This window comes from Saccharopolyspora shandongensis (genome assembly GCF_900106995.1).
Lineage (GTDB): Bacteria > Actinomycetota > Actinomycetes > Mycobacteriales > Pseudonocardiaceae > Saccharopolyspora > Saccharopolyspora shandongensis.
Genome location: NZ_FNOK01000001.1, coordinates 282,369 through 338,966, shown reverse-complemented (window position 1 = coordinate 338,966; position 56,598 = coordinate 282,369). Strand labels below are relative to the sequence as shown.

General features: G+C 70.4%; 53 protein-coding genes (1 of these 53 cut by a window edge). 32 read left to right on the top strand and 21 right to left on the bottom strand.

From position 1 onward, the window contains the following. The first annotated feature begins 136 nt into the window (after window positions 1-136). Window positions 137-370 carry a preprotein translocase subunit SecG gene (gene secG / locus BLW84_RS01600; protein WP_093260420.1) on the top strand — a complete coding sequence of 78 codons (234 nt, stop codon included), beginning with the start codon at window positions 137-139 and terminating at the stop codon, window positions 368-370. A 55-nt stretch (window positions 371-425) separates the two neighbouring features. Next, complete coding sequence (locus tag BLW84_RS01595) at window positions 426-770, top strand: RNA polymerase-binding protein RbpA (protein WP_093260418.1); 345 nt, start codon at window positions 426-428, stop codon at window positions 768-770. Between the two features lie 58 nt (window positions 771-828). Here the strand turns inward: BLW84_RS01595 and BLW84_RS01590 are convergent, their stop codons facing one another. After that, entirely contained in the window at window positions 829-1,308 is a 480-nt protein-coding gene (locus BLW84_RS01590) for a MarR family winged helix-turn-helix transcriptional regulator (protein ID WP_093260417.1), read from the bottom strand. 26 nt (window positions 1,309-1,334) lie between these two features. Here BLW84_RS01590 and BLW84_RS01585 point away from each other — a divergent pair, with 26 nt between their 5' ends. From BLW84_RS01585 to BLW84_RS01565, 5 genes are all read left to right on the top strand, one after another. Beyond that, complete coding sequence (locus BLW84_RS01585; RefSeq protein ID WP_093260415.1) at window positions 1,335-2,138, top strand: alpha/beta fold hydrolase; 804 nt, start codon at window positions 1,335-1,337, stop codon at window positions 2,136-2,138. Window positions 2,139-2,515: 377 nt separating this feature from the next. Beyond that, a complete protein-coding gene (gene rraA / locus BLW84_RS01580; protein WP_093260539.1) occupies window positions 2,516-2,989 on the top strand; it encodes a ribonuclease E activity regulator RraA in 474 nt (157 codons plus the stop codon). Between the two features lie 470 nt (window positions 2,990-3,459). After that, the gene (locus BLW84_RS01575) at window positions 3,460-4,323 is read left to right on the top strand and encodes an isocitrate lyase/PEP mutase family protein (RefSeq protein WP_093260413.1); all 864 of its coding nucleotides are present in this window, start codon (window positions 3,460-3,462) and stop codon (window positions 4,321-4,323) included. 97 nt (window positions 4,324-4,420) lie between these two features. Then, window positions 4,421-5,407, top strand: a complete 987-nt coding sequence (locus BLW84_RS01570) for a bile acid:sodium symporter family protein (protein ID WP_093260411.1) — start codon at window positions 4,421-4,423, stop codon at window positions 5,405-5,407. A gap of 37 nt (window positions 5,408-5,444) precedes the next feature. After that, window positions 5,445-5,672 (top strand): hypothetical protein, encoded by a 228-nt coding sequence (locus tag BLW84_RS01565; protein WP_093260409.1) that lies wholly within the window; start codon window positions 5,445-5,447, stop codon window positions 5,670-5,672. Window positions 5,673-5,712: 40 nt separating this feature from the next. Here the strand turns inward: BLW84_RS01565 and BLW84_RS01560 are convergent, their stop codons facing one another. After that, complete coding sequence (locus BLW84_RS01560; RefSeq protein WP_177226208.1) at window positions 5,713-6,927, bottom strand: glycoside hydrolase family 10-like protein; 1,215 nt, start codon at window positions 6,925-6,927, stop codon at window positions 5,713-5,715. A gap of 236 nt (window positions 6,928-7,163) precedes the next feature. Here BLW84_RS01560 and BLW84_RS01555 point away from each other — a divergent pair, with 236 nt between their 5' ends. Together BLW84_RS01555 and BLW84_RS01550 are read left to right on the top strand one after the other, a co-directional pair. Continuing rightward, the gene (locus BLW84_RS01555; RefSeq protein WP_177226207.1) at window positions 7,164-8,612 is read left to right on the top strand and encodes an MDR family MFS transporter; all 1,449 of its coding nucleotides are present in this window, start codon (window positions 7,164-7,166) and stop codon (window positions 8,610-8,612) included. A gap of 48 nt (window positions 8,613-8,660) precedes the next feature. Further along, on the top strand, window positions 8,661-9,440 hold the full coding sequence (locus tag BLW84_RS01550; RefSeq protein WP_093260405.1) for an SDR family NAD(P)-dependent oxidoreductase: 780 nt from the start codon (window positions 8,661-8,663) through the stop codon (window positions 9,438-9,440). 166 nt (window positions 9,441-9,606) lie between these two features. Here the strand turns inward: BLW84_RS01550 and BLW84_RS01545 are convergent, their stop codons facing one another. Together BLW84_RS01545 and BLW84_RS01540 are read right to left on the bottom strand one after the other, a co-directional pair. Further along, a complete protein-coding gene (locus BLW84_RS01545; protein ID WP_245760859.1) occupies window positions 9,607-10,965 on the bottom strand; it encodes a HAMP domain-containing sensor histidine kinase in 1,359 nt (452 codons plus the stop codon). Continuing rightward, on the bottom strand, window positions 10,962-11,633 hold the full coding sequence (locus tag BLW84_RS01540) for a response regulator transcription factor (protein ID WP_093260403.1): 672 nt from the start codon (window positions 11,631-11,633) through the stop codon (window positions 10,962-10,964). The genes BLW84_RS01545 and BLW84_RS01540 overlap by 4 nt, the downstream gene beginning before the upstream one ends. 57 nt (window positions 11,634-11,690) lie before the next feature. Between BLW84_RS01540 and BLW84_RS01535 the strand changes: the two genes are divergently transcribed. Together BLW84_RS01535 and BLW84_RS01530 are read left to right on the top strand one after the other, a co-directional pair. Beyond that, window positions 11,691-13,640 (top strand): glycoside hydrolase, encoded by a 1,950-nt coding sequence (locus BLW84_RS01535; RefSeq protein ID WP_245760858.1) that lies wholly within the window; start codon window positions 11,691-11,693, stop codon window positions 13,638-13,640. 8 nt (window positions 13,641-13,648) lie between these two features. Beyond that, window positions 13,649-14,542 carry an endonuclease/exonuclease/phosphatase family protein gene (locus tag BLW84_RS01530; RefSeq protein ID WP_245760857.1) on the top strand — a complete coding sequence of 298 codons (894 nt, stop codon included), beginning with the start codon at window positions 13,649-13,651 and terminating at the stop codon, window positions 14,540-14,542. A gap of 154 nt (window positions 14,543-14,696) precedes the next feature. Here the strand turns inward: BLW84_RS01530 and BLW84_RS01525 are convergent, their stop codons facing one another. The 7 genes from BLW84_RS01525 to tkt all read right to left on the bottom strand — a co-directional run bounded on the left by BLW84_RS01525 (window position 14,697) and on the right by tkt (window position 25,375). After that, a complete protein-coding gene (locus BLW84_RS01525) occupies window positions 14,697-16,883 on the bottom strand; it encodes an NACHT domain-containing protein (protein ID WP_177226206.1) in 2,187 nt (728 codons plus the stop codon). A 234-nt stretch (window positions 16,884-17,117) separates the two neighbouring features. After that, on the bottom strand, window positions 17,118-17,882 hold the full coding sequence (gene pgl, locus BLW84_RS01520) for a 6-phosphogluconolactonase (RefSeq protein WP_093260397.1): 765 nt from the start codon (window positions 17,880-17,882) through the stop codon (window positions 17,118-17,120). Next, entirely contained in the window at window positions 17,879-18,829 is a 951-nt protein-coding gene (gene opcA, locus BLW84_RS01515) for a glucose-6-phosphate dehydrogenase assembly protein OpcA (protein ID WP_093260395.1), read from the bottom strand. The genes pgl and opcA overlap by 4 nt, the downstream gene beginning before the upstream one ends. Continuing rightward, window positions 18,826-20,361 (bottom strand): glucose-6-phosphate dehydrogenase, encoded by a 1,536-nt coding sequence (gene zwf / locus BLW84_RS01510; RefSeq protein ID WP_093260393.1) that lies wholly within the window; start codon window positions 20,359-20,361, stop codon window positions 18,826-18,828. The genes opcA and zwf overlap by 4 nt, the downstream gene beginning before the upstream one ends. Next, window positions 20,358-21,992 (bottom strand): glucose-6-phosphate isomerase, encoded by a 1,635-nt coding sequence (locus BLW84_RS01505; RefSeq protein WP_093260391.1) that lies wholly within the window; start codon window positions 21,990-21,992, stop codon window positions 20,358-20,360. Before BLW84_RS01505 ends, zwf begins: the two co-directional genes overlap by 4 nt. Before the next feature lie 165 nt (window positions 21,993-22,157). Next, window positions 22,158-23,264, bottom strand: coding sequence for a transaldolase (gene tal / locus BLW84_RS01500; RefSeq protein ID WP_093260389.1), 1,107 nt, complete (start codon window positions 23,262-23,264; stop codon window positions 22,158-22,160). A 14-nt stretch (window positions 23,265-23,278) separates the two neighbouring features. Beyond that, window positions 23,279-25,375 (bottom strand): transketolase, encoded by a 2,097-nt coding sequence (gene tkt / locus BLW84_RS01495; protein ID WP_218157178.1) that lies wholly within the window; start codon window positions 25,373-25,375, stop codon window positions 23,279-23,281. A 493-nt stretch (window positions 25,376-25,868) separates the two neighbouring features. Between tkt and BLW84_RS01490 the strand changes: the two genes are divergently transcribed. After that, window positions 25,869-26,804: a heme o synthase gene (locus BLW84_RS01490; RefSeq protein WP_093260387.1), complete on the top strand. Its 936-nt coding sequence runs from the start codon at window positions 25,869-25,871 to the stop codon at window positions 26,802-26,804. A 100-nt stretch (window positions 26,805-26,904) separates the two neighbouring features. Here the strand turns inward: BLW84_RS01490 and BLW84_RS01485 are convergent, their stop codons facing one another. Beyond that, the gene (locus BLW84_RS01485) at window positions 26,905-27,873 is read right to left on the bottom strand and encodes a quinone oxidoreductase family protein (RefSeq protein WP_093260385.1); all 969 of its coding nucleotides are present in this window, start codon (window positions 27,871-27,873) and stop codon (window positions 26,905-26,907) included. Window positions 27,874-28,083: 210 nt separating this feature from the next. Between BLW84_RS01485 and BLW84_RS01480 the strand changes: the two genes are divergently transcribed. After that, window positions 28,084-28,404, top strand: a complete 321-nt coding sequence (locus tag BLW84_RS01480) for a hypothetical protein (RefSeq protein WP_093260383.1) — start codon at window positions 28,084-28,086, stop codon at window positions 28,402-28,404. A 284-nt stretch (window positions 28,405-28,688) separates the two neighbouring features. Here the strand turns inward: BLW84_RS01480 and BLW84_RS01475 are convergent, their stop codons facing one another. After that, window positions 28,689-29,219: a winged helix-turn-helix domain-containing protein gene (locus BLW84_RS01475; RefSeq protein WP_218157177.1), complete on the bottom strand. Its 531-nt coding sequence runs from the start codon at window positions 29,217-29,219 to the stop codon at window positions 28,689-28,691. Between the two features lie 68 nt (window positions 29,220-29,287). Between BLW84_RS01475 and BLW84_RS01470 the strand changes: the two genes are divergently transcribed. The 7 genes from BLW84_RS01470 (at window position 29,288) to BLW84_RS01440 (ending at window position 36,188) form a co-directional block, all read left to right on the top strand. Beyond that, window positions 29,288-30,637: a M20/M25/M40 family metallo-hydrolase gene (locus BLW84_RS01470; RefSeq protein WP_093260381.1), complete on the top strand. Its 1,350-nt coding sequence runs from the start codon at window positions 29,288-29,290 to the stop codon at window positions 30,635-30,637. Beyond that, window positions 30,634-31,920, top strand: a complete 1,287-nt coding sequence (locus BLW84_RS01465) for an MFS transporter (protein ID WP_093260379.1) — start codon at window positions 30,634-30,636, stop codon at window positions 31,918-31,920. The genes BLW84_RS01470 and BLW84_RS01465 overlap by 4 nt, the downstream gene beginning before the upstream one ends. 140 nt (window positions 31,921-32,060) lie before the next feature. Beyond that, window positions 32,061-32,555 (top strand): GbsR/MarR family transcriptional regulator, encoded by a 495-nt coding sequence (locus BLW84_RS01460; RefSeq protein ID WP_093260377.1) that lies wholly within the window; start codon window positions 32,061-32,063, stop codon window positions 32,553-32,555. A gap of 98 nt (window positions 32,556-32,653) precedes the next feature. Further along, on the top strand, window positions 32,654-33,556 hold the full coding sequence (locus BLW84_RS01455) for an ABC transporter ATP-binding protein (protein WP_093260375.1): 903 nt from the start codon (window positions 32,654-32,656) through the stop codon (window positions 33,554-33,556). Between the two features lies 1 nt (window position 33,557). Next, on the top strand, window positions 33,558-34,304 hold the full coding sequence (locus tag BLW84_RS01450) for an ABC transporter permease (RefSeq protein ID WP_093260373.1): 747 nt from the start codon (window positions 33,558-33,560) through the stop codon (window positions 34,302-34,304). 26 nt (window positions 34,305-34,330) lie between these two features. Continuing rightward, the gene (locus BLW84_RS01445; protein WP_245760856.1) at window positions 34,331-35,563 is read left to right on the top strand and encodes a sensor histidine kinase; all 1,233 of its coding nucleotides are present in this window, start codon (window positions 34,331-34,333) and stop codon (window positions 35,561-35,563) included. Next, window positions 35,556-36,188, top strand: coding sequence for a response regulator (locus BLW84_RS01440; protein ID WP_093260371.1), 633 nt, complete (start codon window positions 35,556-35,558; stop codon window positions 36,186-36,188). Before BLW84_RS01445 ends, BLW84_RS01440 begins: the two co-directional genes overlap by 8 nt. Before the next feature lie 20 nt (window positions 36,189-36,208). Here BLW84_RS01440 and BLW84_RS01435 read toward each other — a convergent pair whose 3' ends face one another. After that, on the bottom strand, window positions 36,209-37,186 hold the full coding sequence (locus tag BLW84_RS01435; RefSeq protein ID WP_245760855.1) for a LacI family DNA-binding transcriptional regulator: 978 nt from the start codon (window positions 37,184-37,186) through the stop codon (window positions 36,209-36,211). A gap of 126 nt (window positions 37,187-37,312) precedes the next feature. Between BLW84_RS01435 and BLW84_RS01430 the strand changes: the two genes are divergently transcribed. After that, entirely contained in the window at window positions 37,313-38,509 is a 1,197-nt protein-coding gene (locus BLW84_RS01430) for an MFS transporter (RefSeq protein ID WP_245760854.1), read from the top strand. Here BLW84_RS01430 and BLW84_RS01425 read toward each other — a convergent pair. From BLW84_RS01425 to mptB, 5 genes are all read right to left on the bottom strand, one after another. Next, window positions 38,499-39,461, bottom strand: a complete 963-nt coding sequence (locus tag BLW84_RS01425) for a COX15/CtaA family protein (protein WP_093260365.1) — start codon at window positions 39,459-39,461, stop codon at window positions 38,499-38,501. The genes BLW84_RS01430 and BLW84_RS01425 overlap by 11 nt on opposite strands. Window positions 39,462-39,531: 70 nt before the next feature. Then, the gene (locus BLW84_RS01420) at window positions 39,532-40,383 is read right to left on the bottom strand and encodes an SCO6745 family protein (RefSeq protein ID WP_093260363.1); all 852 of its coding nucleotides are present in this window, start codon (window positions 40,381-40,383) and stop codon (window positions 39,532-39,534) included. 151 nt (window positions 40,384-40,534) lie between these two features. Beyond that, complete coding sequence (locus BLW84_RS01415; protein ID WP_245760869.1) at window positions 40,535-41,251, bottom strand: ABC transporter permease; 717 nt, start codon at window positions 41,249-41,251, stop codon at window positions 40,535-40,537. An 89-nt stretch (window positions 41,252-41,340) separates the two neighbouring features. Next, window positions 41,341-42,276 (bottom strand): ABC transporter ATP-binding protein, encoded by a 936-nt coding sequence (locus BLW84_RS01410; RefSeq protein WP_093260359.1) that lies wholly within the window; start codon window positions 42,274-42,276, stop codon window positions 41,341-41,343. A gap of 11 nt (window positions 42,277-42,287) precedes the next feature. Continuing rightward, on the bottom strand, window positions 42,288-43,844 hold the full coding sequence (mptB, locus tag BLW84_RS01405; protein ID WP_093260357.1) for a polyprenol phosphomannose-dependent alpha 1,6 mannosyltransferase MptB: 1,557 nt from the start codon (window positions 43,842-43,844) through the stop codon (window positions 42,288-42,290). A gap of 85 nt (window positions 43,845-43,929) precedes the next feature. Between mptB and BLW84_RS01400 the strand changes: the two genes are divergently transcribed. From BLW84_RS01400 to BLW84_RS01370, 7 genes are all read left to right on the top strand, one after another. Further along, the gene (locus BLW84_RS01400; RefSeq protein WP_093260355.1) at window positions 43,930-44,763 is read left to right on the top strand and encodes a helix-turn-helix transcriptional regulator; all 834 of its coding nucleotides are present in this window, start codon (window positions 43,930-43,932) and stop codon (window positions 44,761-44,763) included. After that, the gene (sufB, locus tag BLW84_RS01395; RefSeq protein ID WP_093260353.1) at window positions 44,760-46,223 is read left to right on the top strand and encodes a Fe-S cluster assembly protein SufB; all 1,464 of its coding nucleotides are present in this window, start codon (window positions 44,760-44,762) and stop codon (window positions 46,221-46,223) included. The genes BLW84_RS01400 and sufB overlap by 4 nt, the downstream gene beginning before the upstream one ends. A 1-nt stretch (window position 46,224) precedes the next feature. Beyond that, on the top strand, window positions 46,225-47,424 hold the full coding sequence (gene sufD, locus BLW84_RS01390; protein ID WP_093260351.1) for a Fe-S cluster assembly protein SufD: 1,200 nt from the start codon (window positions 46,225-46,227) through the stop codon (window positions 47,422-47,424). A gap of 40 nt (window positions 47,425-47,464) precedes the next feature. After that, window positions 47,465-48,238, top strand: a complete 774-nt coding sequence (gene sufC, locus BLW84_RS01385; protein ID WP_093260349.1) for a Fe-S cluster assembly ATPase SufC — start codon at window positions 47,465-47,467, stop codon at window positions 48,236-48,238. Continuing rightward, the gene (locus BLW84_RS01380; protein WP_093260347.1) at window positions 48,235-49,524 is read left to right on the top strand and encodes a cysteine desulfurase; all 1,290 of its coding nucleotides are present in this window, start codon (window positions 48,235-48,237) and stop codon (window positions 49,522-49,524) included. The genes sufC and BLW84_RS01380 overlap by 4 nt, the downstream gene beginning before the upstream one ends. Window positions 49,525-49,548: 24 nt before the next feature. Beyond that, window positions 49,549-50,004 (top strand): Fe-S cluster assembly sulfur transfer protein SufU, encoded by a 456-nt coding sequence (sufU, locus tag BLW84_RS01375; RefSeq protein WP_093260345.1) that lies wholly within the window; start codon window positions 49,549-49,551, stop codon window positions 50,002-50,004. Window positions 50,005-50,214: 210 nt separating this feature from the next. Next, a complete protein-coding gene (locus BLW84_RS01370) occupies window positions 50,215-50,625 on the top strand; it encodes a metal-sulfur cluster assembly factor (RefSeq protein WP_093260343.1) in 411 nt (136 codons plus the stop codon). Window positions 50,626-50,693: 68 nt separating this feature from the next. Here BLW84_RS01370 and BLW84_RS01365 read toward each other — a convergent pair whose 3' ends face one another. After that, window positions 50,694-51,839 (bottom strand): acyl-CoA dehydrogenase family protein, encoded by a 1,146-nt coding sequence (locus BLW84_RS01365; protein ID WP_093260341.1) that lies wholly within the window; start codon window positions 51,837-51,839, stop codon window positions 50,694-50,696. Window positions 51,840-52,541: 702 nt separating this feature from the next. On the opposite strand from BLW84_RS01365, the gene BLW84_RS01360 reads away from it, so the two are divergent. The 4 genes from BLW84_RS01360 to BLW84_RS01345 all read left to right on the top strand — a co-directional run bounded on the left by BLW84_RS01360 (window position 52,542) and on the right by BLW84_RS01345 (window position 56,355). Then, window positions 52,542-53,369 carry an AfsR/SARP family transcriptional regulator gene (locus BLW84_RS01360; RefSeq protein WP_093260339.1) on the top strand — a complete coding sequence of 276 codons (828 nt, stop codon included), beginning with the start codon at window positions 52,542-52,544 and terminating at the stop codon, window positions 53,367-53,369. Between the two features lie 28 nt (window positions 53,370-53,397). Next, window positions 53,398-54,339: an MBL fold metallo-hydrolase gene (locus BLW84_RS01355; protein ID WP_177226205.1), complete on the top strand. Its 942-nt coding sequence runs from the start codon at window positions 53,398-53,400 to the stop codon at window positions 54,337-54,339. A gap of 246 nt (window positions 54,340-54,585) precedes the next feature. Beyond that, entirely contained in the window at window positions 54,586-55,017 is a 432-nt protein-coding gene (locus BLW84_RS01350; protein WP_093260337.1) for a nuclear transport factor 2 family protein, read from the top strand. A 351-nt stretch (window positions 55,018-55,368) separates the two neighbouring features. Then, a complete protein-coding gene (locus BLW84_RS01345; protein ID WP_093260335.1) occupies window positions 55,369-56,355 on the top strand; it encodes a nitroreductase/quinone reductase family protein in 987 nt (328 codons plus the stop codon). Window positions 56,356-56,409: 54 nt separating this feature from the next. On the opposite strand, the gene BLW84_RS01340 is transcribed toward BLW84_RS01345, so the two are convergent. Beyond that, window positions 56,410-56,598, bottom strand: partial view of a nucleotide disphospho-sugar-binding domain-containing protein gene (locus BLW84_RS01340; protein WP_177226204.1) — the final stretch only. Its footprint extends 1,032 nt past the window's final position; 189 of the gene's 1,221 nt are visible here — the last part of the coding sequence; the start codon falls outside the window, past its right edge — the gene reads right to left on this strand; the stop codon is at window positions 56,410-56,412.

Sequence of the window (56,598 nt, the reverse complement as noted above, 5' to 3'; positions counted from 1 at the left end):
CCCGCCCGGCACCCCCTGAGGTGCACCGGTCGGAGCAGTGTGAGACCGTCCTCGCGGCAAACGGGTGGACGGTGGTCAACTCGCTGTTGGTGGCCCGGTACGCTTGGTCGCGGACCGCTGTGCGAACGAGGACGTGATGACTCTTTTCCTGCAGATCGTGTTGATCGTGACGAGTGTGCTGCTGGTGCTGATGGTGCTGCTGCACCGGGCCAAGGGCGGCGGTCTGTCCTCGCTGTTCGGCGGCGGTATGCAGTCCAACCTGGCCGGTTCCAGTGTGGCGGAGAAGAACCTCGACCGGATGACGTTGTTCGTCATGGCGCTGTGGGTCATCTCCATCATCGGTGTCGGCCTGTTGATCAAGATCGGTTGATCGACCGGGCACCCAGCCGGTCGACGACCCCGGGCCGCTTGGTGGGTGAAGACGGATGACTGGTGGCAACGCCATTCGCGGCACACGTGTGGGCTCGGGCCCCGCGGTAGGCGAGTCGGAGCGGGGGGAAGCCGCGCCGCGCAAGCGGGTCGACTACTGGTGCGCCAACGCGCACCACAGCCGGCCGTCGTTTGCGATGGACGCCGAGGTGCCGGAGGAATGGGACTGCCCGCGCTGTGGTTTGCCGGCGGGTTTGGACCAGGAGAATCCGCCCGAGGCGCGGCGGAACGAGCCGTACAAGAGCCACCTCGCGTACGTCAAGGAGCGGCGCAGCGATGCCGACGGGATGGCCATCCTGGAGGAAGCGCTGAGCAAGCTCCGCGAGCGCAAGGGCCGCTGAATCGACGAACCGGGCCGGGTGGGCGACAGCTCACCCGGCCCGGTTCGTCTTTCCCGGGTCAGTCGACCTCGATCTCGTTCACCGCGGTGAGCATGTGCCGCAGCACCCGCAGGGTCGTCGCCACGTCGGCGTAGGTGAGGTCCCCGCCGACGAGCCCCATCGTCTCGTGCTCGTTCGCCTGGACCGCGCGAATCGCCGCCAGGCCGGCCCTGGTGAGCTCCACCAGCGACGAGCGGCGGTGGGCGGGATTCGGCTTCAGCGCGACGAATCCCGCCGCCATCGCGTCGTTGACCATGCGCTGCACGAACTGCCTGCTCAGTTCCAGGGTTCGGGCGATCTGGGGGACCGTCTCGGCGGCGCCGGCCATTTCCAGCCGTTCGAGCACCGCGCGCACACCGACGGACAGCCCGTTGCTGGGGCTTTGCTGCTCGACGAGGCGCGCGACGCGGCGGTAGAGCGGCCCGAGGGTCGCGTAGACCTCGGCCAGTCGCGGGCCGAGCTCGGCGGGCGGCAGCGGGGAATCGGAGTTGTCAACCACGGTGTCATTATGACACCTTGGTTGCCATGAACACTATCGAATCGGTACGAGTTCCGGTCCCGGACGGCGAGCTGTACGCCGAGGTGGTGGGTTCCGGGCCGCCGCTGGTGCTGCTGCACGCCGATTACCTGGGCGTGGGGATGTGGGACGAGCAGCTCGAACTCGCCGCCGACCACCGGCTGATCCGCTACGACGCCCGTTCCCACGGGCGATCCACCACCGCGATGGCCGACTGCCGCGCGGAGGAGGACCTGCTGGCGCTGCTGGACCACTTCGAGATCGGCACCGCGTCGCTGATGGGCAACTCGATGGGCGGCGCCACCACCCTGACCTTCGCGCTGCAGAACCCGGAGCGGGTGGACCGCGTGGTGCTGTTCGGCCCGGGCATCCCGCCGGTCGACTTCCGCGACCCGTTCATCCTGGAAGGGCACCGCGAGCAGGAGGCCGCCAGGCAGGCGATGGACATCGACCGGTACGTCGAGGCGTTCCTGCGCATCGGGGTCGACGGACCGCACCGCCGGCCGGACGAGGTGGACCCGCAGATCCGGGCGCGCTGCCGGGACATGGCGATGACGACCGTGGGCAACCACCACACCGCGACCGGGCGGCTGCTGGAGCGCGACGTTGCGAGCAGGCTGGCGGAGATCGCCGCGCCGACGCTGCTGGTCGTCGGTGAGCTGGAAGCGACCGACCTGCACCGGATGGCACGGGACGCGGCGGAGCGGATGCCCAACGCCGAACTGGTCGAGATGGCCGGCTGCGGGCACATGGCCAGCATGGAGAACCCGGAGGAGGTCAACGAGTTGATCCGCCGCCACCTGGGCGGATAGGAACTCGCGGAAAGAAGTCGTCGAACGTGCCGATTTCCGCCGGGCCCGTTCGATGCGCCGGTGAGCGGCCGGAGGGCCCGGCCGCCACCGGACCAGGGAGTGGCTCCTGATGCGATTCCTGATGATGGTCAAGGCCAACGCCGACAGCGAAGCCTGGATCTCGCGACCAACTCCTGCGAACGGGATCTGCTCCGCCGACGCGCCGGATCCGGTGCCTGATGCGCGGTCTCGATGAGAACTGCCGGCTACCCGGATGTGGTGCACGGGGCGCGAAACCGGGGTCCGGGGTCGGTGTGGCGTTGGTCGCGGTGCTGTGCCGCGCCCGGCTACCGGTGGGTACGCTCGCCGTCCACGACAGCGGCGATCCGGGAGGACCCATGGCTCAGGCGACGGCTGATCTCGCGGACCGGGAAGGCCCGGAGGTGCGCAGCTGCGACGTGCAGTTCCGCAACCTCGGCGGGCGCGAGGCGTTCGAAGGCCGGATCCGCACGGTCACGTGCTTCCAGGACAACGCGCTGCTCAAGAAGGTCCTCTCCGAGCCCGGCGACGGCCAGGTGCTGGTCATCGACGGCCGCGGCTCGCTGCACACCGCGCTGATCGGCGACCTGATCGCCGAGATCGGCCGCTCGAACGGCTGGAGCGGGGTCATCATCAACGGCGCGGTGCGCGACTCGGCGGTGCTGGCCGGGATGGACTTCGGCGTCAAGGCGCTGGGCACCAACCCGCGCAAGAGCACCAAGACCGGCGAGGGAACCGTAGACGAGGTCGTCGAGCTCGGCGGTGTCCGGTTCGTTCCCGGCGAGCACGTGGTGTCCGACCAGGACGGCGTCGTGGTGGTCACCGAGCCGTGACGCCGCCGGTCACGCGGGGCGGATGACCGCGAAGCCACGCCCGGCCAGTTGACGACGTGATGTCACCCGGTTCCCGATCGGGTTAGTTCGTGCGAATCGGTGTCGCGGCGCCGCGAGCTACCAGGCGCGCGTGCCCCGGCGTGCCCCGGCGCGCGGTGCCCATGCCGGGTTCACCCGTCGATTTACGGCATTGTTATCCCGGTGCGGTTCGCGCGCCGGAATAATTTCCGAAATCAGTTCCGGAAAACGATTCGCCATCGGCTTCCTGCTTCCATCGGGCTAATGTCCGTTTGCACCCGTTTGTGGTTTGTTTTCTCTTGCTTCCGTCAAATAACCTTCGTGGCGAGATGTCGGAGCTGCCCGGTTGAGGCCGAAGAACCCTTTTGCTGGATAGGGTTCATTCGGCTCGTCCTCGCGGCTGTTCCCACCTCGTTCCGGAAAAGATTCCAGGGATACGAACGGGAGAAGAGTTGAACTACGGAACCGCGCTTCGCGAGGAAATCCTGTCCGACCAGATCACCCCGCTGATCGGGGTCTACGACATGTTCTCGGCATCGATTTCCGCCAAGCACTATTCCGGGATGTTCGTCTCCGGATTCGGCTTCGCCGCATCCCATTACGGATTGCCCGACATCGGATTCATCGCGTGGCCGGACATCGTCGGATTCGTGCAGCGCCTGCGGCTCGCCTTCCCGCGGCAGCACCTCCTGGTGGACATCGACGACGGTTACGTCGATCCCGAGGTGGCCTGCCACGTGGTGGAGCAGCTGGAACTGATCGGCGCCTCCGGTGTGATCCTCGAAGACCAGAAGCGGCCTCGCCGGTGCGGCCACGTCGACGGCAAGCAGGTGCTTCCGCTGGAGGACTACCTGGACAAGCTCGAACTCGTCCTCGCCACCAGGCGAGACCTCGTGGTGGTCGCCCGCACCGACGCCACCGAGGAGGGCGAGATCCTGCGGCGCGCCGAGGCCCTGGCGGAGACCGACGCGGACGTGCTGCTGGTGGACGGGGTGCGCAGCGTCGACTGGATCGAGAAGGTTCGCAAGGTCATCGGGGACAAACCGTTGCTGTTCAACCAGATCGCGGGCGGCAAGTCGCCGCGCGTTTCGCTCCCGGAACTGCAGGACCTCGGGGTCGACGTCGCGATCTACAGCACGCCATGCCTGTTCGCCGCGCAGCAGGCGATCGACGACGCGCTCGGCGAACTGCGCCGGCAGGACGGGCGGCTGCCGGAGGTGCGGGAGGGACGGGGCGGCATCGCAGCCGCACAGGGCCTGCTGGAGCAGAACATCAGCAGGCATCACCCGCCGAAGCCCGCCGCGCTGGGCGTGTGATCGGCACCGGAGTGCACGTCCGCAACCACCGGCAGGCCGCGGCATCTGACGTCGCGGCCGGTCGGTGACCGCTCACGACTTGGGAGTTGAACCTCCGATGACCAGGATTCTCGCCCGCGTGCGCCCGGATCCGTACGTGGTCGCCCTGCTGCTGGTGGCGGCGGCCGCGGCGCTGGCACCGGTCCGCGGTGAGCCGGCTCTCGTCCTGGACCAGGCGGTCAAGGCGGCGATCGGCTTCCTGTTCTTCCTCTACGGCGCGCGGCTTTCGACCACCGCGGCCTGGGACGGGCTGCGGAAGTGGAAGCTGCACGGGACCGCGCTGGCGACCACGTTCGTCCTCTTCCCGCTGCTGGGGCTGGCCTGCTCGGTGCTCGTGCCGGCGGTGCTACCGCAGTCGCTGTACGCGGGGGTGCTGTTCCTGTGCCTGCTGCCGTCCACGGTGCAGTCGGCGATCACCTTCACCTCGCTGGCCGGCGGCAACGTACCCGCGGCGATCTGCGGATCGTCGTTCTCCAACCTGCTGGGCGTGCTGGTCACCCCGTTGCTCGTCGGGCTGCTGATGACCGGCGGCAACGGCGGGTTCACCGGGCAAGGTGCGCGCGACATCGTCCTGCTGCTGCTCGTGCCCTTCTGCGTCGGCCAGGTGCTGCGGCCCGTGGTCGGGGAGTGCATCCGCCGCCACGCCAAGGTGCTCGGGCTGCTGGATCGCGGCGTCATCCTCGCCGTGGTGTACGTGGCGTTCAGCGGAGGAACGGTTTCGGGCGTGTGGCAGCAGCTCAGCCCGGCGGGAATCGGCGTGCTCGTCGTCGTCGACGGAGCGTTGCTGGCCGCCGCGCTCGTCGGGACCGCGCTGCTCGCCCGGTGGTGCGGGTTCTCCCGCGCCGACCGGGTCGTGCTGGTCTTCTGCGGTTCCAACAAGAGCCTGGCCAGCGGTCTGCCGATGGCCTCGGTGCTGTTCGGCGGCGCCGAGGCGGGGCTCGTGGTCTTGCCGCTGATGATCTACCACCAGATGCAGCTGATCGGATGCGCCTGGTTGGCCCGCCGCTTCGCCAGGCAGGCGGCCGAACCCGTCGGCGTCGCCTGACCTCGGATCGAGATCTTCTACCGGAAGGAGTTATGCCATGCGGATTTTCGGACGCACGGCCGGTTTCGCGGCGATGTCCGGCGTCCTGTTGGCCACCGCGGCCGGGACGGCGCACGCCGGGTCCGGCAGCACCGGGCACAGCGACGCGAACGGCCTCGCGCTCGTGCAGTTCAGCAACAACGGCGACAGCCTGATCGAGGTCGACCGGACGCTCAACTTCAATTCCGGTGACGGCAGTGCCGGAACGGACGCCGACCACGAATGACCGAACGTCCGCACCGGGCCAGCCGTCCGGTGCGGACCCGCTAGCGGTCCGCGTAGTGCTCCTTGACGACGCGGGCCATGGCTTCGGCGGCGTTGGTGGTCAGCGATTTCGCGCTGAAGTAGATGTCGCCCTTCACCTCGCGGTGGCGGCCGTTGAGCGCCAGGTGGGCGGAGAGCTCGCCGGGGTCGGTCCAGCCCTCCTTGCCGACCCGGTAGGCGGCCTGGCCGATGTAGAGGTCCACGCCGGTGCCCGAGACCGTCTTGGACCACCACGGGATCAGGGCGGCGTAGTCGGCGGCCGGGTGGCCGATCTGCCAGTAGACCTGCGGGGCGATGTAGTCGACCCAGCCCTCTCGTACCCACTTGCGGGTGTCGGCGTAGATCGCCGAGTACGACTCCAGGCCGCGGGTGTCCGAGCCCGCCGGGTCGCTCGACGCGTTGCGCCAGATGCCGAACGGGCTGACGCCGAACCGCGCGTCCGGCTTGGCCCGGTGCACCCGCGCGTCCAGGTCCGCCACCAGCTGGTCGACGTTGTGCCGGCGCCAGTCCTCGATGTTGGCGAAGTCCTTGCCGTGCTCGGCGAAGGTCTTCTCGTCCGGGATCCGCCGGCCCTCCACGGGGTAGGGGTAGAAGTAGTCGTCGAGGTGCACGCCGTCGACGTCGTAGTTCTCGACCGCGTGCATGATCGCGCGGGTCACGAACTCGCGGGCCGCCGGCACGCCCGGGTCGTAGTAGAGCTTGCCGCCGTAGGCGAAGGTCCACTCCGGGTGCCGGCGCGCGGGGTGCTCCGGGACGAGCGCCTGCGGGTCGTCGGTCATGCTGACCCGGTACGGGTTGAACCAGGCGTGGAACTGCAGGCCGCGCTGGTGCGCCTCGTCGACCATGAACCGCAGCGGGTCGTAGCCGGGATCGCGGCCCTGCTGCCCGGTGAGCCAGTGCGACCACGGCTCGAACGGCGACGGCCAGAACGCGTCGGCGGTCGGCCGCACCTGGACGAACACGGCGTTCAGCTTGTTCGCGACGGCCTGGTCGAGCAGCTTCCGGTACTCGTCCTGCTGCTGCGCGGCGGAAAGCCCCGGCCGGCTGGGCCAGTCGATGTTCTCCACCCCGGCGATCCACATCCCGCGCATCGCGGTGGTCGGCTCCTTCGCCGCCGCCCCGGTGGTCCCGAAGAGCCCGAGCAGGATCGCCACCAACCCCAGCGCCAGCCCCATCACGTCCGCCCGGATCCGACGCAACCCCTGCGTGCGGGTCATCCCAGCTCACCTCGCCGCTGATCGACAACTGCGCGCCACAGCGTACGACCATCACCCGGCCCCGCGCGCCAATGGCAAGGAATTACCACGTCACCTGATCCGGGCGGTCCTGACAGCACGAAGTCCGAATCCCGCCGGAACCGACGGCTCCGCAGCGGTTACATCGACCCAACGCAACCGCGGATCTTCGCCCAGCCGATGAAGCTCAGCCGGCGAAGTCAGGACTGGAGGAGAAGGTGGCAGCACACGCGTCGGACGCGCAGACCTCGTCGTCGGCGTCCGAAGTGCTTGGGGGGGAGGAGCATTCGGGACGGGCGCTGTTCTTGCTCGGCTCGGTGTTGGCGCTCGGCGGGGTCCTGGCACTGCTGAGCACGACGCTGGTTTCGGTGGGCATCGGCCGGCTGGCCGAGACGTTCGAGGTCCCGCTGTCCACTGTCCAGTGGGTGAGCACGGCGTACCTGCTGGCGATCGCGGTCGTCATTCCGGTCGCCGGCTGGGCGATGGACCGCTTCGGGGAGAAAGCGCTGTGGCAGGCATCGCTGGCGGTTTTCCTGGCCGGTTGCGTGCTGACCGCTGTTGCCCCGTCGGTGGGCGTGCTGATCGGTGCGCGGGTCCTGCAAGGCCTCGGTGGCGGCTTGTTCGAGCCGATCATGCTGACCGTGCTGGCTCGGTCGGCGGGTCCGCGGCGGGCCACGATCGTGATGAGCCTGGTCCAGATCCCGATCACCCTGGCCCCGGTCTTCGGGCCGATGGCAGGTGGGGTCCTCATCGACCGGCTTGGCTGGGAGTGGCTGTTCTGGATCAACGTGCCGTTCGTCCTGCTGTGCGCGGTGCTGGCGCAACGGAGCCTGCCTGCCGACCCGTCTCGGCACGAGCGCGCCACCTCCCGGCTGGACCTGACCGGCACGGTGCTGCTGCCGACCTCGCTCGCGGGACTGCTGCTGGGGCTGTCCCAGATGACCAGCGACGGCGGGATCGCCTCGCCGGTCGTGCTGGTTTCGTTCGGCGTCGGCACGGTGCTGCTGCTCGCGTACGTGGTGCATGCGCTGCGGATGCGCGGTGTGCCGCTGGTCGACGTGCGGCTGTTCGCCAGCGGTCGGTTCGCCGCGTCCGCCGTCACTGCGTTCCTGTTCGGGGCCTCGGTGTACGGCGTCATGTTCGTGCTGCCGCTGTTCTTCCAGCAGGCCGGCGGGTTCGACGCCTGGACATCCGGCCTGCTGCTGGCGCCGCAGGGCGTGGGCACGGTGCTGATCCTGCCGGTGGTCTCCCGGCTCGTCGCCCGATTCGGCCCGCGCGCGGTGGTTCTGGCCGGGATGGTCCTCGCGGCCCTGGGCACCATCGCCTTCACCCAGCTCGACCCGCGTGAGGGCACCGCGCTGCTCGTCTGCTCGCTCCTGGTGCGCGGGATTGGCCTGGGTACCACGCTCGCGCCCGCCCTGTCTTCCGGATTCGCAAGCATCGCCCCGGAAGACACCGGCCGGGCGAGCAGCGCGCTGATCGCTTCCATCCAGTTGGGCGGATCGGTCTCGACAGCGGTGCTGGCCGTCGTGGTGCAGCAGCGGCTCGCGGGGCACGCCGCGATCACCCAGGCCTATGGCGGGGCCTTCTGGTGGCCTTTGGGGATCTGCGTGCTCGGCGCCGCAGTAGCCGTTCGCCTGCCGGGCAGGGAGACCCGGGCGGGCTGATTCGTCTTTCCGCTTCGCGCGGGTGATTTCAACAACGATCGGAGAGAAGTGGACAACACCTTCAAGGGCAAGACGGCCGTCGTTTCGGGCGCCAGCCGGGGCATCGGCCTCGCCATCGTTCGTGAACTGGCCGACCGGGGCGCCAACGTCGTGGGCGGTGCCCGCACCACCAGCCCGGAACTAGCCGAGGCCACCCCGCACGTCTGCACCGTGGACCTCGGCGACCCCGCCGGGCCGGAGCGGCTGGTAGACCACGCGCTGGACCTGTTCGGCCGCGTGGACATCCTGGTGAACAATGTCTCCAGCACTGCCGCCCAAGCGGGCGGTTTCCTGTCGGTCGACGACCAGGCCTGGGACGACGTGCTCGACATCGCCTTCCTCAGCGCCGTGCGGGCGACCCGGGCCGCGATGCCCAGCTTGCTGGAACACCGCGGGGCAGTGATCAACATCGGCTCCGTCAACGCCCGCCTCGCGCTGCCCCACCTGGTGGCCTACTCGGCGGCGAAAGCCGCGCTGACCAACCTCGGGAAGGCCCTGGCCGAGGAATTCGGTCCGCAGGGCGTGCGCGTCAACACGATTTCCCCCGGGCCGGTCCTCACCGGCGTCTGGACCGATCCGGGCAGCACCGGAGAAGCGTTGGCCCAGCAGGCGGGCGTGCCGTTGGCGGACTTCCTCGAACAGATTCCCGCGAACCTCGGCGTCTCCACGGGCAGCTTCACCGCGCCGGAGGAGGTGGCTGCCCTGGTGGCGTTCCTGGCATCCGGGGAGGTGCCGAACATCAGCGGCTCGGACCTCGTCATCGACGGCGGAATGCTCAAGACCGCCTAACCCGCCGCTGCCAGGGCGGTGAGTCTTTTGTGCTGCCATGGCGACCCGAAAGACTCACGGCCCTGGCCGGCTCGGGAGGCTCGGACCGGTCGCACTCGCTTCTGCGCCGACCGCCCTGATCCGGAGAAGATCGGCGCGCCCCGTGCCGGGATGGAGAAGAACTCCCTCACCCGATCCGGGGGGATCCGAACCGCAGCCGGAACAGCGCCCCTCCGTCCGGCGGGGACTCTGCGGTGGCGGTGGCGCCGTGCGAGGCGGCGACCTGCCGCACGATGGCCAGCCCCAGCCCAGAGCCGGGCAGGCCGCGCGCGGCGTCGGCTCGGTAGAAGCGGTCGAAGACGCGGTCCAGGTCCGCCGGATCGATGCCCGGGCCGTGGTCGCGGACCGCCAGCTCCCCGCCGCGCAGCCAGACCTGCACGACACCGCCCGGCGAGCTGAACTTCGCCGCGTTGTCCAGCAGGTTCGTCACCGCGCGGGCGAGCGTGCGCGGTACGCCGTCCAGCACCGTCGGCGCGAGATCGGTTTCGAAGACCAGGCCAGGGTGGCGCTGGCGGGCGCTTTCCACGCACTGCTCGACGAGCCGGTCCAGCCGAACGTCCTCGGTCTCGTCGGCGGGTGCTTCGTCGCCGCGCGCTAGGTCGATCAGGTCGGTGACGAGCCCGGTCAGCTCGGTGGCCTGCGCGCGCAGCGCGTCGACCGTCTCGGCCCGCTGTTCCGGACTCAGCCGCTCGGCGCGGGCGAGCAGGTCGATGTTCGTGCGCAGGCCGGTCAGCGGGGTGCGCAGCTCGTGCGAAGCGTCCGAGACGAGCCGGCGCTGTGCGGTGAGCGAATCCCGCAACGCCGCCAGCGCCTGTTCGAGCTCGGCGAGCATCGTGTTGAAAGCTGTTGCCAGCCGGGTGATTTCGTCGTTACCACCGGCCTCGATGTGCTGGGCCGGATCGCGGGTCCGGGCCACCCGCTCGGCCGTCGAGGTGAGCGCGGCGATGGGCGCGAGTCCGGCGCGGGCGACCACGAACCCGGCGATCGCCGCGACCGCGATCCCGACCGCGCCCGCGCCGAGCAGCGCGAGACTGATGCGCCGCAGGCTCTCGTCCACGCGGTCGGCGCGCACGGCCACCTCGACGGCCGTGCCCCGGGTGAGGGGAGCGGTCAGCATCCGGGCTGGATACCCGGCCAGCTCGATGTCGCTGAAGAACGCGGCACCGCGGCCGGCGGCGACATCCAGGGTGCGCTGGTTCACCGGCAGCCCGCTCTCGCCGTCGACTCGGCCGTCCGAGTCGACCTTCTGCACGCACGCCGGAGCAGCGAGGAACACGCACGGCCCGGACGGCGACCACGCGCCCGGAGACGCCTGCTCCAGCCGCACCAGCCGCGCGACCTCTCGCGTCAACCCGAGGTTCAGCGAGCGGTCGAGCTCGTGCGCCACGATCGCGTACCCGGCCAGCGCCATGCCCGCAACCGCCATGGCCACCGCCAGCGCGGTGGCGGCGGCGATCCGCAACCGCAGCGACCAGCGGCGCCTCAAGGCGCACCCAGTCGGTAGCCGATGCCGCGCACCGTGTGCACCAGCCGGGGCTCGCCGGCGGCCTCCAGCTTGCGGCGCAGGTAGCGGACGTAGACCTCCAGCGAGTTCGAGGCCGGCCCGAAGTCGGCGCCCCACACGCGCTCGGTGATCGTCTCGCGGGGCAGCGTCTGGTCGGCGTTTCGCAGCAACACCTCCAGCAGGGCGAACTCGGTTCGGCTGAGCTCCACCAACCGGTCCGCGCGCAGCACGCGGTGCGCCGCGGTGTCGACGGTGAGATCGGCGAACCGCAGCACGGCGTCGTCGGCGGGCTGGCTGCGCCGCAGCAGCGCCCGAACGCGGGCCAGCATCTCGTCCAGGTCGAACGGCTTGACCAAGTAGTCATCGGCGCCCGCGTCCAGCCCGGCGATGCGGTCGGCGACCGCATCGCGCGCCGTCAGCACCAGGATCGGCGTCCGGTCGCCGGCGGACCGCAGGCGCCTGCACAACGTCAGTCCGTCCATGAACGGCATCAGCAGGTCGAGCACGATCGCATCCGGCCGCCACTCGGTGATGTCGGTCAACGCCCGCGCCCCATCACCGGCGGACCGCGTTTCGTAGCCCTCGCTCTGCAGGCCGCGTACCACGGCGTCCCGCACACCGGACTCGTCCTCGACCACTAGCACGCGCACAACAACCAGATGCTAGCTCTCATCGGACTCTCATATTCGCCGACGACGCTGCCGGTCGTGAAGAACACGAACACGATCCGGCTGACCTGCCTGCTCAGCGCGGTGGCCGTGGTGAGCGCTGCGTGTGCCGCAGCCGAGGCAGGTCCGCGGGAGATCGAAGTAGCCGGCCGGCAGGTCACCGTTGCGGTCGACGGAGGGGAAGTGGTGCTGGACACCACGTCGCTCGGTGTCCGGGCCGAGGCGGCGGACGGGACGCGGTGGGAGCTGTCCGCGCCCGCAGCCGGCGACCTGGGCCGGGCCGGCGACGTCTCGGTGCGCGACGGCAAGGCGACCTGGTCCTACCCGGCGAAGGGATTGACGGTCACCGCCGGTGGCGAAGCCGGCCGGCTGGCCGTCACCGTGCACGCCGACCGCGACGGCAGCATGACCTGGCCGGTATCGGGCACGGATCCGACGATCGGCGAGGTGCAGTTCCCCCGCGGCGAAGGGCTTTCGGTGCCGGTGGCCGACCCGTGGTGGAACTCCGGCGCCGCCGGGATCGCGGGCTCGGAGCTGGGCGTGGTGGACGGGCTGACGATGCCGTTCTGGGGTTACAGCCGACCGGGCCACGGGGCCGGTTACATCGCTGGAACAGACCTCGGGACGTCCCTGCGGTTCGTCTCCGACCGGGGACGGCTGCACACCGAAACGGTGCACGACTTCTCCGCGCGGGAGTCCACTATGGACCACTCGATCACCTTCGCGCTCACCGACGGTTCCCCGGTCGCGGCAGCGCGCGACTACCGGAACTGGCTGCTGGACCACGGCGGCATCGCGCCGTTGCGCGAGAAGATCGCCCGCAACCCCGAGGTCGGCAAGCTCGTCGGCGCATTCCACGCATACACCTGGGGACAGGCGCGCACCCCCGAGGGCATTCAGCGCATGCGCGAACTCGGTCTCGGCCGGATGTGGCTGGGATACGACGCGGACGACCAGCCGATGAGCCAACCGGCGACCGACGCGGCGAAGCGGGCCGGATACCTGGTCGGACCCTACGATTCCTGGGCCAACGCGCAGGATCCCGCGACGGCCGACAACCCGTCGTCGAGTTGGCCCGCACCGGTGTGGCAGGAGTCGTGCGTCCACCATGCCGACGGGACGGTCCTGACCGGTTTCGGCGGGCGCGGCTGCTACCTGAGCTCCGAGGCGTTCGCCCAGGACACCAGGCTCATGGTCGATCGCACCCGCTCGATGACCACCAACGGGGCCAACAGCTACTTCCTGGACGTCGACGCGGCGGGCGAACTGCACAGCGACCACACCCCTACCCATCCCATGAACCGGGCGCGGGACCGGCAGAACCGGCTGGCCCGGATGTCCTGGCTCGCCGATGACCAGAAACTGGTGCTCGGCTCGGAGAGCGCCGGTTCCTGGGCCAACCACGTCCTCGCCTACAGCCACGGATCGTCGACGCCCGTCAGCGACCAACTCTGGAAGCTGGAGCGGGACAAGGAGACCTGGGGTGGCTACGCGCCGGTAGGCGCACCGGCGTTCTTCTTCAAGCCGGTGCGCCTACCGGCAGATGCGGCTAGGGCGATGTTCGATCCGAAGTACCGGGTGCCGCTCTACCAGACGGTGCTGCACGACTCGGTCATCAGCACCGACCGGTGGGAACTTCCCTGGTCGAAGCTGCCGGACCAGAGCGCGACCCGGGCGATGCTGGCGATGCTCCACAACACGCCGCTCAACCTGGTGCTCAATGAGTCCGAACTGGACGCGCGCGGTGAGCAGATCGCCGAACTCCAGCGGTTCTTCGAGCCGCTGCACCGGGCGGCGGCCACCGAGCCGATGACGGATTTCCGCTGGCTCACGCCGGATCACCTCGTGCAGCGCACGTCGTTCGGCGGTGGGGTGCTCACCGTGACCGCGAACTTCTCGCTCCAGCCGCACGACGGTCTGCCCGCCGGTTGCTTGGACGCGGTGGTTCGGGGTGGTGTGCCGCAGCGCATCTGCCCGGCAGGGTTGTGAGGCCCGCGATGCGCGTGATGATCCTGATCTGCTGCGGAGCTCTGGCTCTGCTGCTCGGCTGTCACACCCTGGTGCCGGATGTCGGCGGCGCGGGCACCCTGCTCGACAGCGCCGCGCCGTGGCTCGGTGTGCTGATCCCCGTCCTCGCTCTGGTGGGGTTGGCGGGCAGGACGCGCGCCACCGCGGCCGTGCTGGTTCCGGCGGTGGTCTGGTGTGCAACCTTCGGCGTGGACCTGATTCCGCGCGCGTCCGCCGCGGGCGGGGACTTCCGGGTGGCGAGCCAGAACATGTTCGCGGACAACGAGAACCCGTCGTCGACGGTGGCCGATCTGGCCGCCACCGACGCGGACCTGATCGGCGTGCAGGAATTGACCGGGCAGTCGCGCGCGGCGGCGCGGGAGATCCTCTCGGACGACTACCCGCACCACACCACGATCGGCACGGTCGGCCTGTGGAGCCGATTTCCGATCGAGGCCACCGAACCGGTCGACCTGGGGCTGGGCTGGACCCGCGCGTTGCGTGCGCTGGTCCGCACCCCGCACGGCCCGGTCACGGTGTTCGTGGCGCACCTGCCGTCGCTGCGCCCCGACTCGGTCGCCGCACGAAACCGCAGCCTGACCAGCCTCGCGGCGGAACTCGCGGCCGACCGGGCGAGCCGCGTCATCGTTCTGGCCGACCTCAACACCGCGACGACCGATCGCGAAATGGAGGTGTTCCCGCCGAATTTCCACGTGGCCCAGGACGAGGCCGGTACCGGCGCCGGTTTCACCTGGCCCGCCGGCTTTCCGCTGGTGCGCATCGACCACGTGCTGTACTCCGGGGTCCGGGCGACGGACGCCGGCGTCGTCAGCACTCGAGGCAGCGACCACCGCGCCGTCGTGGTCGATTTCGCGTTCGGATGAACGTTGCCCCGCGAGTCCCAGTTCCTCGACGACGACCATCGGCGCGGTGTACCAGTTCCGGCACGCCTTGCTCCAGGACCACCTCGTGGACCGGCGGCGCTGAACGGGGGGCGACCGTTCGGGTGCGGTCGCCGGCATGAATGAACCCCGGCCGTCACGCCGCCTGGCGGGAGCGGTTCCCGGCCAGTTCCCGGGCCCGTTGCTCGGCTCTAGCTCCGAGCAGGGCCGGATCGCATTCGGCGAGGTGGTCGCGCACCAGCAGGTGCACGAACCGCCACTCGCCGTCCGACCGGCTCAGCAGGCTCCGGTCCGCGGCGTGCGAGAGGAAGTCGCGTCGCCCGGGCGGCAGGTAGCCGGTGAAGCGGAACACCAGCAGGCCGAGCAGCGACGCTCCTGGACCGCCTTTCCAGGCGAGGAGCCCGCAGCCGCCGATCACCAGCCCGACGGCGAACCCGAGGAACCGGGTGTCGGGCGGCGAGGCCACGGCGATGCCCAGCAGTGCCGCGACGAGCGCTCCCGCGATCACGCAGATAACGTTCTGCCTGGTGAAGCCCCAGTTCTTCGGCGCGTCCCGGGTCAGCTGGGAGAGGTAGAACGTTCTCGTGCTCAAGGTCGTTGCTCCGATGAAGGCGCTGCCCGCCAGGCCGATCACCCAGCCGCCCACCAGTTCTTCGGTCGGGCCGATCCACAACGCCAGCCCCAGCGGCGCGAGACCGGACGCGAGCGCGACCAACCACGCGGTGACGGCTTCCACCACGGAATGGACAGCTGCGGTGAGCCCGGCGCTGATGGCGGCACCTGCGGCGACGATGGCGGCGCAAACCGGTGCGGGGACATCGGCGAGGATCCGGTGCACCGCCAGCACGAGGCCGATCGTGCCCACCCCGGCGGTCAGGCCGACGACCACCGCGGAGCGGACGGCCTTGACCCGGTGCGGTGACGATCGAGTGCCAGCCGGAGGGAGCATATCGCGGCTGGTCACGGCTGTCGCCACCGCTGCGGCGCACGCGGTGACCACGCCCGCGAACAGGCCGAACCGCACCATTGCGGCGAGCACGATCGGCGCGGTGAAAGCCCCCAGCGCCACCGGTATGAAGACGCCCGTGGTCGCCACGGCGACGTCGAGCGGGACGCACTTGAACCAGTCGAGGCTGGACAGGAACCGGATCCGCAACGTCGTGTTCCCGCGGTAGGAGTCCCGGGCCAGCATCGCCAGGAACCACAACGCGCGAACGGTCTCCCGGGGCGTGTAGCGGGACGGCGGGGTGACCCGGCGCGCCAGCACCTCGCAGACGTAGGCGTCGAACAGCTCCCGGCGGGCGGTGGTCGTGTCCTCGGCCCGCAGTTGCTCGCCGTTGGTTCCCTGCACGGCCAGCGCCATGATGTTGAGCATCAGCGGGGAGTCCAGCAGTTCCCACAGCTCCGGGTCGCTGGTCAGCATCGACCGGACGCCGCCGAGTCCCCGCCCGGTGCCCTCGAAGTACTCCGCCAGCCGGTCGCGGGTCAGCGGCTGGATGCGCACCGCGCCGTGCAGGCTGAGCCGTTCGGGCAGCCTGTCGTACTCGCCCAGGCGGCTGCACACCGCGATCTGCGGCACGAACACCTTCTGCGGCAAGGAGTTCAGCTCGCGGACGCACTCCTCGCGGTGTTCCGAGGCCACCTCGTCGAGACCGTCGAGCAACAACGCCAGCTTGCCCGCGGCAAGCCAGGCTTCGGTGACCGCGTGCGGAATGGTGTACCTGCGCCGCAGTTCGTCGCGCAGCCATTGGACGAAGTCGTTCGGTCCGCTCTCCTTGTCGTCGGTGCCGGGCCATCCCGAGAGATCGACCAGCACGGGGATCGGCTGCTCCGCGTCCTGCCGGGCGCGCTCGATCAGCGCGCGAGCCAGCTCCAGCAGCAGCGTGGTCTTGCCCGCGCCGGGGTCGCCGAGGATGAGCATGGACTGGTGGAGATCGTCGAACACCTCCGAGATCGGCGCGTTCGACGCGATGGCCTTCTCGGTGCCGCCGACGGGTTGCACCGTCAGGGACTGCGGGCGGATGACCGCGTCCGGCCGTTCGTCGAGGTCCAGTTCGATGCGCGCTTTGGCGGCGAGCGACTGCGAGAACCGCTGGTCGACGTAGTGCTCGACGCGGTCCAGGGCGTTCGGCCGGTTGCGCGGATGGTCGACGGGGCGGCTGGTGATGGCCGACTGCTGGCGAGCCAGCATCTCCCACGACCCGACGGCCACGGAAACGGCCCACAGCACACCGATGACCGGCCAGGTCCAGCCGGTGTACGGCGCGAGGAACGCCGGGGCGGTGCCGCCGGTGCCGATGTTGATGGCGGTCGGCAACAGCACGGCGCTGACGGAAATCCCCAGCACGAATGCGCAGACGCGAAGAAGCCGACCCCGTGAACGGCGCATAACGCGAAAGATTACCCAGCGCCAGCAGCCGATTGTTCCCGCTCACGCGGATTGGAACGATCTCGCCGGTGCTTTCAGGGCAGGCAGCGCTGGTTCAGCGGTCCACAACGAAAAGGGCACCCCGAGCGGTTCAAAAGTGCTCTGGGTGCCCTCCTTCGCCTCGGGGGATCAGCCTCCGGTCGGGATGGCCGATGCCGCGGTCGGGTCCAGCAGCCACAGGGTCCGGTCCCGGCCGCGGGCTCCCGCCGCCGGGATGTCCACCGGCTTCGCCCCGCCCAGCGCCGCCGCCACCGGTTCGGCCTTCGCCTCGCCGGTGGTCATCAGCCAGACCTCCGACGCCGCCCGGATCGCCGGGAGCGTCAGGGAGATCCGGGTCGGCGGCGGCTTCGGGCAGTCGTGCACGCCCACCACCGTCCGCTGGGCTTCGCGGACGTACGGCGTGTCCGGGAACAGCGACGCGGTGTGCCCCTCCTCGCCGACGCCCAGCAGCAGGACGTCGAAGTGCGGCACCGCGATGTCGGTCGCCCGCGACGCAGTAGTCGCGAGCACCTCCGCGTAGTGCGCCGCCGCCGCGTCGGCGTCCGGGCCGAACTTGCCGTCCGACGGCGCCATCGCGTGCACCCGCTCCGGGTCGACCGGGACGTGGTCGAGCAGGGCGTGGCGGGCCTGGGTCTCGTTGCGGTCCGGGTCGCCGTCCGGCAGGAACCGCTCGTCGCCCCAGTACACGTCCACGTTCGCCCAGTCCACCGCGTCCCGGGCGGGGGAGCGGTTGACCTGTTCGAGCACGCCGATGCCCGTCCGGCCGCCGGTGAGCACCACCGACGCCACGCCGTGCGCGGCCTGCGCGTCGACGATCCTGGTGATCAGCCGGGCCGCGGCCGCGGCGGCCAGCAGCTCGCCGGTGCCGTGCACGACCACTTCCGGCCGGCTCATGAACCGGCCTCCGCCGCCGGCTCCTCCCCGCCGCGCACGATCTTGTCCAGGCCCTGCAGGGTGGCCTCGTAGATCTCGTCCGGGTCGAGGCGGCGCAGCTCCTCGGTGAGGCAGTCGCGCACCTCGCGGCGGTGCAGCGACACCCGCCGGTCCGGCTGGCCCGGCTGGGTCAGCGTCCCGACCTTGCCGTCCGGGCGGACGATCTCCACGTTGCCCGACGGGCGTTCCAGCACCGCCGAGATGATGCCCGGCCCGCGCGGGTGCTCCACCCGGCGCACCGGGATGCCCAGGTAGCTGGCCAGCCACGCGGCCAGCAGGTCGGTCGACGGCGAGTCCGCCGCGCCGGTGACAGTGGCGGCCGTGACCGCCTCGTGCGGCGGCAGGTCCAGCGCCGCCGCCAGCACCGCGCGCCACGAGGTCAGCCGAGTCCAGGCCAGATCCGTGTCACCGTCCGCATAGGACTTGACGCGCTTCTGCAGCGAGGTGATCGGGTCGCCGTCGGCCGCCGCGTCGGTGATCCGCCGGTGCGACAGCGCGCCGATCGGGTCCTTCGCGGGGCTTTCCGGCGCCTCCGTGGGCCACCAGGCGACCACCGGGGCGTCCGGCAGCAGCAACGGCACCACCGAGCCCGCGCCCTCGTCGGCCAGCGGCCCGTACAGCCGCAGCACGATGACCTCCGACGCGCCCGCGTCGCCGCCGACGCGGATCTGGGCGTCCAGCCGCGGCGCGGCCTGCCGCGCCCCGCTGGCCACCACGATCACCCGGCACGGGTGCTCCCGGCTCGCGTCGTTGGCGGCCTGGATGGCCTTCTCCACCTCGGTGCCGTCGCCAGTGACGATCACCAGCGTCAGCACCCGGCCCAGCGCGACCGCACCACCGGACTCGCGCAGTTCGACCAGCTTCTTGTTGACCTGCGAAGTGGTGGTGGACGGCAGATCGATGATCACGGTCGCCTCCAGACGCGTCCGGTTCGGGCCAGCATCGCGTCCGCCGACGGCGGACCCCACGTCCCGGCCTTGTACGGCTGGGGCTTGCCGCGGGCGGCCCAGTGCTCCAGCACCGGGTCGAGGATCTGCCAGGACAGTTCGACTTCCTCGTTCACCGGGAACAGCGACGGCTCGCCGAGCAGCACGTCCAGGATCAGCCGCTCGTAGGCCTCCGGCGAGGACTCGGTGAACGCGTGCCCGTAACCGAAGTCCATGGTCACGTCGCGCACCTCCATCGAGGTGCCCGGCACCTTCGCGCCGAAGCGCATCGTGATGCCCTCGTCCGGCTGCACCCGGATCACCAGGGCGTTCTCCCCGAGCTCCTCGGTCATCGTGCTGTCGAACGGCAGGTGCGGGGCGCGCTTGAAGACCACCGCGATCTCGGTGACCCGGCGGCCCAGCCGCTTGCCGGTGCGCAGGTAGAACGGCACCCCGGCCCACCGCCGGCTCTCCACCTCGAGGGTGATCGCCGCGTAGGTCTCGGTGATCGAGTCGGACGCGAAACCGCCCTCCTCGTGCAGGCCCGGCACCAGCGAACCACCCTGCCAGCCGCCGGTGTACTGGCCGCGGGCGGTGGTCTCGTCGAACGGGCCGACCGGCTTGGTCGCCGACAGCACCTTGACCTTCTCCGCGCGCAGGTCCTGCGGCGAGAAGGAGACCGGCTCCTCCATCGCGGTGAACGCCAGCAGCTGCAGCAGGTGGTTCTGGATCACGTCGCGCGCCGCGCCGATGCCGTCGTAGTACCCGGCGCGCCCGCCCAGACCGATGTCCTCGGCCATGGTGATCTGCACGTGGTCCACGTAGTGCGCGTTCCAGATCGGCTCGAACAGCTGGTTCGCGAAGCGCAGCGCCAGGATGTTCTGCACCGTCTCCTTGCCGAGGTAGTGGTCGATGCGGAACACCGACTCCTCGGGGAACACCTCGTTGACGATGCCGTTGAGGTGCCGCGCGCTCTCCAGGTCGTGGCCGAACGGCTTCTCGATGACCACCCGCCGCCAGCTCTCGTCGGTCGGCTCGGTCAGCCCGGACCGCGACAGCTGCTTGAGCACCGTCGGGAACGCCGACGGCGGCACCGACAGGTAGAACGCGTGGTTGCCGCCGGTGCCCCGGTCAGCGTCGAGTTCCTTGACCGTTTCGGCGAGCCGGTCGAACGCCGCGTCATCGTCGAACGAGCCGGGCACGAACCGGATGCCCTCCGCCAGCCGGTCCCAGACGTTCTGGTGGAACGGGGTCCGCGCGTGCTCCTTGACCGCCTCGTAGACGACCTGGCCGAAGTCCTGGTCGGCCCAGTCGCGGCGGGCGAAGCCGGTCAGCGCGAAGCCCGGCGGCAGCAGGCCGCGGTTGGCGAGGTCGTAGATCGCCGGCATCAGCTTCTTGCGGGAGAGGTCACCGGTCACGCCGAAGATCGTCAGCCCGCACGGGCCGGCGATCCTGGGCAGCCGCTTGTCCCGCGGGTCGCGCAGCGGGTTGTGCCACTGTTCGCTTTGAGTCACGCCCGGTCCTCCAAGGAGCGCAGGTCCTGCACGGCCTTGACCAGCTCGACGAGCCCGGCGGCCCGGTCGGTGAGGTGCAGGCGCAGCACCGGCCGGCCCCGGTCGGCGAGCACCTGCCCGTCGCCGAGCGCCTGGGCGCGCTGCAGCCCGGCCAGGGTGTACGGCCGGTCCGGCACCTCCAGGTCCGCTTCGACGGCACCGGTGATCTGCAGGAACACGCCGTTCTGGTGGCCGCCCTTGTGGTACTGGCCGGTGGAGTGCAGGAACCGCGGGCCCCAGCCGAAGGTCGTCTGCAGCCCGGTGCGGCGCGCCAGCTCCGGCCGCAGCACCGCGGTCGACGCGTCGTCGAGGCGATCCAGGTACGCCTGCACCGAAAGGTAGCCGCGCTCCGGCGCGGTGGCCAGGAACGCGCGCAGCGCCTCGGCCACGGTGCCGACGCCTGCGGTCAGCCAGTCGCCGGAGGCGTGCACCTCGATGGAGCCGTCGACCAGCGCCGGGGTCGCGGCCGGGCCACCGGCCGGGCCGTCCAGCAGCGCCCGCGCGGCCTTCTTCGCGGCCTCCACGTCCGGCTGGTCGAACGGGTCGATGCCCAGCAGCCGGCCGGCCACCGCGGTCGCGAACTCCCACAGCAGGAACATGCCGCCCAGCGGGCCGGTGGTGCTGATCCGCGCGCCGTTGACGCCCGGCCCGACGGCCACGGTCGTCGCGTCCGGACCGGCGTCGGCGAAGCCGGGGGCCTCGGTGTTCTCCACGACCACCGGCAGCAGGCCGGTGCCGTTCTTGCCGGTGGACTCGGCGATCAGCTGCTCGACCCAGTCGCCGAAGCCCTTGATGCCCGAGCCGGTGTCGGCGAACACGACCTTCTCCGCGCCCTTGGCGTGCGCGGCGCCCAGCGCCGCGGCCAGCTGCAGCGCCGGGTTGTCGGCGTCGTTCGTGCTCAGCCGCCGGAACGCGGCGGCCGCGTCGTCCAGCAGCGCGGCGACGTCGGCACCGGCCAGTCCGGACGGCACCAGGCCGAAGGCGGTCAGCGCCGAGTAGCGGCCGCCCACGTGAGGATCGGCGGTGAAGACCTTGCGGTAGCCCGCCTCGCGCGCCGCCGACTCCATCGGCGAACCGGGGTCGGTGACCACGATGATGCGGGTCACAGGATCGATTCCGTTTTGCGTGAAAGCCCGCTCGAAGATCCGGCGGTGGCTGTCGGTCTCGACGGTCGTGCCCGACTTCGAGGAGACCACCAGCACGGTCCGGTCGAGATCGCCGGACAGCGCGTCGGCGACCTGCCCGGGGTCGGTGGTGTCCAGCACGACCAGCGGCACGCCGGCGGTCGCGGTGATCACCTCCGGAGCCAGCGACGAGCCACCCATCCCGGCCAGCACGATGCGGTCCAGGCCCTCGGCGTGCAGTTCGGCGCGCAGCGCGTCGATCTCGGCGAGCAGCGGGCGCGAGCTCTCGTGCAGCGTCGTCCAGGACAGCCGGATGGATGCCTCGCTCTCCGCGTCCGGGCCCCACAGCGTGGCGTCCTGGGCGGCGAGCTTGCCGGCAACCGCATCGGCGGCCAACTGCTCGACCAGCGGTCGGGCCTCGGCCGCTAGCGCTACATCGCGAATGTCGACGGAGGTTTCGGTTGCCATGTAGTTCCTTCAGCGCTCGATTTAGTTGGACTCGAACCCCAGTTCGACCTGGGCTTTTCGGGGTTCGATCTTGGAAGCCAACTTCGTGCGACCACAGTGTCGCCGATCCGGGCCGGTGCGGCAGATGCGCACCGGCCCGGAATTCCCGGAGACTTCGGCTGTTCGTTACTCGGCCTGTGCCAGCTGCTGGCCGACGGTCTCCAGCAGCTCGGTCCAGGACTTCTCGAACTTCTCGACGCCCTCGCTCTCCAGCACCGCGAAGACGTCGTCGAGGTCGATGCCGATCTTCGCGAGGTCGTCGAAGACCTGCTGCGAGGCGGCGGCCGTGCCGGTGACCAGGTCGCCGCGCACGTCGGCGTGGTCGGCGGTGGCCTTCAGGGTCGCCTCCGGCATGGTGTTCACCGTGTTCGGCGCGACCAGCTCGTCCACGTAGCGCGTGTCGGAGTAGGCCGGGTCCTTCACGCCGGTGGACGCCCACAGCGGGCGCTGCGCCCTGGCGCCGTCGGCCGCCAGGGCCTGCCAGCGCTCGGAGGCGAAGACGTCCAGGTAGGCCGCGTAGGCCAGCCGGGCGTTGGCGATCGCCGCCTTGCCGCGCAGCTCCTCGCCGCCCTCGATCTTCGCCAGCCGCTTGTCGATCTCGGTGTCCACGCGGGACACGAAGAACGACGCGACGGAGGAGATCTGGGCGAGGTCGTGCCCGTTGGCCTTGGCCTGCTCCAGGCCGGCCAGGAAGGCGTCCATCACGTCGCGGTAGCGCTGCACCGAGAAGATCAGCGTGACGTTGACGCTGATGCCCTCGGCGAGCACGCGGGTGATCGCGGGCAGGCCCGCCAGGGTGGCCGGGATCTTGACCATCAGGTTCGGCCGGTCCACGGCCTTCCACAGCTCGATGGCCTCGGCCACGGTGCGGTCGGTGTCGTGCGCCAGCCGCGGGTCGACCTCCAGGGAGACCCGGCCGTCGACGCGGCCGGTCGACTCGTAGACGTTGCGGAAGATGTCCGCCGCGTCCCGGACGTCGGCGGTGGTCAGCTCGCGCACCGTGTCGTCGACGCTCGCGCCGCGGGCCGCCAGCTCGCGCACCTTCTCGTTGTAGTCGGCGGCGTTGGACAGCGCGTTGGCGAAGATCGTCGGGTTGCTCGTGACGCCGACGACCGCCTGGTCGGTGATGAGCTCGGCCAGGTTGCCCGAGGAGATCCGCTGGCGCGACAGGTCGTCCAGCCAGATCGAGACCCCGGCCTCGCTGAGCGCCTTGAGGTTCGGGTTGGTGGTCACAGGAATTCCTCCGCTCACGCCTGCTCGGCGTTGCTCAGGCTGCGCCGGGCCGCCGCGACAACGGCGTCGACGGTGATGCCGAACTCGTTGTACAGGGTCTTGTAGTCGGCCGAAGCGCCGAAGTGCTCGAGGGACACGGACTCACCGGCGTCGCCGACGAAGCGGTGCCACGGCATGGCGATGCCGGCCTCGACCGAGACGCGGGCCTTGACCGCCTTCGGCAGCACCGACTCGCGGTAGGCCTGGTCCTGGGCGTCGAACCACTCGACGCACGGCACGGACACCACGCGAGTGGCAACGCCGTCGGCCTCCAGGATCTTCCTGGCCTCGACGGCCAGCTGGACCTCGGAACCGGTGGCGAGCAGGATCGCCTCGGGCTTGCCGTTGCCGGCCTCGGCCAGCACGTAGGCGCCCTTGGCGACGCCGTCGGCGTCCACGCCCTCCAGCGTCGGCACGCCCTGGCGGGTCAGCGCCAGCCCGGCCGGGCCGCTCGGGTCCTCCAGGATCGCCTTCCACGAGGCCGCGGTCTCGTTGGCGTCCGCCGGGCGGACCAGCGAGAAGCCGGGGATCGCGCGCAGCGAGGCGACGTGCTCGATCGGCTGGTGCGTCGGGCCGTCCTCGCCGAGGCCGATCGAGTCGTGCGTCCACACGAAGATGACCGGGGTCTTCATCAGCGCGGCCAGCCGGACCGCCGGGCGCATGTAGTCGCTGAACACCAGGAAGGTGCCGGCGTACGGGCGGGTGCCGCCGTGCAGCGCGATGCCGTTGAGGATCGCGCCCATCGCGTGCTCGCGGATGCCGAAGTGCAGCGTCCGGCCGTACGGGTTGGCGTTCCAGGTGCTGGTGGAGATCGACGCCGGGCCGAACGAGTCGGCGCCCTTCATCGTGGTGTTGTTGCTCTCCGCCAGGTCGGCCGAGCCGCCCCACAGCTCGGGCAGCACGTCGGCCAGCGCGTTGAGGACCTCACCGGAGGCCTTGCGGGTGGCGACGCCCTTGCCGTCGGCCTCCCAGGTCGGCAGCTTCTCCTGCCAGCCGGCGGGCAGCTCGCGGGTGCTCAGCCGGTCCAGCAGCGCCTTGCGCTCCGGGTTGGCCGACGCCCACTTGTCGAAGCCGACCTGCCACTCGGCGCGGGCGGCCTTGCCGCGGGCCACGACCTCGCGGGCGTGGGTCAGCACCTCGGCGTCGACCTGGAACGACTGCTCCGGGTCGAAGCCCAGCGCCTGCTTGACCCCGGCGACCTCGTCGGCACCCAGCGCGGCGCCGTGCGCCTTGCCGGTGTTCATCTTGGTCGGGGCCGGGTAGCCGATCACCGTGCGCAGCACGATCAGCGTCGGGCGGGAGGTCTCGGCCTTGGCCGACTCGATGGCCTCCAGCAGGCCCTTGACGTCCTCGCCGCCGTGCACCACCAGGACCTGCCAGCCGTAGGACTCGTACCGCTTGGCGGTGTCCTCGGACAGCGCGATGCGGGTGTCGTCCTCGATGGAGATCTCGTTGGCGTCGTAGATCACCGTGAGGTTGCCCAGCTGCTGGGTACCGGCCAGCGACGACGCCTCGGAGGTGATGCCCTCCTCGATGTCGCCGTCGGAGGCGATCACGTACACGTGGTGGTCGAACGGGCTCTCACCCGCGGCGGCCTCCGGGTCGTACAGGCCGCGCTCGCGGCGGGCGGCCATCGCCATGCCGACCGCGGTGGCCAGGCCCTGGCCCAGCGGACCGGTGGTGGTCTCGACGCCGTCGGTGTGCCCGTACTCGGGGTGGCCCGGGGTCTTCGAACCCCACTTGCGCAGCGCCTTCAGGTCGTCCAGCTCCAGGCCGTAGCCGGCCAGGAACAGCTGCACGTACAGCGTCAGGCTCGAGTGGCCGGCGGACAGCACGAAACGGTCGCGGCCGATCCAGTTCGGGTCGCTGGGGTCGTGGCGCATGACGCGCTGGAACAGCGCGTAGGCGGCGGGCGCCAGGCTCATCGCGGTGCCGGGGTGGCCGCTGCCGCAGTTCTCCACCGCGTCGGCGGCCAGCACGCGGGCGGTGTCCACCGCGCGCTGGTCCAGCTCGGTCCAGTCTTCGGGCAGGTGCTTGGTGGTCAAGCGGGCAAGGTCGTCGGTGACGGACACGGACGCAGCTCCAAGTTTCCTTCGGCGGTTTTCGTATGTGACGGCGAATGCGGTGCTGGACCGATTCGAACCGCGGTTATCCCTCGTCCGACGGGCAGCCTAGTCGTGTCCGATCAGCCACGTGGCGACCCGTCTGGATTGAAGTCCGCCGCTCGCGGGGAGCGGCGGCGGTCGGCGCCCGACACTGCGCCTGGGAGACCACGGTTGCGCCATCCGGGTGACGCCGGAGACTCGGCTGCCGCCTGCCCGTGCCCTGCGGTTTTGCGCTGAAGGGCGACCCGTTCCCGATCGCGGCGGGAACACGGCCAGGATACCGGGGAAGGGGCGTGACCAGGGCCACCTGTCCGTTCGCGGCGCCTCGGGCGCGACCCGCGCGAGGGCGGCTTCAGTAGCGCGCCTACTATTCATGGTCGGTCCACTTCCGGGGTGCCCGGGTTGGTCCAGGTCGTCCGAATCGCCTTAGGAGTGCCATGCCGTCGGTGAGCGCAGCGTCGTGACCACCGTCGTCGACGCCCCCCGGACGCAGCGCGCTCGGCGGCCCGCTGAGCTGCTGAAAGCCTATGCCGGGCTGATCAAGCCGCGGGTCATCGAGCTGCTGCTGGTGACCACCATCCCGGCGATGCTGCTGGCCGAGCGGGGCATCCCGTCGCCCTGGGTGGTGATCGCCACGCTGATCGGTGGCACCATGGCGGCGGGCAGCGCGAACGCGCTGAACTGCGTCGCCGACGCCGATATCGACCAGGTGATGAAGCGCACGCGGGCGCGCCCGCTGGTGCGGCACACGGTGTCCAACCGGCACGCGCTGATCTTCGGGATCGTGCTCGGCGTCGCATCCTTCGGCTGGCTGTGGGCGACGACGAACCTGCTGGCCGCGTCGATGGCCGTCGGCACGATCCTGTTCTACGTCTTCGTCTACACGCTGGTGCTCAAGCGGCGCACCGCGCAGAACATCGTCTGGGGCGGCGCCGCGGGCTGCATGCCGGTGGTGATCGGCTGGGCCGGGGTGACCGGCCGGGTGGACTGGCCGGCGCTGGTGATGTTCGGCGTGATCTTCTTCTGGACGCCGCCGCACACCTGGTCGCTTGCGATGAAGTACAAGGACGACTACGAGCGCGCCGGCGTCCCGATGCTGCCGGTGGTGGCCGAGCCGACGTACGTGTCGCGGCAGATCGTGATCTACACCTGGCTGATGGTGGCCTGGACGCTGCTGCTGGTGCCGGCGACCGGCTGGCTCTACGCGGCGTTCGCGGCCCTGGCGGGCGCGTGGTTCATCGTCCTGGCGCACCGGCTGCACGCCGCGACCAAGCGCGGCGAGAAGACCAAGCCGATGAAGCTGTTCCACATGTCCAACACGTACCTGATGATCGTGTGCGTGGCCCTCGCGGTGGACTCGGCGCTGAGCCTCCCGGTCCTCGGCTGGCCCTTCTGACCAACGCTCGTGCGCGCTTCGGGCCGCTGCGACAGCCCAAAGCGCGCACGAGCGTTTTGCCTTCTCGGGTTCTGCCACGCAGAACGAGCCTGGAAGCAGGTCAGGGCAGGAGGAGGAGCTTTCCGGTGGTTCGGCGGCCTTCCAGGTCTTCGTGCGCCCGGCGGGCGTCCGGCAGCGGGTAGGTGCCGCCGATGCGGATCTTCAGGGTGCCGGCGGCGATCCAGGCGAACAGCTCCTCGGCCCGCCAGTCCAGCTCCTCGCGGGTCAGGATGTGGTGCGCCAGGCTCGGGCGGGTCAGGAACACCGAGCCCGCCGCGTTCAGCCGCTGCGGGTCCACCGGCGGCACCGGGCCGCTGGACGCGCCGAACAGCGCCAGCATGCCGCGCGGCCGCAGGCTCGCCAGGCTCGTGTCGAAGGTGGTCTTGCCGACGCCGTCGTAGACCACGTCCACGCCGCGCCCGTCGGTGAGGTCCGCGACCTCCTCGGCCACGTCCGCCTCGGTGTAGCGGATGATCTCGTCGGCGCCCGCTTCCCGCGCCAGCTCTTCCTTCTCCGCCGTGGACGCGGTGCCGATCACGTTGGCGCCGCGCGACTTGATCAGCTGGGTCAGCAGCAGGCCCATGCCGCCGGCCGCGGCGTGCACCAGGGCGATCTCGCCGGTGCGCACCGGATAGGTGGAGGTGATCAGGTAGTGCGCGGTCAGCCCCTGCAGGAGGGCGGCGGCCGCGGTCCGGTCGTCCACCCCGTCCGGGACCCGCACCGCCTTGTCGGCGGGCACCAGCGCCCGCTCGGCGTAGCTGCCCGGCGCCATCGCCCAGGCGACCCGGTCGCCGACGCCGAAGCCCGTCACGTCGGGGCCGACCGCGACGACCTTGCCCGCGCCCTCCGAACCGGGCGTGAACGGCAGCTGCATCGAGTAGATCCCGCTGCGCTGGTAGGTGTCGATGAAGTTGACCCCGGCCGCGGCCACCTCGACCAGCAGCTGGCCGGACTGCGGGTCGGAGAGCTCGGCTTCGCCGTACTCCAGGACCTCCGGGCCGCCGTTGGCCGCCACCCGAATCGCACGCATGCTCGCTCCTTCGCCTGTCGTCGTTCGACGGGTGCAACTCCGCACGCCGACCCGATCTTCCCCGAAGGAAGGTTTCCGAACTCATCTTGCATGGCGGTGCGGGTGGCGGAACCTCAGACCTTCGATCATCCCCGGCGGCCCGTTGATCGCGTGGGTGTCGTGCGCAACGTGGCGGCCGCCAAGGGGTGAAACGTGTTTAGGATTCCGGGCATGACGGCTGCTGAGAAGGACACCGAACAGACCGCCGCACCGTCGCCGAAGGCGATCGCCGCGGCCAAGGCGTTCGTCGCCGCGCACGGCGGTTCCGCGCGCGCGGTGGTGGAGAACCTGGGGCAGGCCGGTGCCCGGATCGTGCTGGTCGGCGAGGACGGGCTGCTCGGCGACGTGATGGTGCCCGACGTGGCGGCGGGGGAGGCCCTCGTCGAGGCCGTCGACGGCCTGTCGCCGCACGAGTGGGACGGCGAGACGGTCGCGGCGCTGAAGATCGGCCCCGCGCACCGGCGGAAGATGGCCGGCCCACGCGCCCGGTGATGTTCGCCCGGCGCTAAGAAGTGGTTCCAGACGCATCTCGCGTGGCGGTGCGGGTGGCGGCTCCCCTGCGGGAGTTACGGCCGCCGTCTGGACTGTGGGATCCCCGCCTTGTGCATGACCAATACACGGCGCGTGGGGCTGTCCTCGCCAAGAACCCCGACGGGGTGGGCACAGTCTGAGGATGAGTGCGGCCGCAGATCATCCGGCGCTCACCGCACCGGCAACACCCCCAAAGCCAGATCGACCTGTCGCGGCGGGCCCCGCCCCGGAAGGCTCGCGGAGTCCTACGACCTGCTTCCGCGCTCGGTCGCGTTCCACAGGATCGATACTGGCGTGCCATCCGGCGTGGATCGATTCTGGAATTCGTCGAGGAGGGCGTCGATCCGCTGGTCGAGTTCCGCGCGCGCTTCGGCGTCGAGGTGCACGATCGCGCGTCGGGTGTGCTGGCTGGCCGTCGGGCTGTTCTCGGCGATTTCAGCTCGGTGGGCATCGACGATAGCCAGGTCGATCTGACCGGCCAGGTGGTCCGCATCTGTACCGAGGTCGAGTCGCCAGGTTTCACCGGTGGCACGGTAGGGGCGTTCCCATGCTCCGTGTTCGCCCTGACGGGGTGGGTCGACGGCGAGGAAGCCGGTTTCGGTGAGGGCTCGCACCCGGCGCAGCAGTGTGGCCGGCGAGATGCCGAGGCGCTGTGCGAGTTGCTGGTTGGTCTGCGGCCTCTCCAAGCAGAGGCGCAGAATGCGCCAGCTCAGCGGGTGTGTCAGGGCGCGCAGGTCTTGCGGGGTTGCCCGCCTGCGCGGTTCCGGTTCAGTCATTGACGACATCATAACCGATATGCATGATTGCCATCGATTGCAACATCTGAAATCGATGGGGCGGTGGCATGGATCCGATCGAGGACATCGAGGACTACGTGGCGCGCAACCGGGCGCGGCACGAACAGGAGCTGGCCCGCTGGGTCGGGATGCCGAGCGTCAGTGCCACCGGGGAGGGCATGCCGGAGGCGGCCGAGCACGCCAAGGGATTGCTGGCCGCAAGCGGCCTCGCGCCGCGGCTGGTCGAGACGGGCGGGTGGCCGCTGGTGGTGGGTCACGCGCCGGGCCCGGAGGGCAGCCCGCACGTGGTGATCTACGGGCACTACGACGTGCAGCCCGCCGGGCCGCTCGAGCAGTGGAACAGCCCGCCGTTCGAGGCCGCGATCCGTGATGGCCGGATCTACGGGCGCGGCACGGGCGACAACAAGGGGCAGCATTTCGCGCAGCTGCTCGCCGTGCGGGCGCTGCGCGCGAGCGAGGAGGGGCTGCCCTGCTCGGTGACGGTGCTGCTCGACGGTGAGGAGGAAATCGGCAGTCCGCACCTCGCGGCCACGCTCGCGGAGATGCGCGCGGAACTCGACGCGGACGTCGCGGTGTTCAGCGACGGGCCGGTTCACGACAGCTACGAGCCGACGGTATCGCTCGGCGTGCGCGGTGCGGTGAGCTTCGAGATCACCGTCCGGGGCGCGGATACCGCGTTGCATTCGGGGAACTGGGGCAACGTCGCGGCCAACCCGGCGTGGGAGCTGGTGTGGCTGCTATCAACGATGCGGGCATCCGATGGGCGCATCCTCGTCGAGGGCTGCGACGTTGCCACCACGTTGACCGCGGCCGAGCGGGCGGCGCTTGACGCACTGCCCGTGGCCCTGCAGGAGCTACTCGCCGGGGTCGGGCTCGACCGCATGGACGCGTGCGGCGATGCCGGGGTCAACGAACGGCTGGCGCTGCCCACCTTCACCATCAACTCGCTCACATGCCTGGACAATCAGGAGCACCGGTCGGTGATCCCATCGGTCGCGATCGCCCGTTGTGACATGCGGCTCGCCTGCGGCCAACGGACCGCCACGGTCGTCGACGCGGTCCGCAAGCACGTGGCCGACCGGCTTCCGCACGCCGAGGTCGCCTTCAAAGCCATGATGGAGCCCTCTCGTACCCTGCCGGACGCGCCCTACGCGCAGGCGGTGCTCGACGCGGTGAGCGCCATGGCGGACAAGCCGGCGCTGTTCGTGCCCGCGATGGGAGGCAGCCTGCCGATCGCGGGCATCACCGACGGGCTCGGGCTGCCCTGTTACGGCATTCCGCTGGCCAACGTCGACGAGCGCAACCACGCTCCCAACGAGAACTTCGAACTCGCCCGGTTCCATGCCGGCATCGTGACCGCGGCCGCGGTCCTGCGCAGAATCGGTGGTGCGGCATGACCGGCAAGTGGCGGCCAGTGGCCGCAGCATCGGTCGGGAATGCGCTGGAATGGCTCAGCTTCACCGCATACACCCTGGTCGGCGCCACCATCGCGAAAGAATTCTTTCCCAGCCAGGATGAGACAAGCTCACTGATACTGGCATTCGGCACCGTCGGACTGTCCTACATCGTCCGCCCGATCGGCGCGCTCGTGCTCGGCGCCTACGCCGACCGCGCGGGCCGGATGCCGGCGCTGATGATCTCCATCCGCATCATGGTTCTCGCCACGCTGATCATCACGTTCCTGCCCGGCTACAGCACGATCGGTATCGCCGCACCGATCGGCATGGTGCTCGCGATGCTGCTGCAGGGCTTCTCCGCCGGCGGAGAATTCGGCAGTGCCACGGGCTATCTCGTCGAGCAGAACGCCAACCGGCGCGGCTTCATGGCCAGCTGGCAGGGCGCCAGCCAGGCCTTCGCCACAGTTCTGGCCACCCTGCTGCTCGCGATCACCAGCAGCACCCTGACCGACGCGCAGTTCGAGGCGTGGGGCTGGCGAGTTCCGTTCGCGTTCGGTCTGCTGCTCGGCCCCGTCGGCTACTACATCCGCAAGAACCTCAGCGAGACAACGGAGTTCAGCCAGGCGCGCCGCACCACCGAGCTGAAGCATCCGGTGGCACAGACACTGCGCTCGCAGAAGACCAGGATCGTGCTCTCCATCGGGATCCTCGCGGTGTCCACCGCCTACTCCTATCTGATCACCTACATGCCGACGTACGCCATTCGGCAATACCATCTGCCCGCGTCGACCAGCTTCGCCGCTGTCGTGATCACCTCCTCCATCATGGTGCTGATCGCTCCGCTCGCCGGCCACGTCTCCGACATCGTCGGCCGCACCAAAATGCTCACAATCGCGGCGGTGGGCATCGCCGTCACCAGCATCCCGCTGTTCCTGCTCTTCCAAGCCGCGCCGAGTTTCGCCACGATGGCCATCGTCATGACGCTGATGGGGCTGATCAAACCCTGGTACACCGGCCCCCTCAGCGCCCGCATGGCCGAACTCTTCCCGACCGCGACCCGAGGAACCGGCCTGTCCATCAGCTACAACTTGGGCGTCATCCTCTTCGGCGGCCTCACGCCGGTCGCCGTCACCTGGCTGCTCGCCACCCTCGAAACCCCCCTCGCACCGGCGTTCTGGCTTACCGCGCTCGCCGTACTCTCGCTCGTCGGCGCATTGGCCAGTCGCCGCTACATCCGGGCGAAAAGCCAGCCCAATCTGACAAGCGAGCACGAGAATGCGTGAAGGCATGCCCGGTTCGCGGGTCGTTCGAAGGAGTCCTGGCGACGGCTCCACCCACGACACGCCGGTGATCGCTGCTGGCCGAAATCTTCGCTGTGGTCTATTTTTTCAGCGATGACTAAAGTCGATCACTTGGAGTCGTCGTGTCCGACTACTTGCAGCGCACCGACCGGCCAGCCATGTCGGAATGGATCGAGCAGATGGCCGCGCACTTCGAGGCCAGCGAAGGCATGCCGCTGATCGCCGGCCGCATCCTGGCGTTCCTGCTGGTCTGCGATCCGCCGGAGCGCACCGCCGCCGAGCTGTCCCACGCGCTGGCCGCGAGCACGGGTTCGATCAGCACCAACGTCCGGCTGCTGATGCGGCTCGGGGTGGTCTCCAAGACCACGCGGCAGGGTCGCGAAGCGGCGCTGTACCAGGTGGAGGAGGACCGCTGGCCGGCGCTGGTGCGCCAGCGCATGGAGCGGGTGACCGCGCTCGAAGCGCTCACCGCGGAGGGGCTGCGGATGTTCAGCGGCCAGGGCGAGCGGGCCCGCCGCCTGCGCACGGTGAACGAGTTCTACCAGTGGCTGTCCGGCGAGATGCCGGAACTCTGGCGCCGCTGGGAGCGCGAGGGCAAGCCCAAGCTGCGCTTCTGATCACCGCTCCGCCGATACCGGCATCGGCCGATCGGCTGATGCCGGTTCGAGCGAGCCGGTCGATGTCCGGCGGAGCGCCGCCCCGCGAGACTCGCTGCATGGCGATCATCGAAGTCGACGGGCTGCGCAAGACCTACGCGGGGAGACCCGTCGTGGACGGCGTGGGCTTCACCGTCGAAGCGGGCGAGATCTTCGGGATCCTCGGCCCCAACGGCGCGGGCAAGACGACCACCGTCGAATGCATCGAAGGCCTGCGCACGCCCGATGCCGGGACGGTGCGGGTCGCCGGCCTCGACCCGGCGGCCGACCGCGACCGGCTCACCCGGATCCTGGGCGCGCAGCTGCAGGAATCCCAGCTGCAACCCAAGATCACCGCGGGCGAGGCGCTGGAGCTCTACGCCGCTTTCTACCCGCGACCCGCGGACTGGCGGGTCCTCGCGGAGCGGCTCGGGATCACCGCGCAGCTGAAGACCCGCTTCGGCGCGCTCTCCGGCGGCCAGCAGCAGCGGCTGTTCATCGCGCTGGCCCTGATCGGCAATCCCGAAATCGTGGTGCTCGACGAGCTCACCACCGGCCTGGACCCGCGGGCCCGCCGGGACACCTGGCGGCTGATCGAGGAGGTGCGCGCGGACGGCGTGACGGTCGTGCTGGTCACCCACTTCATGGAGGAGGCCCAGCGGCTGTGCGACCGGGTCGCGGTGATCGACCGCGGCCGGGTGGTCGCCCTCGACGCCCCGGCCGGGCTCGTCGGCCGGGCCGCCGCGTCGACCGTCATCTCCTTCGCGCCTTCGGGGCGGCTCGACGAGGCCGAGTTGGCTGCGCTGCCGGACGTGGCGTCGGTGCGGCGCGAGGGCGAACGGCTGGTCATCAGCGGCACCGACGAGACGGTCAACGCGGTGCTCACGCTGCTGGCCCGGCAGGGCGTCACCGCCCGCGAGCTGCGCGTCACCGACACGACGCTGGACGAAGCATTCCTCGACCTGACCGGAACGGAGGCCTGACGTGGCCGCATCGGCATCCATCGCCGTCTTCAAGGCCGAGGCCCGGCTGTTCGGCCGCGAGCCGGGCAACATCTTCTGGATCGTGGTGGCGCCCACCGTGCTGCTGACGATCCTCGGCCTGATCCCGGCCTTCCGGGAAGCCGATCCGGCGCGCGGCGGCCTGCGGACCATCGACCTCTACGTCCCGGTGGCGTTGCTGATGGCCACCATCATGGCCTGCATCCAGTCGATGCCACCGGTGCTGTCCGGGTACCGGGAGCGCGGCATCCTCCGCCGCATGTCGACCACCCCGGTGCGGCCCGCAGCGCTGCTGGCCGCGCAGATGGTCCTGCACGGCGTCGCGATGCTGGGCTCGGCGGTGTTGGCCCTCACCGTCGGCCGCGTCGCGTTCGGCGTCGCATTGCCGGACCAGATCGCCGGCTACGCGTTGACCTTGTTCCTCACCATGCTCAGCACGCTTGCGCTGGGTGCCGTGCTGGCCGCCGTGGCGCGGAACGCGAAGGTTGCGACCGCGATCGGTTCGGTAGCGTTCATCCTGATGATGTTCACCGCAGGGGTGTGGGTTCCGGTGCAGGTCATGCCGGATCTCTTGCAGCGGATCGTCGAGTTCACGCCGCTGGGCGCGGCGTCGATGGCGCTCGCCGAGGCGTCCGGCGGTGGCTGGCCGAGCTGGTCGCACCTGGCGGTCGTGGTGCTGTGGAGCGCGGTTCTGGCCGGTGCCGCGGTGCGCTGGTTCCGCTGGGAGTAGCAGTGTGCGGTGACGGGAGCAGGACGGTGACCGGACAGCGGGACGAGTGGTTCGCCCGGTGGGTGCCTTGGACGATGCTGGGCGTTGGCGCGGTCGTTTCGGCTCTGACGGCGGATTCCCTGATGACGAGCGGCGAGATGCGGGCCGCGGCCGCGCTGGTCCTGGTGACGCTCGCTTTGCAGCTGTGGTGGGAGAAGGCGCGGCCGGGCGTGCCCGAGCACGGCGTGCCCGGCCAGATCTACTACGGCGTGCGGTGGGCCCTCGCCTTCGTGCTCACCTGGCTCAACCCGTTCTTCGCGATCTACGCGGGCGTCGGCTACTTCGATGCCGCGCGGCTGCTGCCGCGGCGCTCGCTGTACATCGGTCTGCTGGCCAGCGCGTTCACCGTGGCGGGCTCGCAGTCGGGTGGCCTGCCGCCGACCAGCGCGATGCAGTGGTTCGCCCTCGTCGCGCTGTTCGCGCTCCACTGCGGGCTGCTGTTGTTCTTCGTGCGGCTGGAAGCGCAGCGGGACGAGAACGTCAGGGCGAGGGCGCTCACGATCGCTGAGCTCCAGCAGGCCAACGCCCAGCTGCGGCAGGCGCACGAGGAGAACGTGGGTCTGCACGCGCAGCTCCTGGTGCAGGCGAGAGAAGCCGGCGTCAGCGACGAACGCCGGCGGCTGGCGGCCGAGATCCACGACACCATCGCGCAGAGCCTGGCCGGGATCGTCACGCAGCTTCAGGCGGCCGCGGACAGCGAGGACCCGGCGGTGGCTCGCGGCCACGTCGAGCGGGCCGCGGCCCTGGCCCGCCACGGTCTCGGCGAAGCCCGTCGGTCGGTGCAGGATCTCGGGCCCAGCGCGTTGGAGCACGACGCGCTGCCCGTGGCGCTGCACAAGACGGTCGAGGAATGGTCGGCCAGCGCCGGCGTGCGGGCCGAGTTCACCGTGACCGGCGACGTCGAGGCCCTGCACGAGGAGATCGAGGCGACCTTGCTGCGCATCGCCCAGGAGGCGCTGGCCAACGCGGGGCGGCACGCGAGTGCGACCCGGGTCGGCGTGACCCTGTCCTACATGGACGACGAGGTGACCGTCGACGTGCGCGACGACGGCCGCGGCTTCGATCCGCACCCCGTCGATGCCCGGGAGCGCGCGGGCGGCTTCGGGCTGGGCGGGATGCGCGCCCGCGCGGAGCGGGTGGCGGGGACCTTCGAGATCGAGTCCGAGCCCGGGTGCGGGACGGCGGTTTCGGCGCGCGTACCTTTGGTGCGCCATGCCTGACCGCGCCATCACGCTGCTGATCGTCGACGACCATCCGGTCGTGCGCGACGGGTTGCGCGGGATGTTCGATTCGGCGGCCGACATCGAGGTCCTCGGCGAGGCGTCGGACGGGCCGTCGGCCGTCGCGCTGGCCGCGGAGCTGGATCCCGACGTGGTCCTGATGGATCTGCGGATGCCCGGCGGCGGTGGGGTGGCGGCGATCGCCGAGCTGGTCCGGCGCGGTCAGCGCGGCAAGGTGCTCGTGCTGACCACCTACGACACCGATTCCGACACCCTCGCGGCGATCGAGGCCGGCGCCACCGGCTACCTGCTCAAGGATGCGATGCGCGACGAGCTGTTCGCCGCGGTCCGGGCGGCGGCCGCGGGCCGGACGGTGCTCTCGCCGGCGGTGGCCTCGCGGCTGGTGTCCCGGGTGCGGTCGCCCGGCGAGCAGCCGTTGAGCGCGCGCGAGCGCGAGGTCCTGGGGCTGGTGGCCAGGGGGCGGTCGAATCGCGAGATCGCGGCGGACCTGTTCGTCAGCGAGGCGACGGTCAAGACCCACCTCACCCACCTCTACGGCAAGCTGGGGGTCAACGACCGGGCTGCCGCGGTGGCCGCGGCCTACGACCGCGGCATCCTCGGCTGACCGGGGTCCGCCTCGCGCGGCTAGGTCGATTCCCGGACGACGAGTTCGGGAACCAGTTCGACGCTCGCCGCTTCCTCCTGCCGCGCGAGCAGGCGTTCCACCTCGTCGACCGCGAGGCTTCCCAGGCGCCGCTTGTCGATGTGCAGCGTGGTCAGGGGCGGCGTGATCAACTCGCCCAGCGCCAGGCCGTCGAAACCCAGCACCGCGCAGTCCTGCGGAACGCGCAGCCCTCGCGCGTGCAGGGCGCGCACGACACCCACCGCGGTCAGGTCGTTGAACGCGAAGATCGCGGTCGTGCCGGGGCGGCGGTCCAGCAGCCGGTGCGTCGCCCGCTCGGCGTCCGGGATGGACTGCTCGGCCTGCTCGATCGCGTCGGCGGGGAGTTCGATCCCGTTCTCCCCGAGGGCCCGCACGAAGGATCGCCGCCGCTGGTGGCGGTCGCAGCTGGTGGCGCAGTCGATCATGCCGAGGGCGCGGTGCCCGCGGTCCAGCAGGTGCCGGACGCCGGCCCGCACGCCCGCGTCGACGTTCACCGCGACGGCTCCGCGGCGCGGCGCCTCGTCCTCGGCGTCGAGCAGCACGACGGGGATGTCCACGTCGAGCTCGGCGGGCGAGGGGTCGAGGTGGTTGAAGTAGCCGACCAGGGCGTCCACCTCGGCGGCGAACGACCTGAGCACGTCGGCCTCGTCGGCCGGTCCCGCGCTGCTGACGACGTTCACCTGCCAGCCGCGGGTCGCGGCCGAGTCGATCAGCCCGGCCATGACCTCCGGGAAGAAGGGGTTGGTCAGGTCCGGGATGACCAGGCCGATCGTGCTCGGGTGCGGCTTGACCAGGGCCCGCGCGTGCCTGCTCGGCCGGTATCCGAGCCGCTCGGCGGCCGCGAGCACCCGGCGCTTGGTCTCCGGGTCGATGTCCGGCTTGTCGTTGATCGCGCGGGAAACGGTCTGGTACGACACCTGGGCGGCGCGCGCGACGTCCTTGATCGTGGGTCTGCGCACCGGGGCCGCCATCGGTCCATCTCATCACACCGGCGTTCCGCCGGAGAAGCACGCGGCCTTGACGCCGGCGGGTCCTCTCGCCATGCTCGTGAACGTTCACGAGAACGTTCACGGGAGATGAGTGCGTTGAGCGATGCGAAGGACGCCGCACCACGGCTGTTCAGCGGCGTGGGAATCGCCGGAGCGTTCGCGGGTTTCGTCTTGATCGGCGCGCTCCAGGCGCTTTACGGCCCCGCGATCCCGGCGGTGCGCGCCGCGCACGGGGTTTCGCCGACCGTGGCCGGCCTGGCGCTGAGCGCCCACTTCGTCGGTGGCCTGCTCGGTGTGATGGCGTTCCACCTGGCCTGCGGCCGGATCGGCAACCGCGCCCTCCTCGGCTGGTCCTACGTGGCGATGGCGTTGGGTGCCGCCGTGTTCGCGGCGGCGCCGCAGTGGCCGGTCGCGCTCCTGGGCGCGTTCGTCGCCGGGCTCGGGTACGGCGCGATCGACTACGGGCTCAACTACCTGTTCGCGATCGGGTTCGGCGCGCGCAGCCCGGCCATGCTGAACCTGCTCAACGCCTTCTTCGGGGTCGGGTCGATCCTCGCCCCGGCGGTGCTGGCGCAGCTGGGTCCGGACGGCTATCCCCAGGTCTTCTTCGTCTTCGCGCTCGCGTCGGCCGCGGTCGTGGTGCTGGTTCGCGGCGTGCGCGAGCAACGGGACGGGAGCGGCACGACCGCGGCCGTGGACCGGGGCGCCCACCTGCGCAGCCGCGGCATCGCCATCACCGGCGCGTTCATCGTCCTGTACGTGCTCAACATGGGCGTCGAGTCCGGGGCCGGCGGGTGGGAGCCGACGCACCTGACCTCCGCCGGCTACACCGTCGGCGCGGCGACGACCGTCACCGCCGGGTACTGGCTCATGATGACGGTCGGCAGGTTCCTCGTGGCGCCGCTGACGCTCCGCTGGTCGGAGCCGGCCATCCTCACCGGGAGCTGCGCGGGCATGGCGGTCTGCCTCGCGCTGGCGGTCGTCCCGCCGCTCGCCCCGTTCGCCTACGCCGGGCTCGGCCTGTTCATCGGGCCGGTCTTCCCGACCGGCCTGCCGTGGCTGCACCGGCTGGTGCCCGATGCGCGTCGGGCCGGGGCGTACGTGATCGCGGCGTCGATGCTGGGCGGCGTCGCGTTCCCGCCGTTGCTCGGCATCGGCATCGAACTCGCCTCCGCCACATCGGTTCCGATCGTCCTGTTCGGACTCAACGCCCTGTGCCTGGTGGCGATCTGGTGGGTGCTGCGCCGGTCCCGCTCGACGGCCGGGGCGCGGGAGACCTTGGTCAGGCGGTGACGGATTCCTTGGCGGTGGCCTCGGTCGCCGGCAGCGGCAGCGGGCCGCGGTAGCGGGACTCGACCCAGAGCATGGCGGTCACGACGATCACCAGCGTCGCCGCCAGCACGTGCAGCACGACCATCGCCTCGGGCACGCCGAGGTAGTACTGCACGGAGCCGATGGCGCCCTGCACCAGGACGAGCACGCACGCCGCGCCGTAGGTCTTCAGCAGGGCCTTGGTCGGGCGGGCGCTGCGCAGCCACACGCCGAAGACCGCGAGCAGCAGCACGTACGCCATCACCAGCAGGCCGTGGGCCTGGACCAGCGTCGGCACCGGGAGGTCGAGCCGCGGGGTGTCCGGGTCGCCCGCGTGCGGGCCGGCGGCGGTGACCAGGGTGCCGAGGACGAGCACCGCCGCGGTGACCACCACGAGGACGGCCAGCAGCCTGCGCATCGGCGTCGGCACCACGCCGACCGGCGGGCGGTCGCCCTCGGTGGTCGCCTTGACCAGGATCGCGGCCAGCCAGATGAGCACCGCCGAGGCCATGAAGTGGGTCGACACGCTCCACCAGGCCAGGTTGACGCGCACCGTCATGCCGCCGATGATCGCCTGCGCGACCACGCCCAGCGGCATGATCAGCGCGAGCCGGACCAGCCGCTTCCGGTACGGCAGGCAGCGCCACGCGGCCAGCAGGCAGGCCAGCGCGATGAACCCGATCACGCCGGTCAGCAGCCGGTTGCCGAACTCGATCACCTGGTGCAGGGTCGCGACCTCGGGGTGCTCGACGGGCACCATGCTGCCCGGGAAGCACTGCGGCCAGGTGGGGCAGCCGAGCCCGGAGTCGGTCACCCGGACGATCACGCCGGTCACCGAGATCAGCGCCTGCGTCACCAGCACGGCGATTGCCAGCGCGCGCACGACGCGCGGCGACGGGCGGGAGATCCGGGAAGTCAGAGAGGCCGTTGGCACGACCTCGATGGTAGGACGCCGCCGGGACTCGCCCGCCCGCAGGGGCTTGACAACGCGATGCCGATGATTTTCAGCGCGTGCGGCGGAGTCCCCGCGGCATCGCGCCCGCCTCCACCAGCGCCTTGCTGAGCCGTCCGCCGCTGCCGATCAGCTCGGTCGTCCTGGCTTCGCCGAGCGCGGACCAGGGGGCCATCGACATCGCGTCGGTCGCGGCCTCGATCTCCTCGCGCAGCGCGTGACCGGCCTCGGTGATCTCGCGGTCGGCGCCGACCAGGCCGCGCTCGCGCAGCTCCTGGAAGGCGCGGTCCCACTGCTCGTCGGACCAGGCTCGGAGCTTCTTGGCCGCGTTCCCGTCGAAGCCGCCCGGCACGGTGCTGTGCAGCGCGAGGGCCTGGATGCCGCTCAGGCCGCCGTGCTGCAGCGCGGCGATGTGCGCGTCGCCGCGGAACTCGCGCAGCAGGGTGATCGCGTGCCAGAGCTTGAGGTGCGGCTCGTCGGGCCAGGGGAGGTCGGCGTGCGCGGCGTACAGCGGTTTGCCGTCCGGAGTGCAGGCCTGCGCGGCCTCGCGGGCCAGTTCGGCGGTTTCGGCGACGGCACCGGAGGCGACGGTGGCGTCGCCGAGCAGCCGGCGCAGCGCCGCGTCGGCCGCCTTGAGCCGGGCGGCGAGGACGGCTTCCGGTGCGGCGATCGACCAGGCCCGGGGGATCACGGGGGCGACGGATTCGGGGTTGAAGTTGTAGAACGTCGCCGCGACCACGCCGGCACCGACGGGGCCCATCGCGGCGGACCTACCGGCGTAGTAGGACATCAGGCCGCGTTCGAGGCCGAGCCCGGCGAAGCCGTCGGCGGCCTCGGGGGCGAAGTAGATCATGGCGTGGATGAGTTCGAGGGACTGCTTCGCTCGCCGCGCGATCTCCGTCATGCGCGCATCGTAGAACGTCGTTCCAGTATTTGTCTCCAGCCGGACGCCACCGGTTCCGGCTTGGACGCGGGCGGCGTTTTCGCGCGAAACCGGCGCCCGGCAGGCGTGGAGAACGCCGTTTTCGCGCGAAAACGGCGGGATGACGAGCGGGTCAGGTCAGGCGGGTGGTGCGGATGGCCAGGACGCCGCACACCGCGCCCCACGCCAGCAGGACCGCCACCGGCTGCAAGCCCGGCAGGGCGCCGTTGACCAGGGCCGCGTCGAGTGCCTCCGCGAGGGCGCCGGAGGGCAGGAACCCGGCGACCGCGCCGACCGGGCCCGGCAGGTCGCTCGTGGGCAGCGCCAGGCCGCCTGCGAGCAGCAGCACGAACCAGATCGCGTTGGCCAGCGCCAGCACGATCTCGGCCCGCAGCGCGCCGCCGACCAGCACCCCGGCCGCGCCGAAGGCCAGCGTGCCCAGCACCAGCAGCGGGATCGCGGGCAGCAGCCCGGAAAGCGCCGGTGACCAGCCCAGCAGCACCGCGGCGACGCCCAGCACGACCGCCTGCAGCGCGACGACCAGCAGGGTCGCCAGGACGCGCCCGGACACCAGCGTCCACCGCGGCAGCGCCGTCGCGGACAGCCGCTTGAGCACGCCGTAGCGGCGGTCGAAACCGAGCGCGATGGCCTGGCCGGTGAACGCCGTGGACATCACCGCCAGCGCCAGGATCCGCGGCATCACCGAGTTCACCCGCGGCTCCGGCAGCGTGCCGATGTGCAGCGTGCTCAGCCCGATCAGCAGCGCCAGCGGGATGATCAGCGTCAGCAGGGCCTGCTCGCCGTGCCGGATGATCAGCAGCGCCTCGATCCTGGTCTGCGCGGCCAGCATCCGGCCCGCGCGGCCCCGGCCGGGCTTCGGCGCGAACGTGCCCGCCGGGAACTGGGCACCGAGCTGGGCCTGCGCGTTGGTCTCGGCGTTCACGATCGCAGCTCCCGTCCGGTCAGTTCCAGGAACACGTCCTCCAGGCTGCGGCGGCTGACCCGGAGTTCCTGCGCGAGCACGCCGTGCTGCGCGCACCACGCGGTCACCGTCGACACCACCTGCGGGTCGACGGTGCCGCGCACCACGTAGTCGCCGGGGCGCAGCTCGGTGGCCTCGCAGTCCTCCGGCAGCGCCGCCAGCAGCAGCTTCAGGTCGAGCCCGGTCTGCGAGCGGAAGCGCAGTTCCTGCCTGCCGTCCGCGGGCTCGGTGAGCTCCTCGGCGGTGCCCTCGGCGACCGCGCGGCCGTGGTCCACGATCAGCACCCGGTCGGCCAGCGCCTCCGCCTCGTCCATCAGGTGGGTCGTCAGCAGCACGCTGACGCCGTCCCTGCGCAGCGCGCCGACCAGGTCCCAGACCAGCCGCCGCGCCTGCGGGTCGAGGCCGGCGGTGGGTTCGTCGAGGAACACCAGCTCGGGCCGGCCGACCAGGGCGCACGCCAGCGACAGGCGCTGCTGCTGGCCGCCGGAGAGCCGCTTGTAGGGCGTGCGGCGGGCGCCCTCCAGGCCGAGCACGTCCAGCAGCCACGCCGGGTCCAGCGGATCGGCGGCGCAGGCCGCGACCAGGTGCAGCATCTCGTCGGCGCGCACGCCCGGGTAGGCACCGCCGCCCTGCGGCATCACGCCGATCCGCGGCCGCAGCGCCTCGGACTGGGTATGCGGGTCGAGCCCGAGCACACGCACTTCGCCTTCGTCCGGGCGCTGGAAGCCCTCGCAGATCTCGACGGTGGTGGTCTTGCCCGCGCCGTTGGGGCCGAGCAGCGCCAGGACGCTGCCGCGCGGCATGCACAGATCGAGTCCGGCAACGGCGACGGTGTCGCCGAAGCGCTTCTTCAGCCCCCGCAACCGGACGGCCGGGCTGTCGGCATTGCTCACGACATCCAAGCCTATTGCGTGACCGGCCGAACACCGCCGCGGGTCGGCAGCAGGCCCGGTACCTTGCCGCGCACCAGCCAGAGGGTGATCGCGAAGGCGATCGCCGCGGCGATCACGGCGAACGGGATCTGGTAGGCGCGCAGCACGAATCCCGCGCCGGTCGGCGGCACCAGCAGCGAGACCACGGCGCAGATCGCGGCCGCGGTGATCCGGAACCGGTGGCTGTTGGTGGCCAGCGCCAGCGGCACCACCGACCACAGCAGGTACCAGGGCCACAGCACCGGCACCGCCAGCGCGAGGGTGAGGAACGTGATGCCCATCGCCGCCAGCGGTTCGATGCGGCCGCGGAAGGACAGCCACAGCATCCGCAGGCACACCGCGGCGACGATCAGGTAGCCGATGATCTTGGTGATGACCAGCATCGCGTCGGTCTGGTTGCCCAGCCCGAGCAGCGTGCTCAGGCCGCCGCCGGTCATCCCGAACGCGGTCAGCGGCGCCATGAACGTCTTGACCCGGTTGGGCACGTCGAAGGTGTCGATCCAGCCCAGGCCCCAGCCGCTGGCCACCGTGATCACCGTCATGGTGGCCAGGAACACCGCGGTCAGCAGCGCCGCGACCCGCACCAGGTCGCGGAACCGCCCGCCGCGCCGCAGCACCAGGCAGATGCCGAAGAAGCCGAGCGCGATCCACCCCGGCGGCTTGATCGCCCCGGCGACGGTCAGCAGCACGCCGGCGGCGATGGTGCCCGGCACGGTCTGGTAGCGCAGGCCCAGCTCGATGGCGGCGAGCATGATGCCGACCATCAGTGCCTCGTTGTGCATGCCGCTGACCACGTGGAACAGCACGATCGGGTTGGCCGCGCCGAGCCACAGCGCGGCGGCCGGGTGCACTCCGCAGCGGCGGGCCAGCCGCGGGATCGCCCAGATCGCCAGCGCCAGCCCGCACAGCATCACCGCGCGCCACACCAGCACCCCGAACACCACGTTGTCGCCGACGATCCGGGAGATCACCTGGCCGAACATCAGGAACAGCGGCCCGTACGGCGACGGGGTGTCGCGCCAGATGTTGGGCACGTTGGCGGTGAACGGGTGGTCGACGCCGAGCGCGGCGGCGGAGCCCAGCACGTACGGGTTGAAGCCGCGCGCGGCCACCTCGCTCTGCGCCAGGTAGCTGTACATGTCGGTGCTGAACAGCGGCGGGGCCAGGGCCAGCGGCAGCGCCCACATCGCCAGCGTGCGGGCCAGCTGGGTGGCCGACAGCATCCGGGCGCGGCCCGGCCAGCAGAGCTTGCCCAGCCACAGCCAGGCCATGACGATCATCAGCATGCCCAGCCAGCAGGAGGCCATCGCCACGGTCGGGATGCGGACGGGCAGGCCGATCAGGCGGGCCCCGGACAGCGGGTTGTCCACCGGGGCGGCGCCGGCGCCGATCGCGCCGACCGCGAGCACCAGCGACCCGGTGGTGCCGAACCGGCGCACGACGTCGAGCTGACGCCGCTCGGTGCGGTCCAGGGGCTGTTGCGCCGCGGGATCCGCCGCCGCTGTGTCTTTGGATTCGACTGCCGCCACGACGACGAAGCGTAACCGCGTGAGTCAGCTCACGCGGCGACCCCGCGCTCTGGTGCCTCGCGAGGAAATAGGTAACATTCGTGTTGTGAAAAACGTCGGGACGCCTCCGCCTGCCCCAGTCGTGGGCAACGCGGCCGCTGCTGAGGGCCAGTCGCCCCAGCATGGTGCGGCCGCGCACGGCGACGGGCGCACCCGGCACACGGTCGCGCGGTTGCTGCTGGAACGGGGGCCGATCACCGCTGCCGCGGTGGCCGACGAACTCGGGCTCAGCCCCACCGCCGTGCGCCGGCACCTCGACGTGCTGGTCGCCGAGGGCGAGGCCTACACCCGGGAAGCCTCCTCGCGGGGCCGCCGGGGTCGCGGCCGGCCCGCGAAGCTGTTCCTGCTCACCGAGGTGGGCCGGGCGCGGTTCGGGCACGCCTACGACGACCTGGCGGTGGCCGCGCTGCGGTTCATCGCCGAACACGAGGGGGAGCAGGCGGTCCGCGAGTTCGCCGACCGGCGGATGGCCGCGCTGGTGGCCAACCACCGGGAGGTGCTGGCGGCCACCGCGAGCCCGGCCGAGCGCGCGGAGGTTCTTGCCGACGCGCTCACCAGGGAGGGCTACGCTGCCTCGACGCGAAGCGTCGCCAGCGGCGAGCAGCTCTGCCAGCACCACTGCCCGGTCGCGCACGTCGCCGCGGACTTCCCGCAGCTGTGCGAGGCCGAGACGGCGGCGTTCGCCGAAGTGCTCGGCACCCATGTGCAGCGGCTGGCCACCATCGCGAACGGTGATGCGGCCTGCACCACGCACGTACCAACCGCGCGGTTGGCGGATCCGGGTGGCGACACCCGGGGCTCCGCCCAGACACCTGCCGGCCCGCTCCCGAAGGGCCAGCAGATCACCGCCCCGATTCCTGATGGAGGGGAGTCCGTATGACTGCCGCTGCGGAGCAGCGCACACCCACCACGCCGTCCGAAGGCAATGGCCAGCTCAGCCAGGACGAGATCCTGGCCAGCGTGGGCAGCTACGAGTACGGCTGGGCCGACTCGGACGCCGCCGGTGCCGGCGCTCGCCGTGGTCTCAACGAGGACGTCGTCCGCGACATCTCGGCCAAGAAGGACGAGGCCGACTGGATGCTGGAGACGCGGCTCAAGGCGCTGCGGTTGTTCGACCGCAAGCCGATGCCGAATTGGGGCGCCGACCTCTCCGGGATCGACTTCGACAACATCAAGTACTTCGTCCGCTCCACCGAGCAGCAGGCTCAGACCTGGGAAGACCTGCCCGAGGACATCAAGAACACCTACGACAAGCTGGGCATCCCGGAGGCGGAGAAGCAGCGCCTCGTCGCGGGTGTGGCCGCCCAGTACGAGTCGGAGGTCGTCTACCACAAGATCCGCGAGGACCTTGAGGAGCAGGGCGTCATCTTCCTGGACACCGACACCGGCCTCAAGGAACACCCGGAGCTGTTCAAGGAGTACTTCGGCTCGGTCATCCCGGCCGGCGACAACAAGTTCTCCGCGCTGAACACCGCGGTGTGGTCGGGCGGTTCGTTCATCTACGTGCCGCCGGGCGTGCACGTCGACATTCCGCTGCAGGCCTACTTCCGGATCAACACCGAGAACATGGGCCAGTTCGAGCGGACCCTGATCATCGTCGACGAGGGCGCCTACGTGCACTACGTCGAGGGCTGCACGGCGCCGATCTACTCCAGCGACTCGCTGCACTCCGCGGTCGTGGAGATCATCGTCAAGAAGGGCGGCCGCTGCCGCTACACGACGATCCAGAACTGGTCGACCAACGTCTACAACCTGGTCACCAAGCGCGCCAAGGCCGAAGAGGGCGCCACCATGGAGTGGGTCGACGGCAACCTCGGCTCCAAGGTGACCATGAAGTACCCGTCGGTGTTCCTGATGGGCGAGCACGCCAAGGGCGAGGTGCTCTCGGTGGCGTTCGCCGGCGAGGGCCAGCACCAGGACGCGGGCGCGAAGATGGAGCACCTGGCGCCGCACACCTCCTCGACGATCGTGTCCAAGTCGATCGCCCGGGGCGGCGGCCGCACCTCCTACCGCGGCCTGGTCAAGGTCGCGAAGCGGGCGCACCACTCGTCGTCCAACGTCAAGTGCGACGCGCTGCTGGTGGACACCATCAGCCGCTCCGACACCTACCCGTACGTGGACGTCCGGGTCGACGACGTGTCGATGGGCCACGAGGCGACCGTGTCCAAGGTCAGCGACGACCAGCTGTTCTACCTGATGCAGCGGGGCCTGACCGAGGACGAGGCGATGGCGGTGATCGTGCGCGGCTTCGTCGAGCCGATCGCCCGCGAGCTGCCGATGGAATACGCGCTGGAACTGAACCGCCTGATCGAGCTGCAGATGGAAGGGGCCGTCGGCTGAGATGAGCACCACCAAGACGGACTCGCAGCCCTTGGCTGCCCAAAACGGCCTCACCGAGCACTCGCACGGTGGCGGCACGGGCATCCCCCAGTCGTCCCGCGGGGCGCGCTTCACGTCCTACGACGTCGAGGCCTTCGAGGTCCCCGGCGGCCGCGAGGAGGACTGGCGCTTCACGCCGATGAAGCGGCTCAAGGGCCTGCACAACGGCACCGCCGTCGCGACCGGCAACATCAAGGTCGAGGTCACCGGTGACGGCGCGACCGTGGAGACCGTGGGCCGCGACGACGCGCGGATCGGCAACGGCGGCATTCCGTCCGACCGCATCGCCGCGCAGGCCTGGAGCTCCTTCACCGAGGCCACGGTCGTGACGGTCCCGAAGGACACCAAGCCCGAGGGCCCGATCACCGTCACGGTGCACGGCCCGGGCGAGGGCCAGGTCGCCTTCGGGCACCTGCAGATCCGCGCCGAGCAGTTCGCCGAGGCCGTCGTGGTGGTCGACTACCGCGGCTCCGGCACGCTGGGCGACAACGTCGAGTTCGTCGCCGGCGACGGCGCGCAGCTGCGCGTGGTGTCGGTGCACGACTGGGCCGACGACGCCACGCAGGTCAGCTCCGAGCACGCCTACCTGGGCCGCGACGCGGTGTTCCGGCACCTCGCCGTCACCCTCGGCGGCGACCTGGTGCGGGTCAACACGACCATCACCTACGGCGACAAGGGCGGCGACGCCGAGCTGCTCGGCCTGTACTTCGCCGACGCGGGCCAGCACCTGGAGCACCGGATGCTGGTGGACCACGCGGTGCCGAACTGCCGCAGCAACGTGCTCTACAAGGGCGCGCTGCAGGGCGACGGCGCGCACTCGGTGTGGATCGGCGACGTGCTGATCCGGGCCGCGGCCGAGGGCACCGACACCTACGAGCTCAACCGCAACCTGGTGCTGACCGAGGGTGCGCGGGCCGACTCGGTGCCGAACCTGGAGATCGAGACCGGCGAGATCGAGGGCGCCGGGCACGCCAGCGCCACCGGCCGCTTCGACGACGAGCAGCTGTTCTACCTGCAGGCCCGGGGCATCCCGCAGGACCAGGCCCGGCGCCTGGTGGTGCGGGGCTTCTTCGGCGAGCTGCTGCAGAAGATCACCGTGCCCGAGGTCCGGGAGCGGCTGGAGGCCGCGATCGAGGAAGAACTCGCCGTCGTAGGCGCCTGACCCAAGAGCTTTCGCACTGACCAGGAGAACGAAGAAGAACATGGCCACCCTGGAGATCAAGGACCTGCACGGCTCGGTCCTCACCGAGGACGGCGCCAAGCCGATCCTCAACGGCGTCAACCTGACCGTCCGCTCGGGCGAGATCCACGCGATCATGGGCCCGAACGGCTCCGGCAAGTCGACGCTGGCCTACGCCATCGCCGGGCACCCGAAGTACCGGATCGACTCCGGCACCGTGCTGCTGGACGGCGAGGACGTGCTGGAGATGACCGTCGACGAGCGGGCCCGCGCCGGCCTGTTCCTCGCGATGCAGTACCCGGTCGAGGTGCCGGGTGTGTCGATGTCGAACTTCCTGCGCACCGCGGCGACCGCGGTTCGCGGCGAGGCGCCGCAGATCCGCAAGTGGGTCAAGGAAGTCAAGCAGGCCATGTCGGACCTGGACATCGACCCGTCGTTCGCCGAGCGCAGCGTCAACGAGGGCTTCTCCGGTGGTGAGAAGAAGCGCCACGAGATCCTGCAGCTGGACCTGCTGGACCCGAAGTTCGCGATCCTCGACGAGACCGACTCCGGCCTCGACGTCGACGCGCTGCGGGTGGTTTCCGAAGGCGTGAACAAGTACCACGGCAAGGGCGGCAAGGGTGTTCTGCTGATCACCCACTACACCCGGATCCTCAAGCACATCACCCCGGACTACGTGCACGTGTTCGCCGAGGGCAAGGTCGTCGAGTCCGGTGGTGCCGAGCTCGCCGACGAGCTGGAGGAGAACGGCTACGTGCGCTTCACCGGCAAGAAGGAGGCGGCAGCCCAGTCATGACCGTTGAGCCTCCTCGCACGAGCACGCCGCTGGACGTGGCGGCGATCCGCGCGGACTTCCCGATCCTGGGTCGCACGATCCGCGACGGGCAGCGCTTGGTGTACCTGGACTCCGGGGCGACCTCGCAACGGCCGCGCCAGGTGCTCGACGCGGAGCGTTCCTTCCTGGAGCACTCCAACGCGGCCGTGCACCGCGGCGCGCACCAGCTCGCCGAGGAGGCCACGGACGCGTATGAGGGCGCCCGGGAGCGGATCGCCCGCTTCGTCGGTGTCGACGCCGACGAGGTGGTGTTCACGAAGAACGCCACCGAGGGCGTCAACCTCGTCGCCTACGCCATGAGCAACGCCGCCACGTCCGGGGCGGAAGCCGAGCGCTTCCGCCTCGGGCCGGGCGACGAGGTCGTGGTGACCGAGATGGAGCACCACGCGAACCTGGTGCCGTGGCAGCAGCTGTGCGAGCGCACCGGCGCCACGCTGCGCTGGTTCGGGGTCACCGACGAGGGCCGCCTCGACCTGTCCGATGTGGACGGTGTGATCACCGAGCGCACCAAGCTGGTCGCCTTCACCCACCAGTCCAACGTGCTGGGCACGGTGAACCCGACCGAGCAGATCGTCTCGCGGGCGCACCAGGTCGGCGCGCTGGTCGTGCTGGACGCCTGCCAGTCGGTGCCGCACAAGCCGGTGGACTTCAAGGCGCTGGGCGTGGACTTCGCGGTGTTCTCCGGGCACAAGATGCTCGGCCCCTCCGGGGTCGGCGTGCTCTACGGGCGCCGCGAGCTGCTGGCCGCGATGCCGCCGTTCATCAGCGGCGGCTCGATGATCGAGCTGGTGCACATGGAGCGCTCCACGTTCGCCGCGCCGCCGCAGCGGTTCGAGGCGGGCGTGCCGATGACGTCGCAGGCCGTCGGGCTGGGCGCGGCCGTCGACTACCTCACGGCGATCGGCATGGACCGCATCGCCGAGCACGAGCACCAGCTCACCGAGGTCGCGTTGCGGGAGCTGTCGGCGATCGACGGCGTGCGCATCATCGGGCCTACCAACACCGAGCACCGCGGCGGTACCGTGTCGTTCGTGATCGACGGCGTGCACCCGCACGACGCCGGTCAGGTGCTGGACGACAAGGGTGTCGAGGTCCGCGTCGGACACCACTGCGCATGGCCGCTGCACCGCCGGATGGGAATTCCGGCGACCGTGCGGGCGTCGTTCTACCTGTACAACGAACTGGACGAGGTCAAGGCGTTGGTGGACGCGGTGCGCGAGGCGCAACGCTTCTTCGGGGTGGCTTGATCCGGGACTGCCGGAGAACTCTTCATGCAGCTTGAGCAGATGTACCAGGAGATCATCCTGGACCACTACCGGAAACCGCACCGGCACGGCCTGCGGGAACCGTTCGACGCCGAGTCGTTCCAGGTGAACCCCACCTGCGGCGACGAGGTCACGCTCCGGGTGCGGTTGACGGGCACGGACACCGACGCGGTCGTCGACGACGTGTCCTACTCGGGGCAGGGTTGTTCGATCAGCCAGGCGTCGGTGTCGGTGCTCACCGATCTGGTCGTCGGCAAGCCGCTGCGGGAGGCGCTCACCACCGAGGCCGCGTTCAGCGAACTGATGCACGGCCGCGGCAAGATCGAACCGGACGAGGACGTGCTGGAAGACGGCGTCGCGTTCGCGGGAGTGGCGAAGTACCCGATGCGCGTGAAGTGCGCGCTGCTGGGTTGGATGGCTTTCAAGGACGCGGTGTCGCGCGTGGTCGTGGAGGCGTCATGAGCGACAATCTCTTCCGCGCTCATGTGAGCCGACCGGGTGCGGGTGTCCCGCAGATCACCGTGGAGGCGTCATGAGCAGCCCTGTGTCAACCCGAGTCCTCCTCAACCGCACCTCAGGGGAACGTGACGCGAACCAGCCACGGGAAACTGCGAAACGCGAGATTGAGCCGGACGCAACCACAACTGTGAAACGCGGAGAGGCGGAACTGGCATGAGCGAGCAAGCCCCGGTGCAGGAGGAAACCGACGTGGCCCGCAGCGCCGAGGCGTTGCCCGAGCAGGCCGCGCCGGCCGCCGAGGTAGCCGCGCTGGAAGACGTCGAGGAGGCCCTGCGCGACGTCGTCGACCCCGAGCTGGGGATCAACGTCGTCGACCTCGGCCTGGTCTACGACATCCGGGTGGACCAGGACAACACGGCGACCGTCGACATGACGCTGACGTCGGCGGCCTGCCCGCTGACCGACGTCATCGAGGACCAGGCGCGCGCCGCGCTGACCACCGGTCCGGGCGGCGGACTGGTCGACGACTTCCGCATCAACTGGGTGTGGATGCCGCCGTGGGGCCCGGAGAAGATCACCGAGGAAGGCCGCGAACAGCTGCGAGCCCTCGGATTCACCGTCTGATCTTGGTCTTCTGAACTGATGAGGGGCCTGCCGAATCGGCAGGCCCCTCATCGTTGTGCTGGGGTTGTTCAGGGCGTGACGTCGAGGGTTCTGTTCGCGTACGCGGTTGCGGCGGGGCCGAACTGGAGGACCACGTGCCCGGAGGCCGAGTGGACGTCGCGCCAGAAGCGTTGCAGCGGGCTGTGCACGCTGTGGCCACTCGTGCCCGAGGCGCGGAACAGCCGATCCACCGCGCCGACGAGGAGATCCGCCACGAACGCGCAGTCGCGCTGGTTGCGGGCGGTTTCCGCGGGCGTGATCTCCGGGCCTAGATCTGCGACCGCGGCGACGCGCTCCAGCAGCAGCTGCGCGGCGTCGATCTCGCCGGAGGAGCGGGCCAGCGTCTCCTCGTAGAACGACCGGCCGGGGCCTGGGCCGGGTGCTTTCGCCGCTGCGCGGATCTTCTCCTCGGCGTACTCGGACCAGTGCCGCAACGCGCCGCGCGCAGCCCCGAGGATGGGCAGGGTGAAGAAGAGCCCGTTCACCGCCGTCAGCGGCACCGCGTGGCAGCGCGAATCCAGGCCGGGCGCGCGGCCTTCGTGCAGATTCCTGGCCGGCACGCTCAGCGCCTCCGGCACGAAGACGTCCTCGGCGATGAGGGTGTTGCTCCCGGTCGCCCGCATCCCGATGTCCGACCAGGTGGGCTCGATGCGGTACGTGGCGCGGGGGAGCGCGAACAGCCGCGGCTCCGGGCCGGTGTCGCCGGGCACCAGGCCGAGCACGAGCGCCCAGTCGGAGTGGTCGACGGCGCTGATGTAGGACCAGGTGCCGGACAGCCGCCACCCGTCGCCTTCCGGTTTTGCCTTGCCCCGCGGCGAAATCGCGCCGACCACCAGCGCGTCGGGCCCGTGCTGCCAGATCTCCTTGCGGCCTTCGGCCGGCAGGTAGGCGGCCATCCTGGCCAGGCTCGCGGCGATCGAGGCGCACCAGGCCGTGGCCGGGCACCGCTCGCCGATGGTGCGGACCGCGGCACCCAACTCCGCGAAAGTGCCGTTGTTCCCGCCGTGTTCGGCGGGCACGAAATGGCGAGCGAATCCGGCGTTCACGACCGATCGCAGCACTTGCGGGTCCAGCACGCGGTTCTGCTCCGCGCGGTCGGCGTGCCGGGCCGCGAGCACCGCGACTTCCTGCGCGGCGCGGGCCATCCCGGTGTTCGACGGGAATTGGTCGGGCATCGAGTCGCCTCCTTCGCTTGCCGCCGATATTGGGGCGACTCCATCGCGCTCGGCTGGAACTCCACTAGAGCCGATACCGTCGGATTCAACCTCCAGAACTACTGGACATACGAAAGTAGTAGAAAGATGCGCCGAACGGCCGTCCAAGGTTGCTGTCAGCTCCGCCAAAAAGGCTCTGACCTGGTCTTTTGCATCTTGTGTTGGTGTCCGCTAGAGCGCGCCTTGAGGATCGCTTTGTCGTCACCGGTGCACTCGCGGTTTCCCCCTGTAGTGTGAATTGCGATGATAGATTCCTGGAGTGACGGTCGTAACGAGCGAAGGGTCCAAGAGTATGCCGACCGAGGCCTTTTGGGGTAAACGATGGGCCGTTTGGGGTATGCCACGCCGCCGGATGACGGCTCACATTTGGACCGGGGGCCAAGCGGGCCGGTGCACATGATCCCGTGAAATCTGGGTAAAGAACTGTTCGAGTGCCGCGCCAAATCCGTTGGCGACATCTCGACTGGTTGAATGCGGGAAAGGGGGGCTTCGCGCTGCGCTTTTCCGGTGCTGATAACGCCCGGAAGTGACGCGCGCGGAGCGCGGTCGGACAGGTCCGATATCCGCCGATCAATGCGCTATCGGCGGGAATGTCAGCCATTGCTGGGACGATGTCCGGAAGTTAAGTACTTTGTTCAGCTCTAGTCGGATAGGCGACTGAGAATGCAGTCATTAGAAATCAACGTGCTGGGGCCGTTAACGGTACGACTGCGGAGTGCGTCGATCGTACCAACGGCGGGAAAACCGAGGCAAATCCTCGCACTGCTGGCATTGCGCTGCGGCCGGGTGGTGCCGGTTTCCACCCTGATGGAAGAGGTCTGGGGCGACGCCATTCCGCGCAGCGGGGCGACCACGCTGCAGACCTACGTCCTGCAGTTGCGGAGGCTGATCGCGGAATCCCTGCCGTCGGATTCGCCGTGGACGGCCAAGGATCTGCTCGCCACGAGCTACAACGGCTACCAGCTCACGGCGACGCCGTGTTCATTCGACCTCGTCGAATTCAACCGGCTCGCGGTCAGCGGTGACGCGGCGCTGGAGAAGTGCGACCCGGCGGCGGCCTCGAAATTCCTCGCGCAGGCGATGGATTTGTGGCGCGGCCAGGCGCTGATGGACGTGCCGATGGGCCGGATGCTCGCGATGGAGGTCATCGGCATCGAGGAGGCCCGCGCGCGGGTGCACCAGCAGCGCATCATCGCCGACCTCTACCTCGGCAAGCACGCGATGCTCATCCCCGAACTGCGCAAGCTGGTGGCGGAGAACCCCACCGACGAGAACATCTCCGCGCTGCTGATGATCGCCTTCCAGCGCTCGGGGTCGGCGCCGCGCGCGCTGCAGGTGTTCCGGGATCTGCGCCAGGCGCTGATCCGGGAGCTGGGCGTCGAACCGTCCGGCCGCCTGCAGAAGCTGCACCAGGCGCTGCTGTCCAACGCCGCCGACATCCCGCTGCGGTCGATCTTCGCGTCCGAGCAGCGCCTCGCCGAGACGGTCTGAGATACCTAGAGACACCTGGGAGTTTGCCTTGTCAGCTTCAGCGACAACGACGGCCCGGCCCGAGCTGGTGGAGGTGGCCGACGGCGTCCACGCCTACGTCCAGCCCGCCGGCGGCTGGTGCGTGAACAACGCCGGCGTCCTCATCTCCGGTGGTTCGGCCGCGCTGGTGGACACCGTGGCGACCGAGGCCCGCGCGCGCCGGCTGCGCGAACAGGTTCTCGCCGTCGCCGAGCGGCCCCCGTTCGCGGTCATCAACACGCATTCGCACGGCGACCACACCTTCGGCAACTTCGTCTTCCCGGAGGCGGTGGTGTTCGCGCACCGGGAGACCCGCCGCGAGATGCACCTGGCGGGCCTGCACCTCACCGAGCTGTGGCCGGACGTGGAGTGGGGCGGCATCGAGCTGGCCCTGCCGACCGCGACCTACCAGGACGGCCTGACGCTGCAGGTCGGCGAGCTCACCGCGGAGCTCGTGCACGTCGGCCTGGCGCACAGCACCAACGACACCGTGGTGTGGGTGCCGGAGCGGCGCGTGCTGTTCACCGGCGACATCGTGATGTCCGGCGTGACCCCGTTCTGCCCGCTGGGCTCGGTTTCCGGTTCGCTGCGGGCGATCGAGCGGCTGCGCGCCTTCGAGCCGGTCACCGTGGTGGCCGGGCACGGCCCGGTCGGCGGCCCGGAGGTGCTGGACGGCACCGAGAAGTACCTGCGGTGGGTCCAGGAACTCGCCAGGGACGGCGTGGCCGCCGGGGCGACGCCCGCCGAGGTCGCGCGCGATGCGGACCTGGGCGAGTTCGCCGGGTTCCTGGAGCCGGAGCGGCTGATCCCCAACCTGCACCGGGCGTTCGCCGAGGAGCGGCTGGCCGCCCACGGCGAGGCGCTGGACATGGCCGCGGCCATCAAGGAGATGGGCGTCGTCTTCCAGGAGATGGTCGACTACCACGGCGGACCGCTGGTCTGCCACGCCTGATCTCCCTTCCTGAGGGGTCTTGAGAATGCGGCGTCAGCCGCATGCGGTGGGGGGACTCAGCTCGCACCGCCGCGGGTTCTCAGGCGTCGTCTGGCGAGGACAGCCCCAGCGCCGCGTATTGGGCATACACAAGTCGGGGATCCCGGAGTTCAGACGGCGTCTGAGGTTCCGCTACCCGCACCGCCAAGCAAGCTTCATTCCGAAGTTATTTCTGACAACGAAGAAGTCTTTCCGGAGGAACCAGCTATGACCAGCACTACCACCGTCACCGAGCTCTACGCTGCCGTCCAGCTGCATTACGCGCGCCAGGTCCAGCTGCTCGACGGCTGCCGGTTCGCGGAGTACGCCGCGACGTTCACCGCCGACGGCGAGTTCCAGCACACGCCCGGGCAGCCCGCCGCCCACGGCCACGACGGGATCACGGCCGAACTGACGCGGTTCAACAAGCGGTTCGACAACGACCCGGTGCAGCGCAGGCACTGGTTCAACATGATCGACGTGCGGCCGCGGGAGGACGGGTTATTAGACACCACCTTCTACGCGCTGGTGCTCACCACGCGGCCGGGCGTCAAGGAGCCCGTGGTCGGCCCCAGCTGCCTGGTGCGCGACGTGCTCGCGTTCGAGGACGGTGAGCTGCGCAACCGCTCCCGCCAGGTGCACCACGACCAGATGAGCTGATCCACCGGCTCGCCGACGAAGCCCCGGAAACCGTTGTGGCGGAATGGTTTCCGGGGCTTCGTGCGGTCCGGGTGCGGACGGCTTCCGGGGTGCCCCGCCTTGCGGGCGTGGTCGGCTGCTGCTAATCTTTCGGTGCGCCCCGGATGGGCCTACGCATGGAGGTAGCGGCTTCTAAGCCACCTTTTGAGTTGCGGCACGATTCTGCGTGTCTCGCACCTGGTCTCGTCTTATTGCGGTAAATCGCCTGCGGTACGACGTTTCCCTCCAGCGTTCCTGGCCTGCGGGGCTCTTTTCGTGTCGTCTCCTGGTGGTGCTCCTCCTCCGATCAACCGATCCCATTGGAAGGACTGCATGACCGACGAACACACCGACGACTACGCCAACTTCGACGCAGGCGCGTTCAACCGGCAGGTCGTCGAGGAATTCAGGCAGAACAACGGCAAGCTCAGCGGCTGGATGGAGGGCTGGTCGCTGGTCGTGCTGACCACGATCGGCGCCAAGTCCGGCCGGCGCCGCGAGGGCCCGGTGGGCTACTTCGAGGTCGACGGGCAGCCGCTGGTCGTCGCGTCGGCGATGGGCGGCCCGAAGAACCCCGCCTGGTACCACAACATCGCGAAGAACCCGCGGGTGACGGTCGAGACCGGCACCGAGACCTACGAGGCGATCGCGACCATCACCACCGGCGCCGAGCGCGACGCGCTGTTCGCCGGGGTCGTCGCGCAGGACTCGGGCATGGGCGAGTACCAGGAGAAGACCACCCGCGTGCTGCCGGTCATCACGCTGCGCCGGACCGACGCCGAGCCGATCGCCGGGGCGGAACCGGAACCGGCGGCGGAGTCCACATCGGATTCCGGCACCGACCGGGTGCGGGGCTTGGGCGATTTCCTGGTGGAGGGCCACGACTGGCTCCGCAAGGAGCTCACCGAGCTCCGCGCCCAGGTGGACGAGATCATCGCCGGCGATGCGGACGGCGCCACGCTGGAGCGGGCGAAGCCCGGGCTGGCGGAGCAGATGCGCGCGCACTGCCTGGAGTTCTGCGCGGCCGTGAAGGAGCACCACACGGGCGAGGACATGGGTGCCTTCCCGATGCTGGCCCAGCAGTACCCCGAACTCGCCCCGGATCTGGAGAAGCTGGGCGAGGAGCACAAGGTGGTGGCGCGGCTGCAGGACGAGATCCGGCAGCTCGTGGAGGGCTACGTGCCGGGCAAGAGCGACCCGGTGCAGCTGCGGGAGCGGCTGGAAGTCCTGGCGTCCGACCTGGAGGAGCACTTCGTCTACGAGGAGCGGACGGTCGTCGACGCCCTCAACAAGATGGGGCCGGCGCCGAACATCCTGTGAGCGCACGAGATCGCGGGTGGTTCCGGATCCGGAACCACCCGCGATCGTCGTTCGTCAGCCTGCGATCTCGGCGGCGATGCGGTCGATGATCGCGGCCGGGCTCGGCTGGGCGGCCATCTCGGCGCGCACCTCCGCCGCCTCCTGGCGGAAGGATTCCTCGGCGAGCAGCCGCTCGGCGAGCTCCCGGATGACGACAGCGTCCAGTGTGGATGGTTCGGCGGCCAGGCCGACCTTGCGGTCGAC

What these genes read in the sequence shown, in the direction of transcription:
- BLW84_RS01365 (WP_093260341.1), bottom strand. Translation starts at nt 51,839, where the DNA reads ATGCCCGACCAATTCCCGTCGAACACCGGGATGGCCCGCGCCGCGCAG.
- BLW84_RS01570 (WP_093260411.1), top strand. Translation starts at nt 4,421, where the DNA reads ATGACCAGGATTCTCGCCCGCGTGCGCCCGGATCCGTACGTGGTCGCC.
- BLW84_RS01345 (WP_093260335.1), top strand. Translation starts at nt 55,369, where the DNA reads ATGACCGACGAACACACCGACGACTACGCCAACTTCGACGCAGGCGCG.
- BLW84_RS01565 (WP_093260409.1), top strand. Translation starts at nt 5,445, where the DNA reads ATGCGGATTTTCGGACGCACGGCCGGTTTCGCGGCGATGTCCGGCGTC.
- sufB (WP_093260353.1), top strand. Translation starts at nt 44,760, where the DNA reads ATGACTGCCGCTGCGGAGCAGCGCACACCCACCACGCCGTCCGAAGGC.
- sufU (WP_093260345.1), top strand. Translation starts at nt 49,549, where the DNA reads ATGCAGCTTGAGCAGATGTACCAGGAGATCATCCTGGACCACTACCGG.
- BLW84_RS01560 (WP_177226208.1), bottom strand. Translation starts at nt 6,927, where the DNA reads ATGACCCGCACGCAGGGGTTGCGTCGGATCCGGGCGGACGTGATGGGG.
- BLW84_RS01470 (WP_093260381.1), top strand. Translation starts at nt 29,288, where the DNA reads ATGGATCCGATCGAGGACATCGAGGACTACGTGGCGCGCAACCGGGCG.
- BLW84_RS01420 (WP_093260363.1), bottom strand. Translation starts at nt 40,383, where the DNA reads ATGACGGAGATCGCGCGGCGAGCGAAGCAGTCCCTCGAACTCATCCAC.
- BLW84_RS01415 (WP_245760869.1), bottom strand. Translation starts at nt 41,251, where the DNA reads ATGCTGGCCGCGCAGACCAGGATCGAGGCGCTGCTGATCATCCGGCAC.
- BLW84_RS01485 (WP_093260385.1), bottom strand. Translation starts at nt 27,873, where the DNA reads ATGCGTGCGATTCGGGTGGCGGCCAACGGCGGCCCGGAGGTCCTGGAG.
- rraA (WP_093260539.1), top strand. Translation starts at nt 2,516, where the DNA reads ATGGCTCAGGCGACGGCTGATCTCGCGGACCGGGAAGGCCCGGAGGTG.
- BLW84_RS01380 (WP_093260347.1), top strand. Translation starts at nt 48,235, where the DNA reads ATGACCGTTGAGCCTCCTCGCACGAGCACGCCGCTGGACGTGGCGGCG.
- sufC (WP_093260349.1), top strand. Translation starts at nt 47,465, where the DNA reads ATGGCCACCCTGGAGATCAAGGACCTGCACGGCTCGGTCCTCACCGAG.
- BLW84_RS01505 (WP_093260391.1), bottom strand. Translation starts at nt 21,992, where the DNA reads ATGGCAACCGAAACCTCCGTCGACATTCGCGATGTAGCGCTAGCGGCC.
- BLW84_RS01595 (WP_093260418.1), top strand. Translation starts at nt 426, where the DNA reads ATGACTGGTGGCAACGCCATTCGCGGCACACGTGTGGGCTCGGGCCCC.
- BLW84_RS01350 (WP_093260337.1), top strand. Translation starts at nt 54,586, where the DNA reads ATGACCAGCACTACCACCGTCACCGAGCTCTACGCTGCCGTCCAGCTG.
- BLW84_RS01370 (WP_093260343.1), top strand. Translation starts at nt 50,215, where the DNA reads ATGAGCGAGCAAGCCCCGGTGCAGGAGGAAACCGACGTGGCCCGCAGC.
- BLW84_RS01585 (WP_093260415.1), top strand. Translation starts at nt 1,335, where the DNA reads ATGAACACTATCGAATCGGTACGAGTTCCGGTCCCGGACGGCGAGCTG.
- BLW84_RS01440 (WP_093260371.1), top strand. Translation starts at nt 35,556, where the DNA reads ATGCCTGACCGCGCCATCACGCTGCTGATCGTCGACGACCATCCGGTC.
- BLW84_RS01480 (WP_093260383.1), top strand. Translation starts at nt 28,084, where the DNA reads ATGACGGCTGCTGAGAAGGACACCGAACAGACCGCCGCACCGTCGCCG.
- pgl (WP_093260397.1), bottom strand. Translation starts at nt 17,882, where the DNA reads ATGAGCCGGCCGGAAGTGGTCGTGCACGGCACCGGCGAGCTGCTGGCC.
- BLW84_RS01530 (WP_245760857.1), top strand. Translation starts at nt 13,649, where the DNA reads ATGCGCGTGATGATCCTGATCTGCTGCGGAGCTCTGGCTCTGCTGCTC.
- sufD (WP_093260351.1), top strand. Translation starts at nt 46,225, where the DNA reads ATGAGCACCACCAAGACGGACTCGCAGCCCTTGGCTGCCCAAAACGGC.
- BLW84_RS01475 (WP_218157177.1), bottom strand. Translation starts at nt 29,219, where the DNA reads ATGACTGAACCGGAACCGCGCAGGCGGGCAACCCCGCAAGACCTGCGC.
- secG (WP_093260420.1), top strand. Translation starts at nt 137, where the DNA reads ATGACTCTTTTCCTGCAGATCGTGTTGATCGTGACGAGTGTGCTGCTG.
- BLW84_RS01465 (WP_093260379.1), top strand. Translation starts at nt 30,634, where the DNA reads ATGACCGGCAAGTGGCGGCCAGTGGCCGCAGCATCGGTCGGGAATGCG.
- BLW84_RS01455 (WP_093260375.1), top strand. Translation starts at nt 32,654, where the DNA reads ATGGCGATCATCGAAGTCGACGGGCTGCGCAAGACCTACGCGGGGAGA.
- BLW84_RS01360 (WP_093260339.1), top strand. Translation starts at nt 52,542, where the DNA reads ATGCAGTCATTAGAAATCAACGTGCTGGGGCCGTTAACGGTACGACTG.